Raw genomic sequence first — 47,677 nt, 5'->3', positions numbered from 1 at the left:
CATCGCCAGGCTTTAAATTATTTTTACTTTTCTAAAAGTAAAATAAGACAAAGTTAAGTCATTAAAATAACTACAGGGGTGTAGCTCCAACTGGCAGAGCAGCGGATTCCAAATCCGCGTGTTGGGAGTTCGAATCTCTCCACCCCTGCCATATTTAGGCGAAAGCCAACGAAAAAGCCCATACCGAAAGGTATGGGCTTTTTGCCAACTGTAGTTTGGGAAAAAGCCGCGGATTCCTCCACCATAAGAACTCGCGTGTTGGGAGTTCGGATCTCTTAACCACTACTATAATTACCTATTTATATGGTAGATAGTTTAAGTTCTATTAATACTTTCTGTTTTCAAATCGTCTTAATTTGTTAGAATAGCGCCATATTTAAAGGAGAGTAATACAATGTCAATGTATGTAGTGGGCCATAAAATCCCAGATTCAGATTCAATTTGTGGTGCAATCGCACTTGCTTACTTAAAAAATCAAATCGGCGAAGCTGCTATCCCAGCTCGTCTAGGTGAACTTTCTCCTGAAACAGCATTTATCCTTGATAAGTTTGGTTTAGAGTCTCCAGAGTTTAAAACTAGCTATGCTGGTGAAGAAGTTTATATTGTTGACCATTCAGAGTTAACTCAGGCACCAGATGATATTGCAGAAGCTACAATTGTAGGTATTGTTGACCATCATAAATTAGGTGACTTAACTACATCTACACCTCTAGAGTGTTGGATCCGTCCAGTTGGTTGTAGTAATACAATCATTAAGATGATGTACGATTTTTACAATGTTGAGATTCCAAAAAACATTGCTGGCATTATGCTTTGTGCGATTTTAAGTGATACGGTAATTTTCAAATCACCAACATGTACAACTGCTGATATTAAATGTGTTGAAGCATTAGCAGAGATTGCTGGTATTGAAGATTTTAAAGCATTAGGCATGGAAATGTTTAAAGTGAAATCAGCGGTTGAAGGTACACCTGTACGTGATCTTGTTATGCGTGATTTTAAAGACTTTAATATGAACGGTGAGCTTGTTGGCATTGGTCAACTTGAAGTGATCGATCTTTCTGTATTTGATGAGATAAAAGCAGACTTAGAAGCAGATATTGCAGTAATGAAAGTTGAAGGCAATCGCCACACAATGATCTTACTTTTAACCGATATCATGAAAGAAGGTTCAGAGTTATTAGTTGTAAGTGATAATGATGAACTTACTGCTAAAGCTTATGGTAAAGCAACTGAAAATGGTCGAGTTTGGCTTGATGGCGTTCTTAGCCGTAAGAAACAAGTTGTTCCTCAGCTGCAAGCAATATTTGCTTAATTAAAAGTATCGTTATTAAAAAAAGCCCGTACTAATGTATGGGCTTTTTTATATGTCTTAGATAGCAGCTTCACTCTGAGGTTCTTTGACTACAAGCCACACTCCATCTTTTTTTATTATTCCACAATTTGAGCAGATTACAGTATGTTCATTGTCTGATATGAGTAATTCATCTGAAAGACAGTCAGGACATTCAGTTAGTTCATTCATGTCGATTTCCTTAACAAGCTATAAATTTAATGATTCATTTATTATTAGTATTATATGCATCTAAAATAATTGAAAAGTGAAAGAAGAACCGTTCAATTAATGAGATAAACATGAATATATCACATTAAAGTCATTATATTGCTTGTGTGGATATGAAGTTTTGTGAACTGACAGCAAAGATCTGCTGTCAGTAATAGAAATGTGATGGGTGAAGAGGGTAAGTTAACTTTTTCTAGATAGCTTTGATCTTAATGTACGTTTTTTCCAGCTTCGAACAACTGAATATCGCCAAAGTCCGCGAATGCTAAAATAACCAATAAGAGCAGAAAGAACGGCGCAAATAGCGCAACCAAGAAGAAATGGGGGACCAATCGTCGACATTTGTGAGCCAATGAATTCCCATGATAATTCAAAGTGGAAATGCTGGGCGGGTGTTGATAATACCCAAGCCCCAATCTTGTAGGCGCCATAAAATAAAACAGGCATAGTGACAGGGTTACTAACCCATACTAATGCAATAGATAATGGAAGGTTGACACTACACAAAATGGCTAACCCAGCAGCCATAATCATTTGACTAGGAAGAGGGACGAAAGCCATAAATAAACCGACAGCAAACGCGCCAGCTGCAGAACGGCGGTTCAAACACCATAAGTTTGGGTTATATAATACATTGCCGAATACTTTTAATGCTTTTTGGCGCTTAATGGTTTCGTGGTTTGGTAAAAAACGTTTAATGAATTTTCTTGGCATGAGTTAATGCTTCTTTTTAATGACATACGAATTAAAATCGTAGTCGTAATTCTTATTCTTTTGTCGTCAGCTTATTGGCCGACAAACTTGCCCTTGTTTGCATTTTTACTGTGTGCTTTTAGTTACTTAGTGTCACTAAAGTTTTCCCAAGCTAAATTAATACAAGGCATCCTGCTGGGACTAATCATCACATCCTCACACATAACTTACTATAAAGAGGTAAACAAACTGCTTTATGGTCAGGGGCATGATATTACCATCAAAGGTGAAATTCAAAGTCTAATTGCATTTAAAGAAAGAACATCTTCAATTTTAGTCCATGTTCGTCATATTAACACTTATCCAGTTAAGTTTTATCAATCGCCTTTATTAAGGCTTTCAATTCGAGATTTTAAAAAATCTTTAGAAAAAGAAATCCCCGAAGCTCTTTTCAAACAAGGTGAATTATGGGAATTTACTGTCAAACTGAGACCTCCGATAGGTCGACATAATGAAGTCGGCTATAAACTTGAAGATTACGCTCTAGCCAAAGGGATCCACTCATACGGTAAAATTACTAGTGCAGTATTAATTGATAGTACAGCCTCAATTCGAAGTCTGTGGTTTATGGATACCTATAAACACACGATGAATAAAGAATTTCAATCATTACTTTTAGCGCTAACCTTTGGTTATAAAGGTGAAATAGACACTTATGAATGGCGAGTGTTAAGAAATTCAGGTTTAGCTCATTTAATGGCGATATCGGGTCTTCATATTGGTTTTGTTTTTGCTATAGGTTGGTGGTTAGGTAAGATAGCTAGAAGTTTTTTGCCTTGCAGAAGTACCGTTTGGTTGCCTGTCCTTATTGGTTGTTTACTCGCTACTTTTTATGCATGGCTTGCGGATTTTTCCTTACCCACAATTAGAGCATTGATTGGCTGTCTTTTAGTCTCATTAGTTTTGATTCTTCGTTGGAAGTGGCCTAAGCATTTATTATTTTTATGGTGCTTATTGTTATGTCTTGTTATTAATCCCTTTTCAGCCTTATCTATGAGCTTTTGGCTTTCGTTTAGTGCTGTATCTGTGGTTCTTTTATCATTGTATTTTTATCAACGATTCTTTACCAATAAATCTCGTCCATTTATGGAGAAACTGCGTCAGGTGGTTTTCATTCAATGTGGGCTCTTTGTGTTATTAGCACCGATACAAGCTTACTTTTTTTCTGGTGTCAGTTTTTTATCACCAATAATTAATTTACTCTCTGTTCCTTGGGTTAGCTTGCTCACGGTTCCTTTAAGCTTACTTGCGGTTCTCTCTGGACAGGTAAATTATTCTATTTCTGAACTATCTTGGGGTTTAGCTAATTGGTCATTAACTCCAATATGGTGGTTGGCAGAAAAAGCTGAGCATTCATGGTTTGTATTGTCTCATCAAACGAATCGCATTTTTCTTATCATCATTGGTTTGATTAGTGCCAGAATCATCTTTCCTGTGAAATATTTCTTTCAACCTTTTATATTGTTATTACTGTGTTCAGTTTTGATTAAACCTGAGAAAAAATGGCAAGTTGATTTTTTGGATGTCGGTCATGGCTTATCAGTACTATTATCAAACCAAGGGCATACCGTCGTTTATGATACAGGTATGAAATGGAGTAATGGCAGTATTGCTGAAAGCGTCATTGAACCCATTTTATATTCTCGTGGGGTGAAGTCGATTAATGGTTTGATTATCAGTCATTCAGATAATGATCATTCTGGTGGAAAAGCATATTTAACAGATGCATTCACTCCGGAATGGATTAGAACGAGTGAGATAAGGGTAAACAATAAATATTGTATTAAAGGTGAACAGTGGCGAGAAGGCGATATGTTATTCACCGCGATCTGGCCTCCCAAAAGCGCTAAGCGAGCTTATAATCCTCATTCATGTGTAGTTAAAATTAAGATTGAACAATGGACTTTTTTATTAACTGGCGATATTGATGCTATTTCAGAAATGTTGATATTAAATCAAAATGATTTTGATGATGTGGATGTTTTTCTAGTCCCTCATCATGGTTCAAATAGTTCCTCAACAATGCGTTGGGCTGAAGAAATGAAAGGTAAGGTTGCTGTAGTGTCTACCGGGAGATTTACCCCTTGGAACTTACCAAGTAAAGCAATCAAAGATCGATATGAAGAAAAAGGAATAAAATGGTTAGATACTGCTCAATTAGGGCAGATCAATATTACAAGTGATCAAGATAATTTAGTGATTAAAGGTTATTCACTGCTCAATCACAATGTCTGGTATAGAAAGCTATTTGGCGATAATCTAAATTCAGAGTAGAATAAAGGTAATTGTATATGAAGAATAAGTACTTATGACTATTGAAAAAGACGAATCTACATGGGTAACATTTAAACGCTTATGGCCATTAATCTCTCTCTATAAAGCTGGACTGTGGGTCGCGATTGTTGCTCTGGTTATTAATGCCTTAAGTGATACCTATATGATTTCGCTATTGAAACCATTATTAGATGAAGGTTTTGGTAGTGCAGACTCAGACTTTTTAAAGAAAATGCCATTTATCATTTTAGCAATGATGTTTATTCGTGGTCTTAGTGGGTTTATCTCTGGCTATTGCATGAGTTGGGTCGCGAGCAACGTAGTAATGCGAATTCGCCGTCAAATATTCAATCATTTTATGCATATGCCAGTTAGCTATTTCGATCAAGAATCTACAGGTCGCTTACTCTCTCGTATTACCTATGATTCAGAACAAGTTGCCTCTGCAACCAGTAAAGCGTTAGTTAATATTGTGCGTGAATCGGCAAGTATTATTGGTTTACTTGGTCTTATGTTTTGGAACAGCTGGCAGTTATCTTTAGTGCTTATTGTTGTTGCTCCTGTAGTCGCTTTTGCTATTAGCTTTGTTTCTAAGCGTTTTAGAAAGATAAGTAAGAGCATGCAAACAGCAATGGGTTCATTAACAGCAACCTCTGAACAAATGCTGAAAGGCCATAAAGTGGTACTTAGTTACGGTGGTCAAAAGGTTGAATCTGAGCGTTTTGATAACATCAGTAACCACATGCGTCAACAAGGAATGAAAATGGTGGTAGCTCAAGGTTTAGCTAACCCTATCATTCAAATGATCGCGTCTTTGGCACTAGTTACGGTATTATTTTTAGCAAGCGTAGACTCAATTAAAGAAACATTAACTCCTGGTACATTTACCGTTGTATTTTCTGCGATGTTTGGTTTACTTCGTCCATTGAAATCGTTAACAGGCGTAACGTCTGATTTCCAACGCGGTATGGCTGCGTGTCAAACTTTATTCGAATTAATGGATATGGATAAAGAAAAAGACGATGGTGTAATTACTAAAGAAAAAGTTAGTGGTGAGATTAACGTTGAAAACGTGACATTTACTTACCCAACGGCAGAAGGTCCTGCATTACGAAATATCAGTTTTGATATTCCAAGCGGAAAAACGGTTGCATTAGTTGGTCGTTCTGGTTCAGGTAAAAGTACTATTGCTAATCTATTTACTCGTTTCTATGATGTTGACTCGGGCACAATATCATTAGATGGCGATAAAGTTGAAGATTATAAACTTCCTAATCTTCGTAAACATTTTGCGTTAGTCTCTCAAAACGTGCATTTATTTAATGACACGGTAGCAAATAATATTTCTTATGCTTCAGAGGGTAAGTTTACTCGTGAAGAGATAGAAAAAGCGGCTGAACTTGCTTATGCCTCTGACTTTATTAATAAAATGGAGCAAGGCTTTGACACCATGATTGGTGAAAACGGCGCAAGTCTATCGGGTGGTCAACGTCAACGTATCGCTATTGCTCGTGCTCTGTTGCAGAACGCATCGGTATTAATTCTTGATGAAGCAACGTCTGCATTAGATACGGAATCAGAAAAAGCGATTCAATCAGCATTGGATGAGCTGCAAAAAGACAAAACTGTATTAGTTATTGCACACCGTTTATCAACAATCGAAAGTGCAGATCAGATCCTTGTCATTGATGAAGGTGAAGTGGTTGAGCGTGGAACACATGCTGAACTAATTGCACATGATGGTGCTTATGCACAGTTACACCGCATTCAGTTTGGTGATTAATGGTTGAGAAAATTTGGTTTGATACCCATATTTTAGGAAAGCTTTTGTGGCCAGTGTTATGGCCCCTAAGTTGCTTATTTAAATGGTTGGCTTCAAAACGAAAAGCGGATTATCAATCTGGTAAGAAATCGAGTTATCGAGCATCTGTTCCTGTTGTCGTTGTGGGAAATATAACAGCGGGAGGGAATGGAAAAACCCCTGTTGTTGTATGGCTAGTTGAACAACTTCAACTACAAGGTTACAGAGTAGGGGTTGCTTCTCGTGGTTATGGTGGTAAAGCTCCGTATTATCCTTTTTTACTTACCGAAACAACGACACCTGATATTTCTGGCGATGAACCTGTATTGATAAAGCAGCGCACCAAAGCGGATGTAGCTGTCGCCCCTGTTCGTAGCGATGCAGTGAAAATGCTTGAAGCACAAGGTGTTGATATTATTATTACGGATGATGGTCTGCAACACTATGCATTACAGCGAGATATTGAATTCATTATTATTGACGGTAAGCGTCGTTTTGGTAATGGGGAATACATCCCATTAGGGCCATTAAGGGAGGGGATTGATCGTTTATTAACGGTAGATTTCTTAATTTGTAATGGAGATCAGCCAAAAGAGAACGAAATTTCAATGAAGCTTGAGCCTAGTGATGCGATTAACCTCGTGACAGGTGAAAAGCGCGTAATTTCTTCATTATCTAACTTGGTTGCGTTTGCTGGTATTGGTCATCCCCCACGCTTTTTTGACACGTTAAAATCATTAAATGCAGATGTGGTTCACACTCAAGGATTTGGTGATCATAAAGCGTTTGAACCGACAGAAATTAAAAATTTAATGCAGTATGGCGAGCAATTAATTATGACAGAGAAAGACGCAGTTAAGTGTCAGTCCTTTGCTCAATCGTCATGGTGGTATTTACCTGTTGATGCCAAATTCCCAGAAGAAAAAGCACAACAAATATTAGATAAAATTATAGAGGTAAAAGAACAATATGGATTATCGTCTTCTTGAAATCGTTGCTTGTCCTGTGTGTAATGGAAAATTGAACTACGATAAAGATAAGCAAGAGCTGATCTGTAAAATTGATCGTCTGGCATATCCTATCAAAGAAGGTATTCCAGTAATGATTGAGCCTGAAGCCCGCCGTATGACAATGGAAGAGGTAGAGCTATGTCGTTCACAGTCATAATTCCCGCTCGTTACCAATCAACACGTTTACCAGGTAAGCCATTGGCTGATATTTGTGGTAAACCTATGATCCAATGGGTTTATGAGCAAGCATCAAAGGCAGGGGCAGACCGCGTTATTATTGCAACCGATGACCCCCGTATTGAAGCGGTAGTTAAAAGCTTTGGTGGCGACGTATGTATGACCTCACCCGATCACGAGTCTGGCACAGAGCGTCTTGCAGAAGTGATTGAAAAGTGTGGCATTACAGCAGATGAAATCGTTGTAAATGTACAAGGGGACGAACCACTTATTCCACCGAGTATTATTCAACAAGTCGCACAAAACCTATCAGATTCGATGGCACCAATGGCAACATTGGCTGTTACCATTGATGAAGAAGATGACGTATTTAACCCTAATGCAGTGAAAGTCGTTACCGATGCAGAAGGGTATGCGTTGTACTTTAGTCGTGCTGCAATCCCCTGGGACCGTGATGCTTTTGCAAAAGGAGAGGCATTAACGGCGAATCCATTACTGCGTCATATCGGCATTTATGCGTACCGTGCTGGATTTATTAATACGTACATTAATTGGCAGCCAAGTGTACTTGAAAAAATTGAATGTTTAGAGCAATTACGAGTACTTTGGTATGGTGAAAAAATTCATGTAGCAGTGGCAAAAGAAGCCCCTGCAGCAGGCGTTGATACACCAGAAGACTTAAAAAAAGTGAGATCTATCATTTTAAGTAATGCTCATTCGGATAAGTGATTGTAATTATCCTAAATAAGTAAAAATGATCAAATACTTATCGATACGTACAAAAAAGCACGAATCTAATTTTGGTTCGTGCTTTTTTATATGAATAGTTTAAAGCTGCTATTTGTCTTTCGGTAATGGTAGAGATTCTGTTATATCATCTACTTTATCCATAACGTCTTCAAACTCAATTTTGTTTGTTTCTTGTGCTTGCTCTTCTCTTGCCATTAAAAGATCTTTGAGATCCATAAACCAGCGACCCATTTGCTCATACCAAAATCGTTCAGACTGTTCTAAATACTTCGCTTTTGGTGCATATTTTTCCCACGGTTGTTTAATTTGTGAGTGCGCTAAGTAATTTGTTGGTGCAGGCGTTGGTGCTAAGCCTAAATTGTGGAACTCTTTCATTGCTCTTGGCATGTGACTAGCTGAAGTCACAAGAACTAAATTACCGTTACCGACTGAATTAAGGGTTTGAATCGCCTCTTCGTGAGTATCACGAGCATTTTCAAGTAAAAGAATGTCTGACTTATTTACACCAAGAGAAAGGGCTACACGGGCCATCATACGAGCATGGCTTACCGTTGTTCCGCCGCTGTAACCTGATAAGATTAATTTCGCCCCAGGATACATACGGTAGATACGGATCCCTTCTGTTAACCTCATAACAGCTGCACGAGATAATTCTGAAATGGGAGAAATTTCATCATCAACAACATGACCATTCCCTAAAACTAAAACATATTCAACAGGCACATCAGGTGCGATGAATGAGGGGTACATGCGCTCAGTTGTTGTTAATAATGGGGCAGTGATTGGCTGAAAAGACAGCATGAAAATCCCCACAAGAGACAATGTTAGTAAAAAAGAGGCAAATCCTTTCCTTTTTGAAAACCATAAAATGAATAGACCGATAAACCCAATTAGGAGTAATCCTGGTAAGGGCATCAGCATTGATGATACAAACTTCTTTAACTCAAACATATTTTTTGACTATTACCGCTGATATAGAATGAAAAACCACCACTTGAGAGCAAAAAACAGCGTCATGCTGTTACTTCCTTGAGCTCTTATGCGACAATGCTTGTTTCCAATAGATAATATCATAACTTAACCACTGTGAATAAAGACCGTAATTTCGACGACATCGCCCACAAATTTGCAAAGAACATTTATGGTTCGGACAAAGGCGAAATCCGTCAAACTATTGTATGGCAAGATATAATGACTATCTTAGCTGATATTAAAGCAAATTCTGCGCCACTTTCTATTTTAGATGCCGGCGGAGGAATTGGTCAGGTATCTCAACAAATAGCCAAACTAGAACACTTGGTGACATTATGTGATATTTCTTCAGAAATGTTGAAGTTAGCGAAAGAATCAGTTCAAGACAATGGTTTATTGGCTCAATATCGATTTATTCACTCCGCTGTACAAGAAATTGAACAGCATAAAGTAGGCAAGGTTGATATTCTACTCTTTCATGCTGTCATGGAATGGTTAGAAGATCCCAAAACAGCCTTAGATATTCTATTGCAGCAAGTAAAACCTGGTGGTTATGCCTCGATTATGTTTTATAATCACCACGGTTTAGTATTGAAAAATGTGATTTGTGGCAACATTCCTCATGTTTTAGATGGCATGCCACATAGAAAACGGTTTAAGTTACAACCACAAAAAGGCTTAATGCCAAATGATGTCTATCAGTGGATTGAAGACGCTGGTTATGAAATTAAAGGAAAATCGGGTATTCGTTCATTTCATGATTACATTGGTAATATGGAATACATGGGGGACTACCAAATCGAAGACGTGCTGAAGCTAGAAGAGCAGTTATGCCGTCAAGAGCCTTATCTCTCTCTTGGTCGTTATATTCACGTATGGGCGAAGAGAAAATAATAATGATGTACACAAAGGATACACAATGAGTGAGTTTTCTAATGCTGTTACAGACCAAACGGTTGATGAACTGGTTGGCTGGGTAAAGCAGCACGATTTCTCATTGAACTTGCCGACCGAGCGTTTGGCATTTTTGTTGGCCATTGCTGTTCTCAGTAATGAAAGATTTGATGATGAGCTGGGTGAAGGTGAACTTCACGATGCGTTTGGTATCATCAGTGGTTTATTTGGTCAATCCAATGACACCATTGCTTTTCGTGCGAACAATGCAATCAATGAATTAGTAAAACAACGTTTAATTAGCCGTTTTAGTGGTGAAAGCACCGATGGAATGAACATCTATCGTCTTACACCATTAGCTATTGGCATTACGGATTACTACGTGCGCCACCGTCAATTCTCTAAATTGAAGCTTTCTATTCAGTTGGCGATGGTTGCAGAAGAAATCCAAAAGGCATCGCAAGCGGCTGAAAAAGGTGGTGAAGCGAAACACTGGCGTAAAAACGTATTTGGCGTTCTGAAATATTCTGTTGGAGAGATCTTTGATCGTATTGACCTAAACCAACGAGTTATGGATGAACAACAACAATCAGTCAAAGAAGAAATTGCAGAGCTGCTAAACCAAAACTGGCGTGAAGCAATTTCTAGCTGTGAAAAGCTGCTTGATGAAACTTCTGGCAACCTGCGTGAATTACAAGATTCATTGCAAGCGGCGGGCGATCAACTTCAAACTGAATTACTTAATATTCAAGAAATTGTTTATGGTAATGAAGAGTTAGAGTTCATTGATGCCTTGTTATACGCATTGCAAATGAAACTTGACCGCATTGTAAGTTGGGGACAACAAGCGATTGATTTATGGATTGGCTACGACAGACACGTACATAAATTTATTCGTACCGCGATTGATATGGATAAAAACCGTGCGTTCAGTCAACGTTTACGTGATTCAGTTAAAGGCTATTTTGATGCGCCTTGGCTACTAACGTATGCCGATACAGAACGATTACGAGATATGCGTGATGAAGCTCTTATGCTACGTGATGACGAAGTCACCGGTATTGTTCCAGATGAAATGGAATATGAAGAATTAAGTGTAATCACAGATATCTTAGCAGAACAAGTGAGTGAAATGCTTCAACGTCATAAAGCGACGGGTGAAGCGATTGAATTAGGTACAATGCTTAAAAATTACCTAACGACTTATCCTCATTCCCAGCACTTTGATCTTGCCCGTATCGTGGTAGATCAAGCCGTGCGTCTCGGTTATTCAGAAGCCGATTTCCAAGCCGTTCAACCTGATTGGCAGTCTATTAACGAATTCGGTGCGAAGGTACAAGCAAATGTCATTGACAAATATTGAAGAATTTATGCCTGAGAAATTAGCAAAAGCAATTGCTAATCCATTATTCCCAGCATTAGACAGTTTATTGCGTTCTGGCCGCCATATTGCCAGCGAAGATTTAGATAATCATGCATTGTTACGTGAATTTGAACATGAGTTAGGTATGTTCTACCAACGCTATCATGCTGAATTAGTTAAAGCGCCAGAAGGGTTCTTCTACTTACGTCCGCGTTCTACCTCTTTCATTGCACGCAGTGTATTGGCCGAGATAGACATGTTGGTTGGTAAAGTATTGTGTTTCTTATACCTAAGCCCTGAGCGTTTGGCGCATGAAGGTATCTTTACTAATCAAGAGTTATTTGATGAGTTACTTGTATTAGCTGATGAACAAAAGCTAATGAAATTAGTGACTAATCGAGCATCTGGCTCAGATTTAGATAAAGAAAAACTGTTTGATAAAGTTCGTACTTCACTGCGCCGTTTAAAGCGCTTAGGTATGATCATTCAAGTTGGCGAACAAGGTAAATTCCGTATCAGTGAAGCGGTATTCCGTTTTGGTGCTGATGTTCGCTCTAATGATGATATGAAAGAAGCGCAACTACGCTTGATCCGCGATGGTGAAGCGGTTGTTATTCATAATGAAGAATCGAGCCAATCAAGTTTTGACCTTGATGACGACGTAAAGTTAGACGATATGCCAGCTGAAGAGCAGCATGAATTAGAATTGGAAGGTGATGCATGAGTATGATTGAACGTGGTAAATATCAATCACTCACCATGGTTAACTGGAACGGCTTTTTTGCGCGTACCTTTGATATTGATAATCTAGTAACGACACTTTCTGGTGGTAACGGTGCCGGTAAATCGACCACGATGGCCGCGTTTATCACAACACTAATTCCAGACCAATCGCTACTGCATTTCCGTAATACAACCGAAGCGGGTAGCTCGCAAGCGTCTCGTGATAAAGGGTTACACGGTAAATTAAAGCCGGGTGCCTGTTATGCGGCATTAGACGTTGTAAATTCACGTAATCAACGCGTTCTTTTTGCGGTTAAATTACAGCAGGTTGCTGGCCGTGATAAGAAAGTAGACATTAAACCGTTCATTATTGTTGGTCTTCCAAGTCATGTGAAACCAACCGAGTTAATGATCGAGGCTGTCTCTGATAATCAAGCGCGCGTACGCCAAATTCATGAAGTAAAAGACCTTGTTGCAGAATACGAAGGTGTTCAGTTCAAAGCGTTTAATTCGGTGACTGATTATCACGCACAAATGTTTGATTACGGCGTTCTGCCTAAGAAGCTTCGTAATACGAGTGATCGTTCTAAGTTCTATCGTTTACTTGAAGCGTCTTTATACGGCGGTATCTCAAGTGCAATCACGCGTTCCCTACGTGATTATCTACTGCCTCAGAATGGTGGTGTGAAAAAAGCGTTCCAAGACATGGAAGCGGCATTGCGTGAAAATCGCATGACGCTAGAAGCGATCAAAACAACACAGACTGATCGTGACTTATTTAAGCATTTAATCACCGAATCAACCAACTATGTTGCTTCAGATTATATGCGTCATGCAAATGATCGCCGTAAGAAAGTAGAGCAGACATTAACGCACCGTGTTGAGTTAATGAATGCACAAAGCAGTTTAGTGGGTCTATCTTCTGTATTAAATAACATGCAAGGTGAATTAGAGCTACTGACTGATTCAGAATCTGGTCTTGAGCAAGATTATCAAGCTGCATCTGATCATCTTCAATTAGTGCAAACAGCCGTTCGCCAACAAGAGAAGATTGAACGCTACTCTGAAGATCTAGAAGAGCTAACAGAGCGTCTAGAAGAACAAGTTATGGTAGTGGAAGAAGCCGCTGAACAACTTGCGATGTCAGAAGAGCAAGCACAATTAACTGAAGAAGAAGTTGATAGCCTTAAAACACAGCTTGCTGATTACCAACAAGCGTTGGATATGCAGCAAACGCGTGCGCTTCAATACCAACAAGCGGTTAAAGCGCTTGAGAAAGCACAACAGCTAACAACGAATAATGATTTAACGCAAAACAATGCAGTAGATCTTCAATCAGAGTTAAAAGCAAAAGAAGAGCGTCAAACAACCGCACTTCTTGCGATTAAACATAAGTTGGACCTTTCTTCTGCAGCCGTTCAACAATTTGAACGTGGCTTAGCATTAGTTACCTCAATTGCAGGTCATGTTGAGCGCAGCGAAGCGTCAGATAAAGCCAAAGCGTTAATTGAACAAGCTCGCCAGTTCAGCAATATTGCAGAGCGTGCAGAGCAGCTTAAAGCACAGTACAAAGATTTAGAGCGTGCCGTTCGTTTGCAACGTCAAGCTCAAGAATTAGCGGCTGAATACGCAAAACGCTTTAACATCACGGTTGATTCTGAAATCGTTCTTGAAGAAGAACAAGCTCGTCATGAAGAGATGCTTGAGACGGCTCAAGAACAACAAGAAAACATTATAGATAAACGCTCAGAGCTGAAACGCCAAGAACAGCAACTTCGTTCTGAAACACAGCGTTTAGAATCGATTGCACCCAAGTGGATTGCAGCGAACGATGCATTAAACAAACTTAATGACCAATGTGGTGTTGAGTTAGAAGATAGCCACATGGTTATCAGCCAAATGCAAGAAACGCTAGAAAATGAGCGCATGCTTTCAACCAATAAAGATCGTCTTTCTGCTCGTAAAGAAGAGTTAGATGGTGAAATTGAACGCTTAGCTGCCCCTGGTGGTAGTGGTGATGCTCGTCTTAAAGGTCTTGCTGATACATTAGGTGGCGTACTGCTTTCTGAAATTTATGACGATATCACACTAAGTGATGCGCCGTATTTCAGCTCGCTTTACGGTCCTGCTCGTCATGCTATCGTTGTCTCTGATTTATCGGGCATTAAAGAAAAACTGGTTGATCTTGATGATTGTCCAGATGACCTTTATATCATTGAAGGCGATATTGATGCGTTTGATGACAGTGTATTTGATGCTGATGAAATGGAGAATGCCGTTTGTGTTCATCTAAATGATCGCCAGATGCGTTACTCTCGTTTCCCTGAACTGCCATTGTTTGGTCGCGCGGCTCGTGAACAACGTTTAGACACATTACGTGAAGAGCGTGAAATCGCCGTTGAAGAACACGCAAAAGCAGCGTTTGATTCACAAAAACTTCAACGTCTATACCAAAGCTTTAATGGTTTTGTATCAACGCACCTAGTAGTCGCGTTTGATGCGGATCCAGAAGTTGAATTGAAAAAAGCACGTGAGCAATTATCACAAGCAAGCCGTCAATTAAACGAACTCGTTGCGGCAGAGCAACAACATAAATCTCAAATGATTGCTTCAAAAGAAGCATTGTCTCAGCTTTCTAAGATCGTACCACACATCAATGTTCTTGAAGATGAAACCATCTCTGAGCGCTTTGAAGAGATCAATCTTCAAGTTGAACAAGTATCAGAAGCCGAAAGTTTCTTACGTCAAAATGGCAAATCGATTGCTGAGTTAGAAAGCTTGCAACGTGCTCTAGAAGTGGATCCTGAGCAGTTTGATGCATTAAAAGCAGAGCATGAGCAAATTGATGCCCAGCTACAAAGCATTAAGGCTCAACTGTTTGCTATTTCTGATTTAGTAGAGCGTCGTCATCACTTCGGTTATGAGGATGCAGTGGCATTGCTTAATAAGAGCAGTGAACTAAACGAACAACTTAAAGCGAAATTAGTACAAGCAGAACAAGCGCGTACTAAAGCAAAAGAGAAGCAAAAACAATCTCAAGCACAAGCAAACCAATACAACCAAGTAATGGCGTCGCTTAAGAGTTCACATCAAGCGAAGCAAGAAACGGTTCAAGAGTTTAAACGTGAATTACAAGAGTTTGGTGTTCATGCGGATCACAGTGCACTAGAGCGTGCTGAAGTTCGTAAAGGCGAATTAAACGAGCGTCTACACAGTTCTCGCGGCCGTAAGAGTGAGCTAGAAAAAGGCATCACATCAAACGAGCTTGAGATTAAAGGTTTAGTTAAGCAATCTCGTAAAGTTGAAAAACTGTACAAAGAGCTACGTACTTTTGTGGTTAACGCAAAAGCAGGTTGGTGTTCAGTGCTACGTTTAGCTCGTGAAAATGATGTTGAGCGTCGTCTACATAAACGTGAATTAGCCTACTTAAGTGCAGAAGAATTGCGTTCAATGTCGGATAAATCATTGGGAGCACTTCGTTTAGCGGTTGCAGATAATGAAGATCTACGTGATTCATTACGAGCATCGGAAGACACAAGTAAGCCAGAGCGTAAGGTACTATTCTACATTGCGGTTTATCAGCATCTTCGTGAGCGTATTCGCCAAGATATCATTCATACGGATGATCCAGTTGAAGCAATTGAAGAGATGGAAACAGAGCTTGGTCGTCTGACTGAAGAACTAACCTCTCGTGAAAATCGCTTAGCATTAAGCTCTGAAAGTGTTGCGAGTATTATTCGTAAAACGATTCAGCGTGAGCAAAACCGCATTCGCATGCTAAACCAAGGCTTATCTCAAATTGGTTTTGGTCAAGTTAAGGGGGTTCGTCTAAACGTAGGTATCCGTGAAACACACGCGATGCTACTTGCTGGTCTGTCTGAGCATCAAGCTCAGCATCAAGACTTGTTTGGTAACCCACGCTTTACGTTCTCAGAAGCAATTGCGAAACTGTTCCAACGTATCAACCCACACATCGATGTTGGTCAACGTTCACCGCAAACATTGGGTGAAGAGTTACTGGATTACCGTAACTACCTAGAGTTGAATATTGAAGTAAACCGTGGTGCTGATGGTTGGTTACAAGCAGAGTCGGGCGCATTATCAACAGGTGAGGCGATTGGTACGGGTCAAGCGATCCTATTGATGGTTATACAAAGTTGGGAAGATGAATCTCGTCGTCTTCGCAGTAAAGATATAGTGCCTTGTCGTTTATTGTTCTTGGATGAAGCAGCACGTCTAGATGGCAAATCTATCGCGACGTTATTTGAATTGTGTGACCGTCTGGATATGCAATTATTAATCGCGGCACCAGAGAACATCAGCCCAGAGAAAGGTACGACGTATAAACTGGTTCGTAAGATCTTCAAAGATCGTGAGCACGTTCATGTGGTGGGTTTGAAAGGCTTCGGGCAAGAAACACCAGCAAGCCGAACTCAACAAACGTTAGAAGAAGCAGAGATTGCTGAATAGTGAATTAAGTTTGTAAATAAAATGGCAGTCAGAAATGGCTGCCATTTTTTATGATTATACTTAAGTCACTATGAGTACTAGAATGTATAGTTATAACGGTTAGTTATTTAAATAAAATAGAGGATTATTATCAATGTGGCGAACAATTATTGTATTTTTAGCGTATTGGATAATGGCTGCTCATTTTTTACGAGAAGGGAATCTGATGGTCGTTTCTGTGCTTGTTGCATTGCCTTTTACTCTGTTTTTTAATAAAGAATTTGTATTTAGAATGCTACAAGCAGGCCTTATTATTGGGGTCTTTTCGGTGTGGCTTCCTACTATTTACCACATAGCTGAATACCGTTTAGCAACAGAACAACCGTGGATAAGAATGTCGATTATCATGAGTTCAGTGATCCTATTTAATTTATTTTGCGCTTGGAATCTTAATTCGTTAATTAAACGATTAGAGCAAAAAAAGTGACGGATAATCGGTTAGAAAAAGCAGATGGACAGTTTGAAAACCCGTTAGTGTGGCCTCTGTTTGAAGTGCTACAAGAAACAGACCGAGAATGGAGAGTTCATACACTATCTTCTCATTTGATCGAAAAAGGCTTATTAACACAGCTTGATGAAAGCCCAGATAAAGATCTGTTTAAGCGTAATTTTTTAATCATGAATGCACTTTATCAGTTGCAAACAGAGTTGTATCCAGAGCAATGGTTGCAAGTCGAAGCCATGAGCATACAGTTATTTTCTGTGGCGAAAACAGCTGGTTCAACACAGGCTATTGATACCACACATCCACTGCGAGAATATTATGTAGAGTGGACAAATTACCAAGTAGAAGAAGATGAAGTTAAGCGTTTATTGAACGATTTTTGGAGTAACTACCGTCGTTATTTAGGAGGATCTAGTACTATCTCTTCAATGGATCGCATTCAGGCATTAAAGTTGTTTGGTTTGTCAGAAAGCGCGACTGCAAAAGAGATCCGTAAACAATGGCGTAAATTGGCTATGCAGCATCACCCAGATAGAGAGTCGGGTAATGCTGATAAGTTTAGAACAATGTGCGAAGCATGGAATTTACTGCGTTAAATACTTGTTGTTTACTGTTTCCTCAAATAATAACCGTGCCCGTAAACCGGGATAGTTATCACTTAAACTGATTTTACCGTTGTGTATTTTCATGACGGTTTTTACCAGAGCAAGGCCTAATCCAAAGCCATGTTCTGTTCGGCTAGGATCTAAACGTACCAATTGATCTAACGCCCGTTCTCTATCTTCAGGCTTGATCCCAATGCCATTATCCGCGACTACAACACCAAAGCAATCAACAATGACTTCGATTACCCCTCCTTCATGAGTGTATTTAATCGCATTATCGATAATATTAAATACCGCACGAAAAAGCAGGCTTGGATTGGCGTACAGTGGGCAGGGCATCTCTATGGTTAAATATAATTTCTGTTGTTTATCTAAAGCCGTAGGCTCTGCAAATTCGATAGCATCTTGGACTATTTTACTCAGCTCACAATGTTGCTTATTAACAGGGGTTCCGCCATCTTCTAAATGGTATAACTCCATCATGCCATTAAAGGTATCAAGCAAAAGAGAGAAATCAGATTGTATGTTTTCTAATTTATCCTGATGATGATCGGTGACTGTATTATCATATAAAAGGTCTTCAATGCGTAACTTAATGCGTCCCATCGGGGTTCTTAAGTCGTGAGCAATATCTACGGTTAATGATTTAAGTTTTGCTTCACTTTGTTCCATTTGCTCAAGCATATTGTTTAAGTGAAGTGCCAATAAATCAAACTCATTCATATCAGGCCCCACTTTTAAACGTACATTTCGCTCACCAAGCATGACTCGGTTCATGGTTTGATTCACGAGGTTTAAACGTTTAAGAATATATACAGCGATTAGAATTGCAATCAAACATAATGCAATAAAAGGGAAAAACGTCCCCCAGATCACGGATGAATCTAACTGGTTTTTAAAATGTAAGTATCGTTCTTGGTCAATACCTATGGTTAATTCGGAACCGTCAGGAAGCTCAATTTTTGTCGCTCTCATTTCAGGAAGGTTATTTTGAGCTTGATATTGCTTTATTTGGGCAATGACAGGATATGTGGTGGCCGAAGTGCCTGTTGGGGTGGGATACGCATGATTAACCAGTTGGTAAATGTATCTGCTATTATCCGTGTTATTGATATTTTGTTGAAGTGCTTCTATTCCGTCTGTTTTAGCGATGGTTTGAAGTTGCGATGTTTCTGCTTGTAGCCATTCATCTAGATTTTTATTATATAAATTAACAGAGGTTGAATACAGTTGGTACAGTAATAATGCCATCATTGAAAACAAGCCGATAGCGAACCAGATCAGTAATTTTAGAATAGAGGAACGATAAAGTTCATCGCGTTTGTCTAATAACATAACCCGCCCCACGTACTGTTTCGATGAAATCGATAGCCCCGCCTTGTTCTAATTTTTTGCGTAACTTTGCGATATGAACATCAATGACATTGGTTTTTGGATCAAAATGATAATCCCATGCGGCTTCAAATAAGCGCATACGAGAAACGACCTCATCAACATGTTCTACAAGAAAACGCAGTAAAATGAATTCTTTGTTCTGTAATACGATAGGGGCGTTATTTATCGTTACTTTCTGAGAGCGTAAATTGATGGTTAGATTATTTATATTTATCTCGTTTAATGTGTTTTCGATAGGACGGTTACGGCGCAAGATAATATTAATACGAGCTAATAATTCCGCTAAAGCAAAAGGTTTCGTTAAATAATCATCGCTACCCGCAGTTAGTCCTTGAACACGTTGTTCTACACTATCAAGGGCACTTAAGATTAATACCGGTGTTTGGTTATCTGTCGCTCTAATGGCAGATAAAATCTTTAAACCATCAAGGTTAGGCAGCATGCGATCTAATACAATTAACTGATATTCACAGCTAATTGCCATCATTAAGCCTTCTTTACCATCACCGGAACTATCGACAATAAAGCCTTCTTGCTCTAATGCTTTCGCAATAAAATCACGGGTGGTTTGATCGTCTTCTATAACCAATATTTTCATAAATGCATCTCAAATTTTGATTGGTGTAGTGTAACAAGAAAAGGGGTGGGATTAGATAACTAGTTTTGGAAATAGTGAAAATAGGAATACATCATAAAGAGTCTTAAAGGGGGAAGAATTAAGACTCTTGAGTTGTACTCCATAACATCTGGTACGAATATTATGGTGCTTATACCAATTTAACTAAATGTGGTTCGTATTTAATTATATTGCTATTCGACTTTTAAAATCACTTTCATTTCAGCAGCAACTTTATCTACTTTTCCTAAACCGATGATAACTTGTAAGCCACCTTTACCCATTGGAACAACACCTGCTGCACCAATTGATTTCAGTTTATCTTTATCAGCAAGACCAGAGTCTTTTACTGTTAAACGTAGGCGAGTAATACAGTTATCTACTTCTAGAATATTGTCTGCCCCACCAATGGCTTCAATGTAGGCATTGGTTACATCTGTAATGTTCTCTTCTACAGAGTCATCTTTATTCATGTCTTCACCACGACCTGGAGTTAGGAAGTTAAACTTCTTAATCGCGAATCTAAAGATTGTGTAGTAAAGAACAAAGAATACAAGGCCTTGTGGGATCAGCATGTACCATTTAACCGCTAATGGGTTTTGGCTTGAAAGTACAAAATCGACTAAACCTGCAGAGAAACCAAAACCAGCCATCCATTCCATGCTTGCAGCGATGAATAGAGATAGACCCGTTAAGATTGCATGGATCAGGTATAACCACGGAGCAAGGAACATGAAGCTGAATTCCAGTGGTTCTGTGATACCAGTAAAGAATGACGCCATTGCAGCAGCAAGCATGATAGAGAATACCGCGGCTTTATTACGTTTTTCAGCACAGTGGTACATAGCAAGTGCAGCACCAGGAAGACCAAACATCATGATAGGGAAGAAGCCAGCTTGGTACATACCTGTTTGACCAGGAATACCAGTACCGTTAGCAATAGACTGTGCGCCACCTAAGAAGTTTGGAATATCGTTAATACCAACAACATCAAACCAGAAGACAGGATAAAGTGCATGGTGCATACCAACACTTAGCATTAAACGGTTAAAGAAACCGAACAGACCAGCACCTACTGCGCCCATCGATTGAAGTTGAGTACCGAAAGAGATTAGGGCATCAAAAATAGCAGGCCATACGTATAAAAGAATGAATGATAATGCCATACCAGCGATTGATGTCAGGATAGGAACAAGACGCTTGCCACTAAAGAAAGCAAGTGCTTTTGGTAGTTCAACCGTCGAGTATTTGTTGTAAATCTCAGCCGAAATAATACCAACAACAATACCAATAAACTGGTTATTGATTTTAGCGAAAGCGGCAGGAACTTGATCCAAAGGAATGTTTTCAAGCTGAGCCACAACCGCAGGAGAAAGAAGGGTAGTAACAACGGTAAATGAGATGAAACCTGCTAGTGCCGCCGAACCGTTTTTGTCTTTACTTAAACCAAACGCCACACCAATGGCAAATAGCATCGGCATCACATCAATGATAGCTCCGCCTGATTTAATTAAAAACGCAGCGAATACACTGTTGGCACCCCAACCAGTTGGATCCATCCAGTAACCAACACCCATTAATATCGCGGCAGCAGGAAGCGTAGCGACAGGAACCATCAGCGCTTTACCTACTTTTTGCATGTAACCTAATACATTCATATTGTATTCCTCAAAGTAAAAATAGTAATTATTTTTAAACTAAGAGAAGAATACAGAGGGGAAGATTAAGGAAAGGTTGTGTCAACATTAACTATTGTTAATGTTGACAGTAATATTAAGAATGTGTGAGTTGGATCTTGTTTATTCGTGCCGTAAATTAACCTGGATGACCATCAACACGTTTTTTGCATAGCATAGGGCCAAAATGCCAGACAAATAGACCAAATGCGAATGCCCAAAGTACAGCGGCAAGATTAATCATATCTATCATATATTCAGGGAACAAGATCACGCCGACAGAGCGAACTACTGCAGCAAGAATAATAGCTGAGAAAGCTGGCCACATAACCGGTCCTTTATAGATCTCTCTACCAGTATGACCCATAGTGACACGAGCAATCATCGCTAAAATAACGCCGCCTAATGCACCAATAGCAAACAAATGAATCGCGGTGTGTGAAATGAAAAAATCATTGGTAAGTCCACGAATTAATAAGCTAAGAGGAATGCATAAATACCCCGCATGAAGTGACCAAACTAACGGCTCACTGAGTGTTTTATGGCCTTTCCAGCGAGCCATACGAATTAATTGTGCAGTGCCGGCAATCACCATTAAATATGGGCTAATTTCAACTGAAGTAAGAGGGAAAAAGCTAAGAATAAACAGCATAGCAAGTGGGATATTACACAGTGCTTCCAACCATATGACAGGTTGTGCTTTTTCAAACTGAAAACGACGAGCAGTAAAAAATGGGATAACTCGAGCCCCCATTACTGAGATTAATAGCGTAAACCACCAAAGCATGGATTCCCAAACAGCGGCAGAGGTAAATGGCGGCATGCCTTTAATCGTAGCGTAACTGGCGAAATTCGCGGCAATTGCGACTAAAAATAGAGGAATGAAGAAGAAGTTACGAACGCCTTTCGTCTTAATGACTCGGAATCCAACTTCATACACGATAGCGAGCATGAATAAAGCTTCAATACTTGAAATGATCCAAAGTGGTGTTGGTGTCCAAAAAAGAACTCTTGGTAATACCCATAACAACACAATAAAACCGAGTCGTTTATCGGAGGTTCCTTTTACACCAGTCCAGTTTTGAACTGCGCTCAACACGAACCCTGCAACGATTGCCATTGAAAAGCCAAAGAGCATTTCGTGCACATGCCACCATAATGCAGGAACGGTTAGTTGACTAGGCTGGCCTGTTTGAAATGCCCATACCCATACAGTAATAGCAATAATTGCATAGATGCTGCCTAATAAAAAGAAAGGGCGAAAACCCAATCGTAGTACTGGAGGGATTTTTTCTTCAACAGCTTTATCAGTAATGTTCATGATGAATGATTCCAAAAATAGGGGTACAGAAGAAGTATAACGTAAAGAATAATTAATAACATGTATTTTTTATGCATGTTTAATTTCTGGTGGTTTTAGAACGTTTATAAATCCATATTTAACACGTCATTTGTGATCTAATTGTTAAAAAATAGAATGATTACTCGACAATTTAAAGGGTTGCGATAAGATAAATTAATAAAAAATAAATGGAAAATCAAAAATGAGTCAGAAAATTTATTTTGGAACAGAGAAAAAATTCAGCTTTAAACGCAGTGCATTGAATACTTTCACACGATTGCACTATATTTTAATTCCAAATCATGCAAAAAAAATGGGCCGTAAATTACTGCTGACTCCAGTAAGAACAAAACCAAAAAATGATGAACCAACTGGGCTAATAAAGAGTAAGTTGAAATCCTCAGAAGGAGAGCTTACTCTTTATCAATTAGGTAAAGGACCGGTATGGGTATTGGCGCATGGTTGGTCAGGCAATTCAAGTCAGTATTATCCACTGATGGAACACATTGCTTCTAACGGCTTTACGGCTGTTGCTTTTGATCACTCAGCTCATGGCCAAAGTGAAGGAAAGCATGCGCATTTGCCCGCTTTTATTGAAGGATTAAATGCGGTATTAGATGAGCAAGATGAAGTGGCGGGTGTCATATCCCATAGCATGGGAACCGCTGCGGTTTTAGAGTGTTGCCATATTAAATTAGAGCAAGCGCCATTACTTCTAATCGCACCCGTATTGAACTATACCGAAAATTTATTTCGCAGTATTGAGCGTTCAGGGTACTCAATTAAATTATTTCAAGCGATTGTGGGAGATATAGAAGAAAAGTATCAACGAAATATCGATAGTTTTAATCCATATCAACGACTACAACAAAGAACAACTCAAACGATAATTGTTCATGATAAAAAAGACAGATTCAGTAGTTTTGATCTTTCTAAGTCCGCATCTGAAAATATCAAGCATGTGACGTTATACCCAACAGAAAATCAAGGTCACGGACGAGTGATGGCAAGCAAAGAAGCAATGAAAGCTTTTGATGAGTTATGTGTCGGTAGATAGAATATTTTAAATAAACCTAATAGAAAGAAACTAAAAACATAAGTATTTACCAATATTGAGACGTTATATTTATACACTACAACTACCATTGTGTAGGAAATGACCTATGGTTATTGTAGGTTATTTCTGAATGTCTTGCGTAAATAGGGTTTATAAGTACATAAATTATATTTTAATTTTAATTTATGCATTAATACCCCGTTCTGTGTTTTAAATAGTTTAGGTTTACTGATAATGACGCGATTTTCATATTTAAATAGTTATAGATTTAATACATTTTTAATAATGATATTTAGTTCTTTTATTACTTTAAATACACTTGCAGCAGATCTATCTGTTACGGTAACTACGGATTCGGCAGTTTATGAAAATAATACATCGGTTACTTATGACGTCATCGTAACAAATACAAGTTCTAGTACGATTGATGACATATCAATTATAGCTGATTTTATGTCCGTTACTTCCGGAACAGAAAATGCATTTCAATCGACATCAATATCAGGAACAGCAACATTCTTATCTAATCAAGGTAACTACGCTTCTTCAGGCGACTTAAATGCTACTGGAGCAAGCCTAAGAAGTGGCGGGACGTTAACTTATACCATTGATGCGTTAACTGCTCAGACTATAACTGAAAATATATCACTTATGGCTACCGTTGAATTTAAGCCATCATTAATATCGCCAACAGAAACTATTGATTCTACTCCAGTTGTTGTTGTTCCTGTACCATATGATTACGATTTGGATTTATCTGTAAATAAAACAAATTATATCATTAACGAATCTTTAGATTACACATTAAAAGTAAGTAATACTGGCGATTATAAAGTTCAAAATCTCTCTATTGATCAATTGTTTGATTCTCTTCCTGATGGTGTATCGATCGATGGTTCATCGAGCTCTAATTTTTCCAGTGTCGTAATTAGCGCAACAACCAGTGGTGTCGAATCTAATGCTGGTGTTTTTACAACGTCAGGTGATTTATCGGTAACTGATGCCATCATAGATGTGGGTGGAAGCATTATTTACACAATAAAAACGGTAGTTTCAGATAGCCTTATAAGTGACATTGTCACCTCAGCTAATGCAATGACTAAAGATGGGAATGTAGATAGTAATGAATTAATTACGCCCCCAGCTATCGGGGAGTTAGATATCACATTACATGAATTTGAAAGCACTAATAACTATCTCGTAAATGATGAGATGCAGATTAATCTCACTGTTAAAAATACAGGTACAGGTATCGCTAGTGATTATGAAGTTCAACATAATATTAATGATCTTATTTCTGATTTAGGGAATAATTTAGACCAAAATCAATATGATAGCTCAGATATAATCTCTAATCCTTATATTACTTGGACCAGTAAAGTCACGTCGATAGGAAGTAAATCAATATCTGCTTTGAATACAAGTGGAGAAGTGATTGATCAAATTTTTGATGACATTGTGTCAGTATATCCAGAAGAAGAAATTAGCTATGTAATTACGGCTAAAGTAACTCCCGCTACTATTGGTGAAATTGAAAATGTAACGGCAAGCGTATTTAAAGCTGATGGTTCATTGGCAGATCCAATTAATACTATTTCAGGAGTGGTAGATCCTGAGTATGTTTTAAATTTAAGTGATCCTGAAATAACAGTATCAAAAACAACAACCCAGAGTGAATATGTTCCGGGAGGAGAAGTTGTCTATGATATTACTGTTAATAATACATCGGATAAATATTTTGCGAATAATCTAACTATTGTTGATAAGTTATCTTGTATTCAAAGCGAGCAGGCTGGAGGAGAAGGACAAGGGAGTGCTTTTAGTTCGTGGAAATTAGATGTTGTTAATGGGTCAGATATAGAAGGTACGGATGCAGGAAGCTTTAATTACGGTGCAACTCAAACTGGAGATTTAACCATATCACCGGATATAGCTCCCGGTGAGCAAGTGAATTATAAACTAACAGCGACTGTCAGTGATTCTAGTATAGGATTGATTCTTGATAACGGTCTTCTATGTAGTGATGATGTTTCAGAATCAGGGACTGGTGTTCAGATGCCTGATGATAGTCTTAGTGTAACAAAAGATGTGGATACTCACTATTATTCTTCAGGGCAGCTATTAACTTATACCATTAAAGTAACGAATAATGGAGACGGTTTTGCTGATCAAATACCGGTAGTTGATGATCTTGCGTCAGTTATGGTTACGGACATTTATGGAAATAGTGTTCCTGCTTATTCTTCTTGGCTGATTACGGCGAGCGCAGAAAAAATTGATGGGACTGTTGCCAGTTCTACAGATACAGGGATTACAGGCGCTATAACCTCCCCAACCATTTTAGATGTGAAAGCAACCATTGAACCCGAAACAATCGTAACCTATAAAATAATAGCAAGAACAATACCAACGGCGAATAGTGAAATTAATAATCTCGTTACTGTTGATGAAAGTATAATTGCAGACAGAGCTTCTGTGCCTAAAGATTTTGCAGTTTCAATCGAAAAACGAGTGAAGGTTGATAATGCAATTTCGTTTAGTAGTGAGCAAACCTATTATTCAAAACCAGAAGAGACAGTAACTTATCAACTTGTTGTTGGTAATGATAAATCTAATGGTTATGCAACTAATGTCAATGTGACTGATGAAATATCAGCTATTGAAGCAGATATGTTAGAACCCGATAACACGCCTATGCCTGTATTTATGAATTGGACGATAACTCATGAAGTTAATGTAATTGATGCGTCAGATCTGTCTGCTCAAGAGCAGGAAAATTTACTCGCTGCCACTGATGTTGGTGTTACGGAGGATAATAAAGACTTAGATACCGTAGCTCAAATTCCTCCTAATGTTGAAGTTATCTATACTATCGTCGCGAATATTGATCGCTCAGATGAAAATAAAATTGTCTGGGGTAGCTTTAATAATATAGCGACAGTAACAACACCAGATAACGGTGAATCTGACTCTGATAATGCATGGGTTAGATATAAAGATCCAGATGTGTTTGTTACTAAAACAACGAGTAACGATAATTTTGTCATTGGTGAAGAGGTCGTTTTTGATATTTATGTATTTAATAAAGGCGAAGGTTTTGCAAATGATGTTGATGTTTTTGATGATATCAATGGACTGGGGGTATTTGAAGCTGGTTGGGTAATCGAATCGTCTACGGATAGCCACCCAAGTTCAGGAAGTTACGCAGATGATAAATCAACCTGGCCAGATGGTGGGAACATTCAATCAAAAGTTGATATTGACCCAAAAGAGTCTGCTGGCGGTTACGATGGTATGGGTTATGTGGCATATAAAGTCACTGGTATCGTTAAAGATGATTACTCTCTTTCAGAAATATCTAACACTGTTGAAACTTTCGATCCTGCAACAAATACTGAAAGTTCTTCGACGGCTGAATTGGGAGAAGATGCTTTACTCAGCCGATTTAATGTTTCTATAGTAAAAACATCAGATAAAGTAAAAGTGATACCAGGAGAGGATATCACTTACAGTATTACGTTATATAACAACAGCTCAACAACGACGGCGAATAATTTAACTGTTATTGATTTAATGGCAGATATAGAAGGGGTATTAGCGAATGATAAAGATGGTTATTTTGAGGATGATAATGATCAATCTCCATTTGAATATTGGTCAATTAAATTAGATGGTGAAACCGAGTTTGGTGATCAAAACAACGATAACTTTGTTTATCCTGAAGTTGGGTCGTCAACGACGCTTAATTTAAACCCTTTAGAAGCAAAAGTATTTCAAATAAAAGCCAGAGTAAAAGATAACTTTGTTGGATCAAATAATACTTCTGGTGTACTTACTAATTTGTTGTCGAATGATGCTTATGTTTATCGTGATTATGGTGAAGTTACGGAAGAATCACATGTATCACACCATGACAATGAGCGTGTTGGGCAAGGCTCAGCGACAGAGCGTGAGCTTTATGTTAATGGGAATGTAGAACAATACTACACCCCTGGTGATACCTTAACGTATACGATTAAAGTTTCTTCTACTACTGGCTACTTAAACGACCATGAAATATTTGAAGATATTAAAGGGTTAAGTGTTCAATTAATGGATGGGACATATGGCAATCCATTTTCTGAACTTTTTAGTGTAAAGGTCGAAAAAGAAGATAGTGACGGTGCTTTAGGAACAACGGATGGTACGATGGATGGTATCGTACAAGATAATGAAAATATAGATACAACCATTGATGTTGCTGGGGGTGACTATGTTTTATATACGGTTGAAGGGATTGTTAGAGACGATGCCATTGGTAATATTGAGATTGGAGATGCTACATTAAGACCGAATGAATATCATTTAACTTTTTCTAAAGAAACAGATGAGGTTAATTATGAACCAGGCGAGACTTTAACTTATCATTTGGTGATCACTAATGATGGAAATGGGAACGCGTATGATATTCCTGTTTTGGACGAAATATCAAAAGTAGAAGTCGAATTAATTGACGGAACAACAGGCCCTGCGTTTGAACCTGGTTGGACAATAACAACCGAAGTCATTGGTGGTGCCGCAGGAAGCAATGCTCAAATAGGTACGGTTGAAGATGGTGAAGATATTGATACTAACGCATCGATACCAATGGATGCAACCATCGAATATATTGTTACTGCAACTGTCAGCCCTTACGCCGTCGGGGAAATCAACAATATACTTAGCGTCAATGGTGATCAAGTCAGTGCACTCTCAAAACCTAATACTCAGAAGTTTGAGTATGAAAAAACGATCCTTGCTTATTATGATACTGATGGAACAACGGTATTACCAAGTGGATTAGATGGTTATAAGCCTAATGGGTTTATCGAGTATCAAATTGAAATTCGTAATAATAATAATGTGCATTTAAATGACATCTCTATTGTTGATGAAATCAGCGAGATTGAAACTGAGTGTTATGATTTAACCAGTGGAACAACGGTTAGTTGTACCGCTTTTGATGCTTGGTCTATTAGTGCTGAATCAGATGCAAGTTCGCTCTCTAACCCTGGTACTGTTGAAAATAATAAAGACATAGATACAGAGTTTGACTTAGCATCAACAAGTTCAACATTACTTCAGCCATTTGTGCGTTACACCATTAAAGCACACATTAGAAAAGAGGCGGTGGGCAGTTTTTTTAATAAAGCTGATATCGATAATGAATACAAAGTAACATCAGATCGCTCAGTTATGTTACCGGTTAATCTAACAACAACCCACTTAGGTTATACCGACACTTCTTTATCGACGAGAAAAACGACGTATAACCATACAGTAGATGGTGAACAAGCAGTCTATCACTTACGTTTGGAAAATACTGGTAATGGTCTTGAGTACGGTAATGCATTAGTTGAAAAATTTTCTGATTTACAAGTTAAATTAGCTCAAACGTTAACAAACCAGCCTGATAGTCAATATGGTGCAGTATATGAACCTGCCGGTTGGAAAGTTACCGCGACAACTTCAGATGAACCAATGACATCCATTGGTGATTTTGTTGGAGGAGACAATGTTGATATTGATTTGCCATTTGTTTCTATTGCACCTGGAGGGTGGATCGATTTTGTTATGGAGTCTCAAATCCGTGAGGAGACTCTAGATGATTTTAGAGTGGTTCCGACTTATGGTTCTAGCGATTTAGCAGCGGTTCGTTTTAATGTTGACCCATCAAATTTAGAAGTATCTAAAGAGATTATCTCTATTGATGGCAACCCTTATAGCGATGGTGACACTTATAAACCTGGGGATGTCGTAGAATATCAATTTACAGTGAATAACAATCAATCAGTATGGAATGATAATACGGTAATACAAGATCTAATTTCTAATATCACCGTTGAAGTAATAGGTGGAGATATAGAGCCTGCATTCATTAATACAAATATTAGTCACGTTATCACAAGGGGCCTAGATTTAAACGTAGATACTAAGACTCTAAATTATGATCCTAGCAGTGATTTAGATATTCAAGAAGCAGATGGTCTTGATATAGGTCCGATGGAAACAATTACATTTACAATAACGGGTGAGATTCGTACAGATGCGGTTGGCATTATTGACGGGAATACAGCCATTGGTGGAACCGACAGTGTCACCACCAGTACTATTCCACCGACAGACCCTATATTGGTCTTTGAAAAAGTCGTGACTAATACAACCGCAGACGGTAACTCTTGCTCATTCCCTTCTAATACAGGAACAGGATGCGAGTATAACCCTAATGGTCAGGTGACTTATCAGATCACGGTAACCAATGAAGGGGAAGGTATTGCTAACGATGTATTGATCCAAGATCTTATTAGTACGATTAATACCTCGGATGGTGTAACTGCATTTTCTTCAAATAGTGTTAACTTAATTGAAAACCCAAGGCCTGCTCGTTTTTCGATTAGCGGTAATTATAATGGTACTGGTGATTTAAATGCGACCTTTGATCTTATGCCAACGGATACCGTAGTGTTTGAGATTAGTGCGTTAGTTGCTGGGCCAGCCACTGGTTCAATAACAAATACAGCCACGATCAATAGTGATACGACTAATGCCATTATATTAAATGCAGGTACAGCAAAAATTCTAGCGACAAAACAATCAGATATCAGTACGTATACACCAGGGCAAGTCATTAATTATACAATAGGAATTCTTAATAATTCAGATACAAACTCTGAAGTTGCCATTATCGATGAGATTTCGAGTTTCCTAGTCGAGACCGCAGACGGTTCAATGCAGCCGGCATTAGATTCTTGGTCTATTGATTCTCGTATAGTTTCTGATGGAGATCATGATTCTGCGCCTAGTTACACAGATATTAGTACATTATCCACTTCTGGAGATATTAACTCAACGATCAAAATGGCGGGTGAAAATGCCGATTCAACAAGAACTTTAGTTGAGATTATCGTTACAGGGGTTATTCGCGAAGATGCTATTGGTGAATTCACGAATGTTGTTGAAATTGATGGTAATAACTATCGTGTTAACGTGGGTTACGTTGTTCCTGAAAAAGGAGAGCTAGCAGTGACTAAAACGACAACTAACATACCGGCAACCTATATACCAGGAGAGTCTATAGGGTTTGATGTGGCGGTTGAGAATATTGGTTCAGGTTACTTAACTGACGTCAATATCACTGATTTAGTTAATAATATTAAAACTGACTTTGCAGCACAAGCACTATCAGGCCAAGCTTTTGAACAGTGGGATATAACTGATGTCGTTGTAACCGGTACTGATCCGTCATTGACTCAGCCAGTTGCTGGTACTGAAATTACAGGTTCAAATGGTTATGCCATTGATTACAATATTGCCCCAATGCAAACGGTTAACTTACATTTAGAAGGTAAGGTTAATGACAAAGCAATGGGTGACATTACTAATGAAGTTGTTGTCACAGACAGTGATGGAAATATAAAAACAGCACAAGCCACGTATACACCAGAGGAGGCCGCATTAGTCGTAACAAAAGTCGTAGATAAACCAATATATGAGGCTGGCGATACACTGACTTATACGATTGAAATAACAAACACGACGGCAGCTTGGGCAAAAGACGTAAAAGTAACCGACTTCTTATCGACCATAGAAAGTACAACTATTGATGGTTCAGTCGTCACTGCATTTGTTCCTAATTCAATTGATATTATAGGGACGTCTTCAACGGGAAATTCAGTTATACCGGTCATTAGTAATAATGATATTAATGGCACAATTGAAATTGCGCCTAATGATACCGTGACTATTATTGCGAGCGGTCAACTCTTGGATAATCTTCATGGTGAAGTTAAAAACATTGTTACCGTTGAGTTAGATAGTGTTATACATACAGCAGAAGCGATAAGTGTTCCTATAATACCTACGGTTACTTTAACAAAAGAAGCGCCTGTTGAGTTTTATACCCCTGGTGAAGTTTCTGATTATGTTCTTACGGTAACAAATGAAACTAATGGCTTTGCAGACGATATAAAACTGCAAGATATTATTTCAGGTCTTACTGTTGAAACTATCGACGGAGCAACAGAATCCGCTTTTAATTTTTGGATTCTTGATGTTGAAGTATTAGATTCTGATACGGTAATTACAAGGTCACGTTCAACTTTTAACGAAGATATTGATGTAAATATAGATCTCGCTCCACTAGATACTGTGACATTTACTATTAGTGGAAACGTTAATAAAAATGCAATTGGTGTCATTAAAAATACGGCAACGATGGAGTTTGATGGTGTATCTATTGATAAAGAAGCAGAGCTTAAACCTGAAGATCAAAAAGTAACCTTCAATAAAACACTTAAGGATGGCTCAAAAGAGGGGTCATACATAGCAGGGGAAGAATCAGAATTTTATATTACATTAGTAAATGATGCTGCAAGCTTCGCACAAAATATTCAAATTACTGATTTAATAACCGATCTACAAGTCGACACCGTTTTTGGTACCACAGAACAAGCCTTTAGTTCATGGAGTATTGATTATCATATTTACGATGATAAATACGATACGACAACGATTAACTCACTTCCTATCGGGGATGATATCGATGTTGTTGTCGACTTAGCACCTAGTGCAACGATTGAATTTGTTGTTAAAGGGGTGGTAAATCCCAAAGCATTAGGGGAAATCAGCAATACAGCTACAATGAATGATGGTATATCAAGCATTGATTCTACGGCCGTATTGCAACCAGAAAGTGTTGTTCTTGTTGTAAAGAAAATTGCAGATAAAAGCGAATACACAAACGATGATGATGAAATCACTTACACGCTGGCGGTGACTAATAGAGGTTCATCGGATGTATCGGGTGTTCAATTAGTTGATGAAATTTCGACGCTTCAAGGAGCGAATGGAAACCCTTTATTTACTGAATGGACAACCACGATTAAAGAAGTTCCTGGTTTATCAGTAGTGACGACCGAAAATTCGATTGATCTTAATTCGACTCAAACCTTAAAAGCGTATGAAGGTAACGGATTTATTATTACCGTTGTAGGAAAAATAGGTAAAGGGCTTGATGATAATATTACGAATACGTTTATCGCAACAGCACCTGGTGGAGAAACCGCTCAAGATAGCGTGACTGTTCATGTGAAAAAATTTGCAGATAATGAAGGTCAATTAGAGGTAACAAAACAAGCACTTAAAGACTCCATTCAGGTAGGAGATGTCGTTGAGTATGAAGTGGTTATCGAAAATAATAATGAAGCTGAATTTAAAAGTGTCAAGTTAGAAGACCGATATCCATCAGGTTTCCAATATGTTGAGAATTCGACAGAAGTTACAAACAGTGGTCCTGATGGTGTTTTTGATACGGCAGATGACGTGTTTAGTAATCAAGAGCCAGCAGTAACTCAAGTTTTATCATTTTCTATCGGCGATATGCTTGCGTATGGATCGAGTGGTTCAACCGTGCAAGAAAATGTCAGGGTCCGTTATCTATTACGAGCCACAGTAGGTACTACATTTGGTCAATACGTCAATACCGCTTATGCAATGACCCCTGCGGAAGGAATGACAACAGGACCGTTAGAGATCAAATCGAACATGAGTAGTGCGACTGTTGAAATTACACCCGATAAGTTATTCGATACGGCATCGATTATTGGCAAAGTTTTTGAAGATAATAATGGGGATGGATATCAAGCTGATGCAACCGCTTTTGATATTAAATTAACCGCTAATATCGATCATAGTCATTACGTCACGGGTTCTACGACGATAGAAATTGAAGGTGAAAAAGAAAGCCTAAAAGAAAAAGGCATTGTTCCTATTAATCAAAGTATTGTCATTGATCATCTATTTGGCTTATCGAGAAACAGAACGCTACCTGAAGGAAATATAGCGGTTGTCCAATTTGCGACAAAAAATAAAGACAAATTCGATTTTACCGTAACAACGACTGACGGTTCTCATATCTCATTCAGTAAAAGTGGTGTGATAAGCATAGATCATACTGGAAACAAAAAAGATGGGCTTTCCGCAGAAAATTTAAAAATAACTCGTAATCTATACAAGGATAATAACCAGTATTTATGGGAAATTGTCATTGAAAATATGGGGATCTATGAGGATGGTATTCCAGGCGTAAGATTGATTACGGTTGAAGGTATCGTTATTGAAACTGATGAATATGGGCGTTACCACGTACCCGATCAATGGGTTCTTAATAATAAGGGAAAACAATTCTTAGTTAAAGTTGACACGGATTCATTACCGACAGGAATGAAAGTAATTAGTGAAAACCCGAAAGTATTAAGAATTTCCCCGAATCAATTAACGAAATTTAATTTTAGTATTCAAAAATAAATAACTCAAAACTATAAAAATAAAGAAGTTATTAGGAGATGTATGAAGTTATTCAATAAGAATCATGCAACGTTATATGCATTGTATGTATTCCCATTAATGACGCTAGCAAAAGAAACAGATGACTTACAACAGCTGGATTCCAACGCGATGGATATTTCAGTGGATGTTCGTGAGCAAACAGACAGTTCTCGTATTTATTTAGATGAGGGGGCTATCTGGGCGAGTCGTGATATTACTAAGTTTAATCCTGTTTTAGATTTAAGCGCGACGGATGAAGTTGAAGTCGACGACGGGAAACTGATTAACCCATTAAACTTTTCCGTTGACACTAATTACAGTTATTACATTAGCTCTTGGCAGCTTGAAGTATATCGTGGTGCTGATCGCCACCTGTCTCAGCCTCTAGCTGTGATGAAAGGTGAAAAGCTTGCAAACAGTACCGATATTGAATGGGACGGCTCAACAGACGTTAATTACAGATTTAAGCTTGGGCAGCAATTGCTGTTTCGATTAAAAGTGTGGGACAAAGATGGAAATATGGATGTCACAACGCTAGGTGTTGTCGATACTGTACGTCCGAATAAAGAATTATCTATTGACAAAAATAGTAACGAATCAACAAGTGGTCATAGTTTTGGTCGTTCTACATTAATGCGTCAGAATATACCGACGTCCTCTGGTTTGGCTAAGTTTATCGGAACTGGTTTAAATGGGGTTGATAAGGTTATTATTGGTGAAGATGAATTTGATGTTCTCGAAGGGGAGTTGTATGCAGAGATATTTCTTCCAACGGACGCGTATCGTTTTCCTACAACGGTTATTTTTGATTCAGGAGAAGAACGCCATTTCTCTCTTTATGCCCGTATTCCAGATACTTATTATGCGCAAGCTGGTTTAGCTGACTTTTATGTAGGAAAAAATCATGTTGGAGGTAGTGCTGGTGCTCTTGAGGTCAATGATCAATACGTAAAGGATATTTATAACCAAGGTAGAATCGCTTATTTTGGTCAAGGTAAATTTGGCGACAAATTACGTGTTGTCGCTCATGTAGATACTCAAGAAAACGCGATAAAAGATATGTTTAAAAGCCCCTTTGCTGCAAATGATAGTTCGACTGTTTTTGATATCGTCGATGGCGATGATGAAATGATGTATGGAAATTATGGCGATGGGGCTAACATTCAAAAAATTGTAAATACAAAAGGTAAGGTATATTTAGATGTTCAATATGACAAGTCCCAGTATTTATGGGGAAATTTCAATACTGGTGTAACTGGGACAGATAATGCTGATTACAATCGGAGCTTATATGGTTTTAAAGGTGATTATCGTACTCGGTCAACAACAAAATTTGGAGAGGATCGCTTAAATGTCGTCGGCTTTGCTTCGCAATCAGATTCATTATATGCACATGATGAATTTCTTGGTACTGGAGGCTCATTATACTTCTTACAACATGGTGAAGTAATTCCTGGAAGCGATAAAGTATCTATAAAAATAATGAACAAAGACAGTGGTATTGTTGAAAATGAAATATCACTACAATCTGGTCGTGATTATGAAATTGATGAATATCAAGGACGAATAATACTCACAAAACCACTGTCTGATATTGTTTCTGATAGTTTCAGTTCAGTGATTGATGACTCTCCTCGTGGTGGCTATGAAAATTATTTAGCGGTTGATTATGAATATGTACCGAGTGGAAGTGATGCACTTGACGCAATGGTCTATGGGGGAAGAGTTAAAGGATGGTTAAATGATTATATTGGCGTTGGTGCTACCTACGCATCAGAAGAAAAAGACACACAAAACTATGAGTTATTTTCAACAGATCTAACGTTACGAGCAACAGAAGGAACATATTTAAAGACGGAATTTGGTCGAACGCAAGGAACACAAGTTGACAGTAACTTTGTATCTTTTGATGGTGGTTTAACATTTACACCAATTTCGTCTGGCGTAAGTGATGATGATCGTGAAGGGGATAATATTCAAGTTCTTGGTGTCGTTAGTCTTTATGATTTAGCCCCAGATCTTTTCGGTGCAGTTGGTAATGATGTGAAAGCTTGGTACAAATCAAAAGATGCGGGTTATTCATACGCGAGCCAAACTGACGATCTTGAACAAGAGTCTTATGGAACCGAAGTTCGCTTACAAGTTAGTGATAGGGTTCAAGTATCTACTCGATTTACATCAATGGAAGAAACTGAAATTGATGGCACGTTAGAAACAGATACAGAGCAAATTGATGTTGAAACACAAATTTTAGTGACTGAAAATATTAAAGTTTCTTTTGCTGGTAAACACATAAAAGAATTGAATCAAAACAATGAATCAGGCACGGGTAACCTTGCCGGTGCAAAAGTTGAATATCTTTGGGATAACGAAAACAGCGTTTATATTAAAGGTCAAAAAACTGTTGATGCCACTGAAACTTATGATGATAACGACAGTGTCACTGTTGGTGCAGAAACTCGCGTATTAGATGACTTGAGTCTTGGTGGTGCCTATACCGTCGGGAGCCGAGGAGATGCCGCAGAAGCAACCGTTACTTATGATGTAACTAACGATTATTCAACTTATGTTACTTATGTTGATGATAATTATGAAGACCAAAACAACGTTATTTTAGGTCAACGAGCAACATTGACGGATTCTGTTGATTTCTACCAAGAAAACCAGTTTGTTAATGAAAATAACGGAAAAGGTCGAGTTGATTCTTTTGGTTTTGATAATGAAGTTACCGATGATATTGATATTGGAATTGCTTATCAACAGGGGGAGATTGATTATAGCGATGATCCTGAAAACACCATTACGGGTATCGTGAATCGAAGAGCTGTTAGTTTTAATATTGGTTTGGATCTCGATTACATCGTTCTAAAGCATAAAATTGAGTATCGAGTAGATAAAACTGAAGAGACAAATGAAAAAATTGAACAATGGGTAACTACCAATAGTTATACACACCATCTAACGGAAGAATATACCTTATTTGGTAAATTTAATTACTCTAAAGCGATGAATGATACGAATAACGAATTACTTGAACGCTTTATTGAATCAAGCATTGGTCTTGCTTATCGACCTATTTATAATGATAAATTAAACCTATTAGCTCGTTATACCTACTTGGTTGATTTTGATAATTTAAACCGCGATGTCGAATATTCTGATACTGAAAGCCATATTGTGGAAACAGAAGCGATTTACTCATGGGATGCAAATTTAGATCTTGGTACTAAGTTCGCATATAAAGATAAATTTGAACGGTTTGATAGAGCATCAGGTGTCGGTGTTGATGTAAATAGCCAAATTTACCTTACTGGTCTTAGCGCCTCTTACCGAATAATGAAAAACTGGGATGTAACGGGCGAATATCATTGGAAAGTCGATACTCAAAATGATGAGTTAGAAGAAGGGGCTTTACTCTCTTTTAATAAATACGTTACCGAGAACTTTAAAATCGGGGTAGGTTATAACTTTTCCAATTTTGATGATAATTTAACGAATGATGATGACTATAACGCGAGTGGGGTCTTCATTAACCTCATAGGTAAGATTTAGGATATGAGAAGTGTAGATATGAAACATTGGATGTTAGGGTTAAGCCTACTTTCTATTTTTGGTTGTAGTACAGAAACTTATGTAAGCCAAGAGAATGTAGATAAATATGACGAACGAGTTCAAAAATTTTTGATTGCTGAGTGTTTGGTACCACAACGGGAAATACAAGTGGCTGTGGCTGAGCATTTTGAATTTGATAAATCTGAATTAAAAGAGACGGATTATGCCTCTTTGAATCAATTTATAGCTAATATAGATAAACTTAAAGGGCGCATTGCTATTGTTGGTCATACTGATTATCAAGGTTCGATCAAATATAATGAAGATTTATCTCGTCGACGTGCTGAATCCATTAAAGCGTATTTATTAAAAACGTTACCAGTAAACAATTATGAATGGGAAGTTAAGTTTTATGGAGAAAAACAGCCAATAGCTAAAGGTCGGAGTCTAGAAGCAAATGCGGCGAATCGACGTGCTTATTTAGTTTTTGAGCAAACCGTAGGTATAGAAACTAATCCAGCTTGTTTACCACCTGAACCGAAACGAAAAGTATATGCGACAATGGCATCACATTTTGATTTTGATAAATCAATATTGAAGGATAAAGATAAGATAGAGTTAGATAAATTGGCATTAAAATTAGAGGGGCTAACAGGCCGAATTCTAATTGCAGGTCATACTGATTATCAAGGTTCACTTAGCTACAACGAAAAATTAGCTAAAATGCGTTCAATAGCAGTGCAAGAATATTTAAAAACCAAGGTTGATCCCGATCAGTTTGTTTGGGAAGTGAAATCATTTGGTGAAAAATCCCCTATTGTTGAAGAAAGATCGTTAAAAGCAAATGCAGCTAACCGACGAGCATTTGTTGTTTTTACAGAGGGGAATTTACCAGACAAGGATATTAAGCCATTAACCAATGAGTAAGTGTAATGGTCAACAAAAAGCGGACACTAGATATCGTGTTTCTTTCTCGTATTGGAGCGGTGACAAATACCCATTAGCGGTATGGGGCCGCAGCCATTATAATACGGCAAGTAATCTAAAATACTTAGCTTCGCTTCTTTTTTAGTTTTAAACATTTCATCATTCAAGTGTTCGTGTTTGATACTGTGAAAAAACGCTCTGTAGGAGCGTTATCCCAACATTCCCTTTTTCCACTCATGCTGATATATATAAATCCATAACACCTTGCTCTGTAACTAATTTAACGGCATCTTGTTTATATTCAAGAGTAAACGTTCTACGTGTATTTTCCTTATCCATATTCACCGCTAGTGACATAATTACTAAAACTTATAGAGGTGTCCTGAACGATTAGATCATTACAGCCGCTTAAGGTCAGTATAAACGTCTCATTAAGTTTATGGGGTCGTTTATCTAAATAACACTCGCTTTAATGGCGTTTTATTTACCCCTAAAACAAATAAGGTAGATAGCGTTGCTGTCCCAAATACAATCACAAAGTCTCTCATTGCCAAAGTAAGCCCCATCATTCCAGTAATATTTAAGAAAACAACGACAAAGAGTAGATGGCATACATAAATACCAAGAACGTGTTTGCTTAATTTAAAGGTTATAGGATGATTTCCTAAATTTGGTTTTGATAATAAAAATAAAAATAACCCTATACCTATTAATGGGGTTCCGATTAAGAAATCATGCAAGTTAAAAGGGATGTCAAATTTTGTTAACCAATATGCTTCGCTAAAGTGAATGATTAAACCAACAATCAGTAATAATAATGATTTAGTTGAGGATAGGGAGATATTACGGCGTCTCAATTCAAAACCAATCACAACCATCAATGTACTAAAGAAAGGACCATTACGAGTAAAGAAGGGCGTCCATACTTCAGTTAATGTTTGATAGCTGCCGCCCATAACACCATAAGCATACAAGATAACTGCAACAGGAATAAGCAAAGACGATTTATTAAAATGAATGATTATTGCGGTAATTGCAACTGCGATAACCAGTGCAGGGATAAACCATAAATGCACCATCCCACCTTCCATTAAGGCATTTAGAGGGTTTTGAGTTAACCAATTCCAATAGCCTGTACGCTCAGCCAAATACCCATCCGTTGCTACTCGTTGCCAATTAAATGGCATTGCTAGGCATAATAGGCTCCAAACTAGCCAGATTTTGATTAATGGTGATGAGTAATGCTTAAGCGTATTGAACGGTGATGTTGATAACTTAGGTTGAATTAAGTAACCAGACAGAATAAAAAAGAAGGGGACAGCAAAACGGGTTAATTGATTAAAAGCATAACCAAAAACGGGAACATCATCGACTAATAAATACGTCATGAAGATTTGAGAATGCAAAGCAATAATCGCAAACAGAGCGAACAGTCGCCCTAGCTCTAAACTCGCGATTTTATGAGGTTTTTTCATTAAAAGAACATCCTTGAATTTTTCGATAATCTACCAAAAGTTCCCTTGTAAAAATATGCGTTACGTTAATTCATTAATGTTTCGTAAGCGGTTGATTTCAAATTTGAGACGTTTTTCACATAAAATAATTGACCTTCCCCTAAGTGGAAGGCTTATTATCCTTACATTCTGTATATTTGGATTTTTTATCGTGTTTACTTCTTTTTCTAAATGGTTAGTAACAAGTATTACGCTGGTGGCATTAGTGCTATCAAGTGCTGCTTACAGCTATCCAATGAAAATGGAAGGAATGGTGATGAATATGCCAATGGAAGCTGCACAAAATACAGAGAATATGACGGACTGCATGTCAGATTGTCACTCTTCAAAAAACAATGACATCAGTTATATGCAGTGTGATATGTCATCAATGTCGATGAATAACAGCCACCATTGTTCTGATAAAGGCGATAGCTGTTGTAAAACCATGTGTGTTGTCTCTGTTTACGCGTTACCTATCGGACTTACCGCTTATACTAATGCAACGGCATCCGTAATTGTATATGCTCAATATAACGAGCAAATACGTTCATTTACCTCTTCTTCGCTTTACCGTCCTCCAATAGCATAATTCCAATTAAATCAACTCTCTAAATAAGATATTTAACGCTTATTTATCGGTTTAATCATGGCAGTGATCCATCTTTATTATCACGTCATTATTGGAATGATTCCATGAAAAATACATTACGTACACGCTCTAAAAAGGTGTGGTTAGCTTCAATGATCTCGCTAGTACTCTCAGGTCAAGCCTTGGCAGAAAGTCAATTGACGCAGCTTATCGAGCAAGCGTTGTCTTCAGATGCAAGTCGAGAGCAAATATACGCGCAATCACAAGCACTACGATCCACTGGTATTGCAAGTTCAACGCTTGCTGATCCTACTCTTAAAGTCGGATTTGGTGGGCTACCAGTAGACAGTTTTAAGTTTGATGACGATCCAATGACCAATATTTCTGTCGGACTCATGCAGAAGTTTGGGCGAGGCTCCAGTTTAGATTTGCAACAAAAGCAAACTGGGCAGCAAGCGGATGTGCTGGCGATGAAAATTCAAGTTCGTGAACTCGATGTCGCAAATACAATCACCCAACTGTGGATAGAGCTAGGCTTCTTACAAAAAGCAGAGGCGATTTTGCATGAAAACCGTCAGCTATTGTCTGAAATGGAAAGATACATTAATACCAATTACGCCATTGGTAAAAGCGAAAGTCAGGATCTTCTTCAAGCACAGCTTCAGCTAACTCGACTCGATGAGAAGTTGCAAACAAATCGTCAATTACAAGGACGCATTTATGCGCAGCTTAGCGAGTGGTTACCTAACTTAGCGGATCAAAAATCAAAAGAAATAACACCACTAGAGTGGTCTACCTTAGAGCGACTATTAGCGAGTAAATCACCTCAACAAACTGAATTTTATGACTTATTAAATTCAAACCCAACCGTAAAAATGAGTGAACTCACGATCACGGCAACAAAAACAAAAGTAGATATTGCCAACGAATCTTACTCACCACAATTTGGTGTCGAGGTCATGTACGGTTACCGTCAAGCGAATGGAATGGGGGGACAACCCGCCTCTGATTTAGTCAGCGCTTATTTAACTATGGACATCCCTCTGTTTACCGATAAACGTCAAGATCAAAATTATGCGGCTGCACAGTATCAAGTGGGTTCTGCGAAGTCACAACGTGATGTGCTATTACGACAATTGAACGCCAAAGTGAATTCATTGTTGGTGGATAAAGTGAATTTTGAACAACGTCTTTCTCGTTACAACAATACGTTATTGCCTCAAGCAAAAGAAAGAACCAAAGCGGTAGAACGAGGTTACGAAAATAATACAGCACAATTTAATGACGTGATTTCCGCAGCCAATGATGAGCTGAGTATTGAGTTAGAGAAACAGCGTTTATTCAGTGATTTAAGTAAAACATACAGTAATTTAGCTTTTTATTTAAATGGCTTTGATTATGCCGTATCTGCACCACAAATAACCCCGTCTGAGCATTAAGGAAGAGAATATGAAACCAGTTAAAATAGCATTACTTTCACTTGTTATTGGCGGTGTCGTTGGTGCAGCGAGCATGAATTTATACTCGGGGCATACAATGAGCGCAATGGCGATGATGGCTCAAGAAAATAGCGCATCATCAAGCAGTGAGCCTTTGTATTGGGTTGCCCCTATGGATGCCAATTATCGCAGAGATCAGCCGGGTAAATCACCAATGGGTATGGATTTAGTGCCTGTTTATGCCGACGATGCACAAGGTGAGAAGTCACCAGCGGGTACCGTAACAATAGATCCAAGCGTGGTGAACAATTTAGGCGTAAAAAGTGCTTTTGTTGAGAAAACGATCCTGTCTCCAAATATAGATACCGTGGGTTATATCGCGTTTGATGAAAGTAAGTTGTGGCAAGTAAACGTACGTGTAGCGGGCTGGGTTGAAAAGCTAAATATTAATGCCATAGGTGAAAAGGTAAATAAGGGCGATGTGTTATTTACTCTTTACTCTCCTGAATTGGTGAAAGCACAAGAAGAACTACTAAACGCGTATCGAACAGGTCGAAAAGGACTGGTCAAAGGCGCAAGAGAACGGTTGCAGTCATTGGGTGTGGATAAAGCTCAAGTTAATTCTATTGTTAGAAACGGTAAAGCAAATAAAAACATAGAGATAAAAGCGATCTCAAGCGGTGTCATTGCGAGTTTAAATATTCGAGAAGGTGGCTATTTATCACCCTCTCAAATCGTTATTAGTGCAGGACCTTTAGAAAATGTATGGGTAGATGCTGAAGTTTTTGAACGTCAGGCTCATTGGTTATCTTCTGGTAATAAAGCGGTGATGACGTTAGATGCGGTCCCCGGGAAACGATGGGAAGGTGAAGTGGATTACGTTTATCCGATTTTGGATCCAAAAACACGAACCATGCGTATGCGTTTAAAATTCGATAACCAAGACGGTGCATTGAAACCAAATATGTTCGCTAATATAACCATTCACCCTAAAACAAAAGAAGAAGTATTAACGATTCCTCGTCAAGCGGTCATCCGTTCAAACGGCATGGCGCGGGTGGTATTGGATGAAGGAAATGGGAAGTATCGCTCAGCCCGAGTTATCGCTGGTCGCGAAGCAGGCAATAAAGTAGAAATAGTTAAGGGATTGAAAGAAAACGATAAAGTAGTCACGTCAGCGCAATTCTTATTGGATTCTGAATCAAGCAAGACGGCAGAATTAAGTAGAATTAATGGCCCTGAAAACAGTGTTTGGATTTCGGGCAATATTACTACGTTAATGGCTGATTTTGGCATGGTGACCTTTGATCATAAAGCCGTATCACAATGGGATTGGGAAGCGGGTGAAATGAATTTTTCGGTTGATAAAAAGATTGATTTGGCTTCTTTTCGTGAAGGCGAAGCGGTTCAGTTTTTAGTTCAAAAAGTAAATGATGAATATCAATTGCTTGAGATTGAAAAAGAAGGGGCGTTATTATGATCCCCGCCATTATTCGTTGGTCGATTAAAAATCGATTTTTAGTTCTCGTTGCAACTTTTGCTCTAGTTGTTGCAGGAATTTACAGTGTAAAGAATACACCAGTCGATGCTTTGCCTGACCTTTCTGATGTTCAAGTGATCATTAAAACCAGCTACCCAGGACAAGCGCCTCAAGTGGTAGAAGATCAGGTGACTTACCCGTTAACTACCGCCATGCTTGCGGTTCCGGGGGCGGAAACGGTTCGTGGTTTTTCATTCTTTGGTGATTCCTATGTTTATATCATTTTTAATGATGATAGCGACATGTACTGGGCGCGTTCGAGGGTGTTAGAGTATTTAAGCCAAGTTGCACCTAGATTACCCGCAGAGGCAAAACCCACATTAGGGCCTGATGCGACAGGGGTGGGCTGGGTATACAGTTATGTATTACAAGATAAAACCGGTAAGCACGATTTAGCCGAATTACGCAGCTTGCAAGATTGGTTCTTAAAATATGAACTACAAACAGTCGATGGCGTATCTGAAGTTGCGACCGTCGGCGGGATGGTGAAGCAATATCAGGTGGAAATTGATCCTGATAAATTACGAGCTTATAACCTAACGCTACAACAAATTAATAAAGCTATTAAAGAAGGGAATCAAGAGGCGGGCGCTTCGGTTATCGAAGTCGCGGAAGCTGAACACATGGTTCGTACATCGGGTTACTTAAGCAGTATAGAAGACATAAAATCATTGCCGCTGAAAGTAACCGATAAAGGAACGCCATTATTGCTTGGTGATATCGCTGATATTAATCTTGGACCACAAATGCGCCGTGGTATCTCTGAATTTAATGGAGAAGGCGAAGCCGTTGGTGGTGTGATTGTCATGCGCTTTGGTGAAAATGCCAGTAACGTCATTTCAAATGTAAAAGAGAAATTGGCTCAATTACAAAAAGGCTTACCGGAAGGGGTAGAAATTAAAGCGACTTATGATCGCTCTAAACTTATTGACCATGCAGTAACAAATTTATGGGAGAAACTGGCTGAAGAGTTTATCGTTGTTGCCATTGTTTGTGCTTTATTCTTATTTCATATTCGTTCTTCGTTGGTTATCGCATTAAGTCTGCCTGTTGGGATCCTTTGTGCGTTCATTGTTATGCATTGGCAAGGCATTAATGCCAACATCATGTCATTAGGCGGTATCGCAATTGCCATTGGTGCAATGGTTGATGGTGCTATCGTAATGATAGAAAACGTTCATAAGCACATAGAAAAAACACCATTAACGGATGAAAATCGTTGGCAGGTAATAGGTAAAGCGGCAGAAGAAGTTGGACCTCCGCTCTTTTTCTCATTACTTATCATTACCTTAAGCTTTGTTCCTGTATTTTCATTAGAAGGCCAAGAAGGGAAGATGTTCTCCCCATTAGCCTTCACAAAAACCTTTGCAATGGCGGCTTCTGCTGGCCTAGCAATTACCTTAGTACCTGTATTAATGGGCTATTTCGTTCGAGGTAAAATATTGCCTGAGAACAAAAACCCAATAAACAAAACGCTAGTGGCACTTTACCGACCATTACTGAATTTGAGTTTACGCTTTCCAAAAACGATACTTCTGGTTGCCGTTATCTTAATGGGATCATCATATTATCCAATCTCTAAAATGGGCAGTGAGTTTATCCCGCCATTGGATGAGGGCGATTTAATGTACATGCCAACAACCTATCCAGGGATCTCTATTGGTAAAGCGCGTGAACTATTACAGCAAACCAATAAATTAATTAAAACCGTTCCAGAAGTCGATACCGTGTGGGGAAAAGTGGGTCGAGCAGAAACAGCAACCGATCCGGCACCATTAACCATGATAGAGACGGTTATTCAGTTCAAGCCTAAAGATGAATGGCGTGACGGTGTAACTACTGAGTCAATTAAAAAAGAGCTAGACCAATTGATTCAATTCCCTGGAATAACGAATGCGTGGGTGATGCCAATAAAAACGCGTATCGATATGCTAGCAACAGGAATTAAAACCCCAATAGGGATAAAGATAGCGGGACCCGATCTTAACGTAATAGAAAAGATCGGCGCAGAGTTAGAACCTATTTTAAATAACGTTAAAGGAACCACCTCGGTTTATGCAGAGCGAGTCGCTGGTGGGCGTTATATAAATATCGATATAAAACGTCGCCAAGCCGCTAGATATGGCTTAAATATTAAAGACATTCAGCAAGTTATATCAACCGCTGTGGGTGGAATGAATGTAGGAGAAACCATTGAAGGGTTGGAGCGTTACCCAATTAATTTTCGTTATCCACAATCGTATCGTGATTCTGTTGTTAAGTTGCAGAACTTGCCATTGATAACGGCGAACGGTGCTCGAATTGCCTTAGCTGATGTCGCGGATATTCGTTATGAAGATGGTCCTCCGATGATAAAAACAGAAAACGCACGACCTAATGGTTGGGTGTTTGTCGATATTGACGGTCGAGATCTAGGCTCATATGTGCATGACGCTCAACGAGCAGTGCATGACCAATTGGATTTACCCGCGGGCTATTCCCTTGGTTGGTCTGGTCAATACGAATACATGGAACGAGCAAAAGAGAAATTAACGACGGTTATTCCTGTAACCATCGCGATTATTATGCTGCTTTTGTATTTAAGTTTTAAACGAGTTGGTGAAGTGTTAATCATCATGGGGACATTGCCGTTAGCTATGGTTGGCGGTCTGTGGCTAATGCACATTTTAAACTTTAATTTTTCGATTGCCGTTGGTGTAGGGTTTATTGCTTTATCTGGTGTTGCGGTTGAGATTGGTGTGATCATGTTGGTGTATTTGAACCAAGCATGGGATGAAAAACAAGCGACAGCAAAAGAAAATAGTAACTCGGTAACACAACAAGATTTAACGTTAGCCATTGGTGAGGGTGCAGGATTACGTGTTCGTCCTGTCATGATGACAGTACTGACGGTGATCATCGGTTTAATTCCAATTATGTATGGTTCCGGTACGGGATCAGAAGTAATGCAGCGTATTGCAGCCCCAATGATTGGTGGGATGGCGTCGGCATTATTATTGACCTTAGTCGTTATTCCTGCGGTATTCAAATTATGGAAACAGCGTTTGTGTAAAGATTTTTCAGAATGAAATTTACATATAAATACGTTAAATAAATAAGAATATTAGTGACTTATACCTGTAATGGAATAAGTCACATAATAAATAATTAAACAAAAAAGGAAATGAAAATGAAAAAAACAGTATTAGCAATAGCATTATCATTGGTAGCGAGTTCTGCAATGGCAGAAATGGATCACAGTAAAATGGATCACGGCTCAATGGATATGAAAGGAATGGACATGAGTAAGATGGATCATTCCAAAATGAATATGAAAGACATGGATATGAGCAAGATGGAAGGCATGTCTATGGACGATATGAATGCGGTAGGGATGCCAGCAACTGGCATGAAAGCAAATAAAGTCGTTCATGTCATTTTATCTGATGATATGAAAATTACCTTTAAAAAAGAAGTCGATATTGAACCTAATGATATCGTTCAATTTGTGATTATGAATACAGGTAAAATCGATCATGAGTTCTCAATTGGTAATGAAACCGAGCAATTAGAACACCGTGAAATGATGAAGCAAATGACATCAGGTCATGCGCATGACAGTGGTAGCACAGTCACAGTTCAACCAGGTAAGGCGAAGCAAATTACGTGGCATTTCCATGGTGATAATCACGTAGAGTTTGCGTGTAATATTCCAGGGCATGCAGAAGCAGGGATGGTAAAGAAAATAACGTTATAACTTTAACATTAAGTAATAAATATCTATGTGTTCAGTCATTAATTTGGCTGGCCTTTTATTATGTACTAATTATTTATTTATGATTTTATTTTAATTGATACAACAAACAAAAACAAAATACTATATTC

30 protein-coding genes and 1 tRNA gene are annotated in these 47,677 nt (G+C 38.5%); 22 read left to right on the top strand and 9 right to left on the bottom strand.

The window, feature by feature from the left end; all coding sequences use genetic code 11:
• Nucleotides 1-74: 74 nt before the first annotated feature.
• Nucleotides 75-151: transfer RNA gene (locus tag A6E03_RS17025), tRNA-Trp, on the top strand.
• 243 nt (nucleotides 152-394) lie between these two features.
• Nucleotides 395-1,315, top strand: a complete 921-nt coding sequence (locus A6E03_RS17020) for a manganese-dependent inorganic pyrophosphatase (RefSeq protein ID WP_065593213.1) — start codon at nucleotides 395-397, stop codon at nucleotides 1,313-1,315.
• Nucleotides 1,316-1,372: 57 nt separating this feature from the next.
• Here the strand turns inward: A6E03_RS17020 and A6E03_RS17015 are convergent, their stop codons facing one another.
• Together A6E03_RS17015 and A6E03_RS17010 are read right to left on the bottom strand one after the other, a co-directional pair.
• On the bottom strand, nucleotides 1,373-1,525 hold the full coding sequence (locus tag A6E03_RS17015) for a nonsense-mediated mRNA decay protein NMD3 family protein (protein ID WP_065593212.1): 153 nt from the start codon (nucleotides 1,523-1,525) through the stop codon (nucleotides 1,373-1,375).
• A gap of 222 nt (nucleotides 1,526-1,747) precedes the next feature.
• On the bottom strand, nucleotides 1,748-2,278 hold the full coding sequence (locus tag A6E03_RS17010; protein WP_065593211.1) for a DUF2062 domain-containing protein: 531 nt from the start codon (nucleotides 2,276-2,278) through the stop codon (nucleotides 1,748-1,750).
• A gap of 6 nt (nucleotides 2,279-2,284) precedes the next feature.
• On the opposite strand from A6E03_RS17010, the gene A6E03_RS17005 reads away from it, so the two are divergent.
• From A6E03_RS17005 to kdsB, 5 genes are read left to right on the top strand one after another with little or no spacing between them, the layout of a single operon-like run.
• The gene (locus A6E03_RS17005; protein WP_083201873.1) at nucleotides 2,285-4,591 is read left to right on the top strand and encodes a DNA internalization-related competence protein ComEC/Rec2; all 2,307 of its coding nucleotides are present in this window, start codon (nucleotides 2,285-2,287) and stop codon (nucleotides 4,589-4,591) included.
• Nucleotides 4,592-4,625: 34 nt separating this feature from the next.
• Nucleotides 4,626-6,374 (top strand): lipid A ABC transporter ATP-binding protein/permease MsbA, encoded by a 1,749-nt coding sequence (gene msbA, locus A6E03_RS17000; protein WP_065601366.1) that lies wholly within the window; start codon nucleotides 4,626-4,628, stop codon nucleotides 6,372-6,374.
• Nucleotides 6,374-7,381 (top strand): tetraacyldisaccharide 4'-kinase, encoded by a 1,008-nt coding sequence (lpxK, locus tag A6E03_RS16995; RefSeq protein WP_065601365.1) that lies wholly within the window; start codon nucleotides 6,374-6,376, stop codon nucleotides 7,379-7,381. Before msbA ends, lpxK begins: the two co-directional genes overlap by 1 nt.
• The gene (locus tag A6E03_RS16990) at nucleotides 7,362-7,559 is read left to right on the top strand and encodes a Trm112 family protein (protein ID WP_065593208.1); all 198 of its coding nucleotides are present in this window, start codon (nucleotides 7,362-7,364) and stop codon (nucleotides 7,557-7,559) included. The genes lpxK and A6E03_RS16990 overlap by 20 nt, the downstream gene beginning before the upstream one ends.
• Complete coding sequence (gene kdsB, locus A6E03_RS16985) at nucleotides 7,541-8,308, top strand: 3-deoxy-manno-octulosonate cytidylyltransferase (RefSeq protein ID WP_065601364.1); 768 nt, start codon at nucleotides 7,541-7,543, stop codon at nucleotides 8,306-8,308. The genes A6E03_RS16990 and kdsB overlap by 19 nt, the downstream gene beginning before the upstream one ends.
• A 108-nt stretch (nucleotides 8,309-8,416) precedes the next feature.
• Here kdsB and elyC read toward each other — a convergent pair whose 3' ends face one another.
• Complete coding sequence (gene elyC / locus A6E03_RS16980) at nucleotides 8,417-9,280, bottom strand: envelope biogenesis factor ElyC (RefSeq protein ID WP_065601363.1); 864 nt, start codon at nucleotides 9,278-9,280, stop codon at nucleotides 8,417-8,419.
• Nucleotides 9,281-9,415: 135 nt separating this feature from the next.
• Here elyC and cmoM point away from each other — a divergent pair, with 135 nt between their 5' ends.
• From cmoM to A6E03_RS16950, 6 genes are all read left to right on the top strand, one after another.
• Complete coding sequence (gene cmoM, locus A6E03_RS16975; protein ID WP_065601362.1) at nucleotides 9,416-10,195, top strand: tRNA uridine 5-oxyacetic acid(34) methyltransferase CmoM; 780 nt, start codon at nucleotides 9,416-9,418, stop codon at nucleotides 10,193-10,195.
• Between the two features lie 25 nt (nucleotides 10,196-10,220).
• Nucleotides 10,221-11,558 carry a chromosome partition protein MukF gene (gene mukF, locus A6E03_RS16970; RefSeq protein ID WP_065601361.1) on the top strand — a complete coding sequence of 446 codons (1,338 nt, stop codon included), beginning with the start codon at nucleotides 10,221-10,223 and terminating at the stop codon, nucleotides 11,556-11,558.
• Entirely contained in the window at nucleotides 11,539-12,282 is a 744-nt protein-coding gene (gene mukE, locus A6E03_RS16965) for a chromosome partition protein MukE (RefSeq protein ID WP_065593203.1), read from the top strand. The genes mukF and mukE overlap by 20 nt, the downstream gene beginning before the upstream one ends.
• A complete protein-coding gene (gene mukB / locus A6E03_RS16960) occupies nucleotides 12,279-16,751 on the top strand; it encodes a chromosome partition protein MukB (protein ID WP_065601360.1) in 4,473 nt (1,490 codons plus the stop codon). Before mukE ends, mukB begins: the two co-directional genes overlap by 4 nt.
• Before the next feature lie 133 nt (nucleotides 16,752-16,884).
• Nucleotides 16,885-17,217 carry a hypothetical protein gene (locus A6E03_RS16955; RefSeq protein WP_065601359.1) on the top strand — a complete coding sequence of 111 codons (333 nt, stop codon included), beginning with the start codon at nucleotides 16,885-16,887 and terminating at the stop codon, nucleotides 17,215-17,217.
• Nucleotides 17,214-17,831 carry a DNA-J related domain-containing protein gene (locus A6E03_RS16950; protein WP_065601358.1) on the top strand — a complete coding sequence of 206 codons (618 nt, stop codon included), beginning with the start codon at nucleotides 17,214-17,216 and terminating at the stop codon, nucleotides 17,829-17,831. The genes A6E03_RS16955 and A6E03_RS16950 overlap by 4 nt, the downstream gene beginning before the upstream one ends.
• Here A6E03_RS16950 and A6E03_RS16945 read toward each other — a convergent pair.
• The 4 genes from A6E03_RS16945 to A6E03_RS16930 all read right to left on the bottom strand — a co-directional run bounded on the left by A6E03_RS16945 (nucleotide 17,820) and on the right by A6E03_RS16930 (nucleotide 22,848).
• Nucleotides 17,820-19,175, bottom strand: a complete 1,356-nt coding sequence (locus A6E03_RS16945; protein ID WP_065593199.1) for a HAMP domain-containing sensor histidine kinase — start codon at nucleotides 19,173-19,175, stop codon at nucleotides 17,820-17,822. The genes A6E03_RS16950 and A6E03_RS16945 overlap by 12 nt on opposite strands.
• Entirely contained in the window at nucleotides 19,153-19,833 is a 681-nt protein-coding gene (locus A6E03_RS16940; RefSeq protein WP_065593198.1) for a response regulator transcription factor, read from the bottom strand. Before A6E03_RS16940 ends, A6E03_RS16945 begins: the two co-directional genes overlap by 23 nt.
• Nucleotides 19,834-20,045: 212 nt before the next feature.
• Nucleotides 20,046-21,509, bottom strand: coding sequence for an N-acetylglucosamine-specific PTS transporter subunit IIBC (gene nagE / locus A6E03_RS16935; RefSeq protein ID WP_065593197.1), 1,464 nt, complete (start codon nucleotides 21,507-21,509; stop codon nucleotides 20,046-20,048).
• Between the two features lie 157 nt (nucleotides 21,510-21,666).
• Complete coding sequence (locus A6E03_RS16930) at nucleotides 21,667-22,848, bottom strand: NnrS family protein (protein ID WP_083201872.1); 1,182 nt, start codon at nucleotides 22,846-22,848, stop codon at nucleotides 21,667-21,669.
• Nucleotides 22,849-23,071: 223 nt separating this feature from the next.
• Between A6E03_RS16930 and A6E03_RS16925 the strand changes: the two genes are divergently transcribed.
• The 4 genes from A6E03_RS16925 (at nucleotide 23,072) to A6E03_RS16910 (ending at nucleotide 38,749) form a co-directional block, all read left to right on the top strand.
• Nucleotides 23,072-23,926: an alpha/beta fold hydrolase gene (locus A6E03_RS16925; protein WP_065593196.1), complete on the top strand. Its 855-nt coding sequence runs from the start codon at nucleotides 23,072-23,074 to the stop codon at nucleotides 23,924-23,926.
• Between the two features lie 234 nt (nucleotides 23,927-24,160).
• A complete protein-coding gene (locus A6E03_RS16920; protein ID WP_065601357.1) occupies nucleotides 24,161-34,249 on the top strand; it encodes a DUF11 domain-containing protein in 10,089 nt (3,362 codons plus the stop codon).
• 42 nt (nucleotides 34,250-34,291) lie between these two features.
• Nucleotides 34,292-37,822 (top strand): hypothetical protein, encoded by a 3,531-nt coding sequence (locus A6E03_RS16915; protein ID WP_065601356.1) that lies wholly within the window; start codon nucleotides 34,292-34,294, stop codon nucleotides 37,820-37,822.
• A gap of 3 nt (nucleotides 37,823-37,825) precedes the next feature.
• The gene (locus tag A6E03_RS16910; RefSeq protein WP_065593193.1) at nucleotides 37,826-38,749 is read left to right on the top strand and encodes an OmpA family protein; all 924 of its coding nucleotides are present in this window, start codon (nucleotides 37,826-37,828) and stop codon (nucleotides 38,747-38,749) included.
• A gap of 26 nt (nucleotides 38,750-38,775) precedes the next feature.
• Here A6E03_RS16910 and A6E03_RS20560 read toward each other — a convergent pair whose 3' ends face one another.
• Together A6E03_RS20560 and A6E03_RS16905 are read right to left on the bottom strand one after the other, a co-directional pair.
• Complete coding sequence (locus A6E03_RS20560; protein ID WP_083190281.1) at nucleotides 38,776-38,904, bottom strand: hypothetical protein; 129 nt, start codon at nucleotides 38,902-38,904, stop codon at nucleotides 38,776-38,778.
• 294 nt (nucleotides 38,905-39,198) lie between these two features.
• Complete coding sequence (locus A6E03_RS16905; protein ID WP_065601355.1) at nucleotides 39,199-40,224, bottom strand: acyltransferase family protein; 1,026 nt, start codon at nucleotides 40,222-40,224, stop codon at nucleotides 39,199-39,201.
• Between the two features lie 190 nt (nucleotides 40,225-40,414).
• Here A6E03_RS16905 and A6E03_RS16900 point away from each other — a divergent pair, with 190 nt between their 5' ends.
• The 5 genes from A6E03_RS16900 (at nucleotide 40,415) to A6E03_RS16880 (ending at nucleotide 47,549) form a co-directional block, all read left to right on the top strand.
• Nucleotides 40,415-40,834 carry a hypothetical protein gene (locus A6E03_RS16900; RefSeq protein WP_065601354.1) on the top strand — a complete coding sequence of 140 codons (420 nt, stop codon included), beginning with the start codon at nucleotides 40,415-40,417 and terminating at the stop codon, nucleotides 40,832-40,834.
• Between the two features lie 104 nt (nucleotides 40,835-40,938).
• A complete protein-coding gene (locus tag A6E03_RS16895) occupies nucleotides 40,939-42,273 on the top strand; it encodes a TolC family protein (protein WP_065593191.1) in 1,335 nt (444 codons plus the stop codon).
• A 10-nt stretch (nucleotides 42,274-42,283) separates the two neighbouring features.
• Nucleotides 42,284-43,753 (top strand): efflux RND transporter periplasmic adaptor subunit, encoded by a 1,470-nt coding sequence (locus tag A6E03_RS16890; RefSeq protein ID WP_065601353.1) that lies wholly within the window; start codon nucleotides 42,284-42,286, stop codon nucleotides 43,751-43,753.
• A complete protein-coding gene (locus A6E03_RS16885; protein ID WP_065601352.1) occupies nucleotides 43,750-46,881 on the top strand; it encodes an efflux RND transporter permease subunit in 3,132 nt (1,043 codons plus the stop codon). The genes A6E03_RS16890 and A6E03_RS16885 overlap by 4 nt, the downstream gene beginning before the upstream one ends.
• 101 nt (nucleotides 46,882-46,982) lie before the next feature.
• The gene (locus tag A6E03_RS16880) at nucleotides 46,983-47,549 is read left to right on the top strand and encodes a copper-binding protein (protein ID WP_065601351.1); all 567 of its coding nucleotides are present in this window, start codon (nucleotides 46,983-46,985) and stop codon (nucleotides 47,547-47,549) included.
• The last annotated feature ends 128 nt before the right edge of the window (nucleotides 47,550-47,677 follow it).

Origin of the sequence: Aliivibrio sp. 1S128 (assembly GCF_001691065.1) — a bacterium.
Lineage (GTDB): Bacteria > Pseudomonadota > Gammaproteobacteria > Enterobacterales > Vibrionaceae > Aliivibrio.
Note: the sequence above shows the minus strand (reverse complement) of the source record. Positions and strands in the feature narration are given on the sequence as shown.

What these genes read in the sequence shown, in the direction of transcription:
- elyC (WP_065601363.1), bottom strand. Translation starts at nt 9,280, where the DNA reads ATGTTTGAGTTAAAGAAGTTTGTATCATCAATGCTGATGCCCTTACCA.
- A6E03_RS16925 (WP_065593196.1), top strand. Translation starts at nt 23,072, where the DNA reads ATGAGTCAGAAAATTTATTTTGGAACAGAGAAAAAATTCAGCTTTAAA.
- A6E03_RS17005 (WP_083201873.1), top strand. Translation starts at nt 2,285, where the DNA reads ATGCTTCTTTTTAATGACATACGAATTAAAATCGTAGTCGTAATTCTT.
- A6E03_RS20560 (WP_083190281.1), bottom strand. Translation starts at nt 38,904, where the DNA reads ATGTTTAAAACTAAAAAAGAAGCGAAGCTAAGTATTTTAGATTACTTG.
- A6E03_RS16880 (WP_065601351.1), top strand. Translation starts at nt 46,983, where the DNA reads ATGAAAAAAACAGTATTAGCAATAGCATTATCATTGGTAGCGAGTTCT.
- A6E03_RS17010 (WP_065593211.1), bottom strand. Translation starts at nt 2,278, where the DNA reads ATGCCAAGAAAATTCATTAAACGTTTTTTACCAAACCACGAAACCATT.
- A6E03_RS16885 (WP_065601352.1), top strand. Translation starts at nt 43,750, where the DNA reads ATGATCCCCGCCATTATTCGTTGGTCGATTAAAAATCGATTTTTAGTT.
- A6E03_RS16895 (WP_065593191.1), top strand. Translation starts at nt 40,939, where the DNA reads ATGAAAAATACATTACGTACACGCTCTAAAAAGGTGTGGTTAGCTTCA.
- A6E03_RS16940 (WP_065593198.1), bottom strand. Translation starts at nt 19,833, where the DNA reads ATGAAAATATTGGTTATAGAAGACGATCAAACCACCCGTGATTTTATT.
- A6E03_RS16945 (WP_065593199.1), bottom strand. Translation starts at nt 19,175, where the DNA reads ATGTTATTAGACAAACGCGATGAACTTTATCGTTCCTCTATTCTAAAA.
- mukF (WP_065601361.1), top strand. Translation starts at nt 10,221, where the DNA reads ATGAGTGAGTTTTCTAATGCTGTTACAGACCAAACGGTTGATGAACTG.
- A6E03_RS16930 (WP_083201872.1), bottom strand. Translation starts at nt 22,848, where the DNA reads ATGAACATTACTGATAAAGCTGTTGAAGAAAAAATCCCTCCAGTACTA.
- A6E03_RS16915 (WP_065601356.1), top strand. Translation starts at nt 34,292, where the DNA reads ATGAAGTTATTCAATAAGAATCATGCAACGTTATATGCATTGTATGTA.
- A6E03_RS16910 (WP_065593193.1), top strand. Translation starts at nt 37,826, where the DNA reads ATGAGAAGTGTAGATATGAAACATTGGATGTTAGGGTTAAGCCTACTT.
- A6E03_RS16990 (WP_065593208.1), top strand. Translation starts at nt 7,362, where the DNA reads ATGGATTATCGTCTTCTTGAAATCGTTGCTTGTCCTGTGTGTAATGGA.
- lpxK (WP_065601365.1), top strand. Translation starts at nt 6,374, where the DNA reads ATGGTTGAGAAAATTTGGTTTGATACCCATATTTTAGGAAAGCTTTTG.
- msbA (WP_065601366.1), top strand. Translation starts at nt 4,626, where the DNA reads ATGACTATTGAAAAAGACGAATCTACATGGGTAACATTTAAACGCTTA.
- A6E03_RS16920 (WP_065601357.1), top strand. Translation starts at nt 24,161, where the DNA reads ATGACGCGATTTTCATATTTAAATAGTTATAGATTTAATACATTTTTA.
- kdsB (WP_065601364.1), top strand. Translation starts at nt 7,541, where the DNA reads ATGTCGTTCACAGTCATAATTCCCGCTCGTTACCAATCAACACGTTTA.
- nagE (WP_065593197.1), bottom strand. Translation starts at nt 21,509, where the DNA reads ATGAATGTATTAGGTTACATGCAAAAAGTAGGTAAAGCGCTGATGGTT.
- A6E03_RS17020 (WP_065593213.1), top strand. Translation starts at nt 395, where the DNA reads ATGTCAATGTATGTAGTGGGCCATAAAATCCCAGATTCAGATTCAATT.
- A6E03_RS17015 (WP_065593212.1), bottom strand. Translation starts at nt 1,525, where the DNA reads ATGAATGAACTAACTGAATGTCCTGACTGTCTTTCAGATGAATTACTC.
- mukE (WP_065593203.1), top strand. Translation starts at nt 11,539, where the DNA reads ATGTCATTGACAAATATTGAAGAATTTATGCCTGAGAAATTAGCAAAA.
- mukB (WP_065601360.1), top strand. Translation starts at nt 12,279, where the DNA reads ATGAGTATGATTGAACGTGGTAAATATCAATCACTCACCATGGTTAAC.
- A6E03_RS16955 (WP_065601359.1), top strand. Translation starts at nt 16,885, where the DNA reads ATGTGGCGAACAATTATTGTATTTTTAGCGTATTGGATAATGGCTGCT.
- A6E03_RS16905 (WP_065601355.1), bottom strand. Translation starts at nt 40,224, where the DNA reads ATGAAAAAACCTCATAAAATCGCGAGTTTAGAGCTAGGGCGACTGTTC.
- A6E03_RS16890 (WP_065601353.1), top strand. Translation starts at nt 42,284, where the DNA reads ATGAAACCAGTTAAAATAGCATTACTTTCACTTGTTATTGGCGGTGTC.